The sequence below is a fragment of the Micromonospora violae genome (genome assembly GCF_004217135.1).
GTDB lineage: Bacteria > Actinomycetota > Actinomycetes > Mycobacteriales > Micromonosporaceae > Micromonospora > Micromonospora violae.
In genome coordinates this window covers 2,226,933-2,283,105 of the sequence record NZ_SHKK01000001.1, presented here as the reverse complement: position 1 = coordinate 2,283,105, position 56,173 = coordinate 2,226,933, and the positions used below count along the sequence as shown (strand labels likewise).

The following is a 56,173-nucleotide window of genomic DNA, read 5'->3' as shown; positions in this document are numbered from 1 at the left end:
TGAGTGACACCGGAAGGGGCGCCGGACCCGACTTCATCGAGGCACTCGCGCGCGGCCTCGACGTCCTGCGCTCCTTCCGTCCCGCCAGCCCGTCGATGACGCTCAGCGAGATCGCCGCCGCCACCGGCCTGGCCCGCCCCACCGTCCGGCGCATCCTCATCACGCTCGAATCGCTCGGCTACGTCCGCGCGGTCGGCCGCGGTCACACCCTCACCCCGCGCGTCCTGGAGCTGGGGATGGTGTACATCAACGCGCTGAACATGTGGGACGTGGCCCGACCGCACATGGAGAAGCTCGTCGCGCAAACCAACGAGTCGACCTCGATGGCCCAGCTCGACGGCAGCGACATCGTCTACGTCGCCCGGGTGGCCGTCCCCAAGATCGTCACTCTGGGCGTCACCATCGGCACCCGCTTCCCGGCCCCCGCGACATCGATGGGCAAGGTGCTGCTCGCGGCCCTCCCACCGGACACGCTGCGGGCCGTGCTCGCCGAGCCCAGCCGCTCCGGCATCACCCCGCGCTGGCAGCCCTCGCCGGGCGACCTCGACGCCGTCCTGCGTGAGGTCCGGGCGAAGGGTTGGGCGCTCGCCGACCAGGACCTGGCTCCCGGAATCCGGTCCGTCGCCACCGGCGTACGCGACGGCGACGGGCGGGTCGTCGCCGCCATCAACGTGACAGTGCACGCCGCCGAGACCTCGCTGGAGACCCTGCGCGAGGAGCACCTTCCCCGGCTGCTACGCGCCGCCGCAGACATCGGGCACGACTGGGCGCTGACCGCCGCCGTGCCGGTGGTCACCGCCTAGCCTCCTCAGGTTGGCCGGGCGCGGTCTGGCGTTTCTTGCCGATCATGGCCTCTCCGGGTCGTCCGGGCCTTTCCGGGTCGTCCGGGCCTTTCGGGGTCGTCCGGGCCTCTCCGGGCCGTTCGGGGCAGCGCCGACACCCGGCCGGATGCCATAGTGCCGCGATGAAGGCAGACCTGCACAGCTACCTGAAGGGCGGCCGCGACTCGCTGCTGTGGAAGCTCGACGGGCTCAGCGAATACGACATTCGGCGTCCACTGACCCGGACCGCAACCAATCTGCTCGGTCTGGTGAAGCACTCGGCGGCCATGGAGATTCTCTACTTCGGCGTCGTGTTCGGGCGGCCGTTCGACCAGGAACTGCCCTGTATCGGCGATGGAGCGGACATCAACGCTGACATGTGGGCGACCGCGGACGAGACCCGCGAGGAGATCGTCGCGCTGTACCGTCGTGCGATCGCCCACGCCGACACCACCATCGAAGTCCTTGCACTGGATGAGATCGGCCGCGTGCCGTGGTGGGGCGATGCCGCAGTCACGTTGCACCACGTCCTGGTGCACGTCATCGCGGAAACACAACGGCACGCAGGCCACGCTGACATCGTGCGCGAACTCATCGACGGCACGGTCGGGCTGCTGTCTCAGAACGACAACCTTCCCCCGGTGGACGAGTCATGGTGGCTGGACCACCGCCAGCGAGTCGAGCAGGCCGCCCTCGACGCCAGCGAACGCAGCAACTAGTTCTCTGTCGATCGTTGGCCGGCGACCAGGCCACGGGGGACATCCTCCACCGGTCGGCGCGGCCTACGGCGTCGGCGCGGCCTACAGCGGTGGGCGTCGGCGCAGAGTTTCCTTCGTCGGCCGGGCTCGCCGAACATTGATCATCTTGCCTGAAAGTGTCGTACGCCTGTTCTAATGTCGGGTCATGGTTGAGGAGTTGGCGCAGGCAGACGACGCGGTCGCCGCCTGTGTTGACGCTGCCGCCTGGGCTCTCAGCGAGGATGATCTGGTCGGTGCGCTGGAGGCCGCGCACCGTTTGGAGCAGCGTCTCGCCGCGGTGAAGCTGGCTCTGGTCCGCGAGGTCGACGGTCGTGGCATCGCCCGCGCGCAAGGGGCCTCCTGCACCGCGGTCTGGTTGCGCGAAAGGCTGCGGCTGACCGTTCCGGCCGCCCGCCGGTTCGTTGACCTCGCCACCGCCCTGGACAGCGGCAACCCCGGCGTCCGCCAAGCGCTGGCCGACGGTGTCATCACCCTGGATCAGGCCCGGGTCATCACGGACACCGTCAACACCGTGCAGACCACGGCCGGCGCGGAAGCCGCCGACAAAGCGGTCGGTGTGCTCGTCGAGTGGGCCGGGCAGTTCGACCCCACCCTGCTGCGCAAACTCGGCACCCGCATCCTCGACCACGTCGCCCCCGACCTCGCCGACGCCGCCACCAAGGCCGCCCTGGACGCCGACGCCGCCCGCGCCGACCGCGACCGGCACCTCACCCTGTCCACACAAACCGACGGCCGCCTACGACTCACCGGCATCCTCGACGCCGAAACCGCCGGCCTTCTCCGCGCCACCATCGACCCACTCACCGCCCCGTCCGGACCGGACGACACCCGGACCCCCGGGCAACGCCGCCACGACGCCCTCACCGACGTCTGCCGACTCGCCCTACGCACCGGCGAACTACCCGACAGCGGCGGCGAACCCGCCCAGATCGTCGTCACCACCACCTACGACGAACTGACCCACCAACTCGGCACCGGCACCCTCGACACCGGCCCGCAACTCACCCCCGAGGTCGTACGCCGCCTCGCCTGCGACGCCGCCATCCTCCCCGCCGTCCTCAACAGCACCGGCCAACCACTCGACCTCGGCCGACAACGCCGCCTCATCACCGGACCCCTCCGCCGCGCCCTCGTCCTGCGCGACAAAGGCTGCGCCTTCCCCGGCTGCGACCGACCACCCCGCTGGTGCCACGCCCACCACATCCACCACTGGGCCGACGGCGGCACCACCAACCTCACCAACGCCGTCCTGCTCTGCGGCCACCACCACCGACACCTCCACCACACCAACTGGACCGTCCGACTCGCCAACGACGGCCACCCCGAATTCACACCACCCACCTGGCTCGACCCCAAACAACTCCCCCGCCGCAACCACTACCACCGACGCACATAGGAGCAGCAGCTCGACACAACGATCACCCCGGTCAACAGGCCAATCAAAGGACCAGCCCCGCACGCCCTACCTCCATGCAGCCACCGATTCCGATGCGCCCACCCAGGGCGACGGAAGTGCGCGGCCCAGGGTCCGACGCACCCTCACTCCCAGTCAGCGACCAACGGGAGAAGCGGACAGCATGCTGAGCGACGACCAGCCGACCTCTGGCCTGGCCGCGCTGGTCCGGGCTGCGCTGGTCCGGGTCGCGCTGGTCGTGGTCGCGTTGGTCCGGGCTGCGCTGGTCCGGGTCGCGATTCGCCGCCCGCGCGCTCCTCGGCCGCCTGATCGACACCCCGACGTCCGGCCACACTCGCACGGCCGATCGGGTGCGACGGCCGGGGGGAGCGTTAATCAGGCGGCGAACCGTCACATCCGCCCGATACTCTTCCTGCGCGCGTCGTCGTCCTGGTACGACGCGCCCCGCGCCTGGTCGGCGCGGCATCGCCGCCACCGCCCACCATCGGCCGGCTCAATCGACTTCAGGAGAGTTAGTGACACAGCAATCCGTCGCGACATCGGACAAACTCGACGCCGCGGTGCTCAAGGTGGCGGGTGTCGTCGTCCTTGGCGCGATCATGTCGATCCTCGACGTGACGGTGGTCAGCGTGGCGCTGCCCAAATTCCAGAGCGAGTTCGACGCGTCCTACGCCCGTGTCGCCTGGACCATGACCGCCTACACCCTCGCGCTCGCCACCGTGATCCCGCTCAGCGGGTGGGCGGCGGATCGGTTCGGCACCAAACGGCTCTACATGGTGGCGCTGACCCTGTTCACCATCGGGTCGGGGCTCTGCGCCACGGCCGACACGATCGGTGAGCTGATCGGCTACCGGGTCCTGCAGGGCCTCGGTGGCGGCATGCTCATGCCGTTGGGCATGACCATCATGACCCGGGCGGCCGGCCCGCACCGGATCGGCCGGTTGATGGCCGTCCTCGGCATCCCGATGCTGCTCGGGCCGATCGGTGGTCCGATCCTTGGTGGCTGGTTGATCGACACCGCGAGCTGGCACTGGATCTTCCTGATCAACCTGCCGATCGGCGTGATCGCCCTGATCTACGCGCAGTTCGCGCTGCCGAAGGACGCGCCCGAGCCGTCCGAGTCGCTCGACTTCGTCGGCATGATCATGCTCTCGCCGGGCCTCGCCCTCTTCCTCTACGGCGTCTCGTCCCTGCCGGAGGTGGGCAGCTTCGCCGAGGCCAAGGTGTGGGCCCCGATGCTGGTCGGCGGCGCGCTGGTGGTGGCGTTCGTGCTCTACTCGTTCAAGCCCCGGCACCCTCTGCTCGACCTACGGCTGTTCCGCAACCGCAGCCTGACCATCGCGTCGGTGACGATGTTCGTGTTCATCATCGCGTTCATGGGCGCCGGTCTGCTCTTCCCGAGCTACTTCCTCCAGGTGCGCGGCGAGTCGACGCTGGCCGCCGGCCTGTTGATGGCCCCGCAGGGCATCGGCGCGATGATCACCATGCCGATCGCCGGCACGCTGGCCGACCGGGTGCCGATCGGGCGTACCGTCCCGTTCGCGCTGGGTCTCATCGTCATCGGGTTCTTCGGTTTCACCCAGGTCGACCCGCAGACGTCGTACTGGCTGCTCGGTGCGTCGCTGTTCGTGATGGGTCTGGGCATGGGCGGCACGATGATGCCGATCATGACGTCGGCGTTGCGGACGTTGCAGGCGCAGGAGGTGGCGCGCGGCTCGACGCTGGTCAACATCCTCCAGCAGATCGGCGGGTCGGTCGGCGCCGCCGTGATGTCGGTGATCCTCACCAACGAGCTGAACGGCTCCCGGCCGATCCCCGGCCTGGTCGACGAGGCCGGCAAGCCGGTCACCGAAGCCGGGTTGGCCATCGCCTCCCAGCAGCGGCCGGCGCTGCTTCAGCAGATGCCGGTGGACCCGTCGCTCATCGAGCGCGGGCTCGACTTCGCCGCCAAGTCGTTCGCCACCACGTTCTGGGTCGCGTTCGCGCTGGTCGTGCTCACGTTCATCCCGGCCGCACTGCTGCCGCGCCGACGTCAGCCGGCGCAGCTCGACGACCCGCAGGGCGAGCAGGTCAAGACGCCCGTCGTCATCCACTGACCGAAAACCGCCGCGCTCGGCACCCCGTGAGGTGCCGAGCGCGGCGGTTACGGTGTCAGCGCAACGGACCGTCGCCGGGCCCGTCCGGGTCCTCGACCACGTGGATCGCCGCTTCCTCGGCGCTGGCCCCACCACCGTCGATGCCGGCGTCCCACGCCACCGACTCGGCCTCGTCGTCCTCGCCGAAGCCCTCGTCGTAGGCGACCAGCCGACCGGCGCGGGCCTCCAACTCGTACCCCCGGCGGGTCAGCTCGTCCTCGTCGTCGCCGCCCTCGGCGTACGGGTCGACATCCGGCACCTCCTGGGCGAGGTGTTGCGCCAGGGACTCGCCCGCGCGCTCCTCGGCCGGCGTGGTGCCGAACCGGTTCGCCGCCGTCCAGTGGTCCTCGGCGACGATGCCGGTGTCGAGGGGGTCGCCGACCCGGTCGTCGTCCAGGGTGTCGGAGGCGTCCAGCACCCCGTCGTCCTCGGCCACGTTCCACTCGTCGACGGAATCCATCCGTTCGGTCTGGCTCACGGCGGTCTCCTCTTGGTCACGGGTGCAGCAAAGTGCCCAGCCTATGACCGTCCAACGCGAGTGAGCCCCGAGGTCTGCCCGCTGTGACGAACCGCCCTCGGGGCGTGCTGTCCCGCGCGGGTTCAGCGCTTCAGCAGCTCCACCACGGCATCGGTGAACTCCACCGGCTGCTCGATGTGCCCGAAGTGCCCGCTGTGCTCCAGCGTCACCAGCCGCGAGTCCGCCAGGCCCGCGTGCAGCTGCTCGGCCCAGCGGGGGCCGCAGATGAAGTCGTACGCGCCGACGATGACCACGACGGGCACGGTGATCTCACCGAGGTTCGCCCGGACGTCGAAGGGGGTCGGGTCCTGCGCGCCGGCCGGCGTCGACCAGATCCGGACGGCCGCCTGAAACGGTGCGAACTCGTCCTGTCGGCCCCAGAAGTCCGCGAAGTACACCGGCAGGGCGGCACGCAGAGCGGCCCCCAACGACTCGTCGTCCGTCGCGCCACCGATCTGCGCGAACGCGGCCGGGACCGCGGCGGCCTCCGGCCGGTCCGGGTGCCGCTGCGGGTAGGCGGCGAGGCTGCCCATGGCCTCGGCCCAGAACTCGCCGCCGGTGACGGGTGAGGTGTCGTACAGGGCGAGGCCGGCGACCCGGTCCGGGTGGGTGAGGGCGTAGCGCTGGGCGACGAAACCGCCGTGCGAGTGCCCGAGCAGGTACACCCGCGGTTCGCCCAGGTGCTCGACGACGGCGTGCAGGAACCGGACATACGTGTCGAGACGGTAATCCTCGGGGTTGTCGAGCTGACCCGACGCGCCCGTGCCCACCGGCTCGACGTAGACCATGGTGAAGTGCGCCTCAAGGCTGGGCGTGCGCAGGTACGCCCACTCGATACCCGGGCCACCGGAGTGGGCCACACAGACCGGGCCGGCGCCCGCGACGTGGTAGACCTGCCGAACACCGTCGACGGTGAAGGTGTGGGCACCGGGTGCGAGGGCGCTGACGTCGTGGCTGGTGGAACCCATGAACTATCTCCCGATCCGAGACCCGCGCGGCGTCCGCCGACACGGCAACTGGTGCATGACACGAACCAGATGCGCGGGTCGCCGGGAAAGTTCGCTCGGTCGGGAAATCTTTCTCAGCCCAGCCCAGCCCAGCCTGGGGCGGGGTCAGCCCAGCGCGGGGGCGGGGTGGAAGAGGGTGAGCTGCCGCACCCGACCCTCGCGCAGCACCTGCAACCACAACGCCGCCGGCGGGCAGTGCTCCGGGTCGTCGGGCGGGCTGATCAGGTCGGTCTCCCAGATCAGCACGTCGCCGCTGGCCACCACGTTGCGCAGCCGCTGACGTACCCCGGCGGCCAGGTCGCAGTTCATGCCGTTGATCGCCATGTCGCGGCCGCCGCGCGGGCCACCCGGCACGATCATCTCGGCATTCGGCCACCAGCTGTCGCGGACCACCTGTTCGAAGTCGCCGCCCATCGCAGTGCTGATCATGTCGCGGCCCTCCCGCCACCGCGAGTCGTTCGAGGCGGCGACATCCGCGTACGCCGTGTCCGCCGCCGTTCGGAGGCCGCCGGCGAGCGCGCGTCGGGCGTGGCTGAGGCGGCTGCGGACGGTGCCGACCGGCACGCCGCACACGGCCGCGATCTGCTCGTACGAGGACGCGTCGCTGAAGTACCGCAGCAGGGTGACGAGCCGGTCAGGTTCGGACAACTGCCCGATGGAGTGCCACACCCAGTCGCGCATCGCGGCCCGGTCCAGCGCCTCCTCCGGGGTGGGTGTGTCGGCGGGGCCGGCGAACCATTCGGGTTCGGCGACCGGGAGGGCTCTGGGCTTGCGCAACATCATCCGGCTGTTGTTGCGGACGATGGTCCGCAACCAGGGGCCGACGGCGCTCGGGTCGCGGACCTCTCCGAGGCGACCCAGGGCGACGACCATCGTGTCCTGCACCACGTCCTCGGCGTCCGGACCGTAACCGAGGATGCTCAACGCGACGGCCCGCATGCCGGCCTCGTGCCGGGCCAGAAGCGCCCCGAGTGCGGCCGCGTCTCCCGACTGCGCGAGCACCACCAGGTCCGCGTCGCTCTGCGTCACGTCCAGTTCCTCCCCGAAACGCCTGTTCTGAAAGCTTGTGCTCCATCAAGCCTACGGCGGGCCGGCGCGCCGATGCCCTGGCCGGTCGGTCGTCCCTACGCTGCGGATGTGCTGGTGGCGCGGCTGCTGAACTGCCGCAGGTGCGCGATCAACTCCGGCGGCTCGTGCACCTGCATGTCGCAACCGAGGGTCAGCGGGCGCCACTGGTGGTCCCGTCGGTGCCCGGCTACGGTTTCTCGCAGGCGCCGCCGGCCGAATTCAGATGCAGCGGTGGATGAGCGGTGGCGTGGACCATCACGCGCTGCTGCGGGCCGCGCCGAAGGAGTTCACCATGACGGTGCCGACGCCGGAGCAGGCCATCGACCGGGATCCGGGCAACTACTTCGTGGCGATGGATGAGCCGCTGGCGCACACGGTGGACATCCGCACGTTCTTCGCGGGCCTGCGATGACCGAGCTGAGCTGGGATCAGGTGTCCGCCCGACGGCTTGCCCGGCACCGGCTCTCCCCGTCGGCGGCGGACGCGGCACCGGACGCGGCACCGGACGCCGGCCGCGTCGCGGACGTGGTGTCGTCGATGTGCGGCGCGCACGCCCAGGTCGCGTCGGCAGCGGAGCTGTCCATCGGGCTGCGGGTGCCGGGCGCGACCCGTGCTCTGGTACGCCGGGCACTGTGGACGGATCGCACGCTGGTGAAGACCCGTGGGCCACGCGGCACGGTGCACCTGCTCGCCGCAGCGGACCTGCCGATGTGGGTCGGCGCGCTGACCGCGTTGCCGGCCCCGTCGTGGGAGCGCAGTGTGGTGCTGCTGACGCCCCGGCAGACCGAGCAGGTCCTCGCGGCCATCGGCGACGCGGTCGCCGAGGTCGACCTGACCACCGCCGAGCTGACCGAGGAGATCGTCGCTCGTACCGGCCCGTGGGCGGGTGACCTGGTGATGGAGGCCTTTCAGGACATGTGGCCCCGGTGGGTCGCCGCGATGCCCGCCGCCACCCGGAGCGGTGTGGTCTGCTTCGGCCCGAACCGTGGTCGGGTCACCACGTACACCAGCCCGACGAGGTGGCTGTCCACCTTCGCGCCGATGCCCGGTCGCGCCGCCCTGGCCGCACTCGTGGCCAGCTACCTGTACGCCTACGGCCCGGCCACCCCGGCGCAGTTCGCCAGGTGGCTGGCGGTCCCCTCGGAATGGGGGACGTGGCTGTTCGGCTCGCTCGACCTGACCGAGGTGACGGTGGAGGGCACCCGGGCCTGGGTGGCCGCCGACGACACCGACTTCCCCGACGACCGACCGTCCGGGATGCGGCTGCTGCCCTACTTCGACGCGTACGCGGTCGGCTGCCACCCGCGTGAGCGGCTCTTTCCGGGCGTAGCCGCCCACCGGGCGCTCGCCGGCGGCCAGGCCGGCAACTATCCGGTGGTGCTGATCGACGGGGTGGTCGCCGGCGTGTGGCACCAACGTCGCTCCGGCCGCTCGATCCGGGTCACCGTCGAGCCGCTGCGGGAGCTCGACGCCGCCCACCAGCGGGCGCTGGGGGAGGAGGTCGAACGGGTCGGCGAGATCCTGGAGGGCAAGGCGTCGCTGACCATCGGCACCATCAGTGTCGGTCCGCACGCCTGACACCACGCCGACCAGACGGCTGGGCCAGGATGAGAGCGTGCACCCCGAACCGGTCGACCACGCGCCCCGGCAGGCGTTCCCCTGGGCGCTCCTGCGCCAGCGCTGGGAGGAACTCACCTTCCTGCACTGGGCGGTCGATCCGGAACTCGTCGCGCCGTTGCTGCCCGCCGGCACCCGTCCGGACACGCTGGACGGGGTCAGCTACGTCGGCCTGATCGGCTTCCGGATGGTCGGGCTGGGCTTCGGCCGTGGCCCGGGAGTGCCCTACTTCGGCACCTTCGCCGAGACCAACGTCCGGCTCTACTCCGTCGACGACGCCGGCCGACGAGCTGTCGTGTTCCGGTCGCTGGACGCGTCCCGCCTGGTGCCGGTGCTGGTGGCGCGGGCGACGCTGCGGCTGCCGTACCTCTGGTCGTCGATGCGGATGGAACGCGACGGCGACCGCCGCACCTACCGGTGCCGGCGGCGCTGGCCCGGGCCGGCCGGCACGACGAGCCGGATGGTGGTGCGGGTGGGCGACCGGATCGGCGACCCGACCCCGCTCGAACACTTCGTCACCGCCCGCTGGGGGCTGCACACCCGGGCGTACGGGCGCACGCTGCACCTGCCGAACTGGCATCCGAGCTGGCCGTTGCACCGGTGCGAGCTGCTGCACCTGGATGACGAGTTGGTCGCCGCGGCCGGGTTGCCGGCACCGGTCGGGCCGCCGGTCAGCGTGCTCTACTCGCCCGGTGTCGGGGTCAGGTTCGGCCCGCCGGTGGCGGCCCGGCCGGATGGTGCCGGGCCGCCGCAGGCTCAGTAGCGGCCGCCCTCGGGCGCGGGCAGCGCGTCCAGGTCGGTCAGGTCCTCGGCGCTGAGCCGCACGTCGGCGGCCGCACAGTTGTCCAGCAGGTACTTCGGCGTCTTGGTGCCGGGGATCGGGATGACCTGGTCACCCTGGGCGACCACCCAGGCGAGGGCGACCTGCGCGGGGCTGACGCCCGCCCGGTCGGCGATCTCCCGGACCCGGGCGACGATGGCGAGGTTGGCGCGCAGCGCGTCCTGCTGGAAGCGCGGCAGGCCGCGCCGGAAGTCGTCGGCGGGCAGGTCGTCGAACGAGCTGAACCGGCCGGCGAGGAAACCGCGACCGAGTGGGGAGAACGGCAGGAAGGCGATGCCCTGCTGGGCGCAGTACGGCAGCACCTCGGTCAACGGGTCGCGGGTCCACAGTGACAGCTCGGACTGCACCGACGCGACCGGGTGCACCGCCTGGGCCCGCACGATCTGGGCGACCGTCACCTCGGAGAGCCCGATCTGCCGCGCCTTGCCCGCCGCCACGACCTCGGCCATCGCACCCCAGGACTCCTCGATGGGCACGTGCGGGTCGACCCGGTGCAACTGGTAGAGGTCGACGTGGTCGGTGCCGAGCCGGCGCAGGCTCTCGTCGATCGCCGCGCGGATGTGCTCCGGGCGGCCGTTGTTGCCGATCGTCGGTGAGTTGCCGGGGCCGCCGGTGGGGGAGGTGGCCACCAGGCCGACCTTCGTGGCCAGCACGGCCCGCGACCGGTGGCCGCCGGCCAGCGCCCGCCCGACCAACTCCTCGTTGGTGTACGGCCCGTACACGTCCGATGTGTCGATCAGCGTCGCGCCCAGGTCCAGTGCCTGTCGGATGACGGAGATCGACGTGTCGTCGTCGCGCGGGCCGGTGATGTCGTAGCCGTGGCTCATGCCCATGCAGCCGAGGCCGATGACGCCGACCTCGGGCCCGGTGCTGCCCAGCGTGGTGGTTCGCATGCGCCCCACGCTACGACCGGGCCGGTCGACCCGCCGAGGTGGGCGCGGCTGTTCCCGGGCGCGTGACGACTCTCACCGGAAACGGACTCAAGAGTCCGGTACGGTGGGTGTTAAGCGGACCCACGAGTCCGGATAAGCCCTGACCCAGGAGGAACCCCATGACCCCGGTACGGATCAGCGACGCCCTGCGCGCAGTGGTCTTCGAGCCCACCCGCGACCTGACCACGGCGCTCGACGAGTTCTACGCCCCCGACTACACCCACCGCAGCGACGGCGAGACCCTCGACCGGGCCGGATTCGTCGAGATGGTGACCCGGGTACGCGGTCAGATCGTCGGCGGCACCGTGCAGGTCCTCGACGAACTGCGCGACGGCCTCCGCTACGCCGAACGACACGTCTTCGAGATCACCATGGCCGACGGGTCGACCGCCAAGCGGGAGATCGCCATCTTCGGCACGTACGCCGAGGATGGCCGCTTCCGCCACCTCAGCGAGACGGGCTTCGACCTGCCCGCCTGACCCCACCCCGACCACCCGACACCGGAGAGAGAGCCATGCCCCGCCTTACCGACCCTGACCCGAACGCGATTCCCGCCGACGTCCGCGACTTCCTGTCCGCCCTGCCCCCCGATCCGATGGTCAAGATGCTGACCCACTCGGTCGGTACGGTGACACCCTTCATTCAGCTCGCCAGGGCGCAGTTCACCGCGCTGGAGCTGTCCGCCCGCTCGCGGGAACTGGTCATCCTGACGGTGGCCGAGTACACCGGGTGCGAGTTCGTGGCGGCCCAGCACCGCCCGATGGCCGAGGCGGCCGGCGTCGACCAGCGCACCCGCGAGATCATCAGCAGCCGGGACATCGACAATCCGCACCTCTCCGCGTACGACCGGGTGCTCATCCGGTTCGCCGCCGAGGTGGTGCGGTCGCCGCGCGTCCCCGACGACCTGTTCGACCAGGTGCGAAACATCCTCAGCGAGCGTGAGATCGTCGAGGCGCTCCAGCTGATCGGCTACTACTGGTCGTTCGGCCGAGTGGCCACGGTGCTCAACGTCGAACTCACCGCCGTGTACGGCGACGAGCCGTTGCTGACCGCCGACACCGAGCGGGCAGACTGAGACCATGACCGCGCCGACGCCGAGTGACCCGGATGCTCCCCATCGGCGCCTGGACGCCCGCCGCAACCAGGAGCGGGTCATCGCCGCCGCCCGGGAGCTCTTCAGCGAGCAGGGGCTCCAGGTGACGGTGCCGCAGGTGGCGGAGCGGGCCGGGGTGGGTCGCGCGACGGTGTACCGCAGCTACCCCAGCAAGGAAGACCTGATCGTCGCGGTCGTCCAGCAGCAGTTTGAGGAGCTGGAGCAGCGCATCCACGCGGCGCTCGACGGTGTCGACGCGTACCGGGAGTGGTGTTCCTTCGTGCCCGACCTGTTCGGACGCCTCGCGCGCGACCGGGTCCTCGCCGACGCGTTCTTTGAGGGCCGGCTGGTGCCCGCCGCGCACATCCTGGGTCTGATCGGGCAGCTGGTGGCGGCGGCCCGGTCGTCCGGCAAGATCCGCCCGGACGCCGGGGAGTTGGACATTCGGGTGGTTCTCTGCGGGACGGTCCGGCAGCTCATCGTGCTCGACGAGCGCGACCCGGCGGTGTGGCGCCGCTACGCCGACCTGGTGCTCAACGCGCTGCGGCCCTGAGACACCCAGCCCCGGGCCTGGCGGACAGGTGACCCCGGGCGGTATGCTCCGCCGCGATGATCACCTCCGCTCTTCTCAGATTGGGGGTCCGATCCGCGAACGGTGAGTGCTGATGCACCCCCGGGCCGCGGATGCGGATTCTCGACTGTCCTGCTGGCGTCGCGTGCGCGAGTTCGCCGTGCCGCCGTCCATGATCGAGCGAGCGGCTGCTCGCCGCTTGGTCGGTGACTGGGGCGGCGCGTGTGCCGCCGCTCGCGTCGATGTCGACATCAGCCTGCGCGCGGTCGCCCACCGCCACGGGCGCGAGCTGGCGGCTCGGCTTCGGGCGGACCTCCGTCACCTGGCCCCTGACCTGTTGCGCTGGCACTTCCCGAGGGTCGCCCCCGACGGTCTGCTGCGGCCGGGCCTGACCATCGCCCTGATCCGGTACGACCCGGAGCAGTCCACCGCCGGCGCGGTGCACCTGGTGGCCCGTACTCCACCGGCCTGGGCCGACGCCGGGCAACGGATCAGCCTCGGACTGTGCGACGGGTCCGGCCCGGATCCCCGCCCCGACCAGCGCTTCCGTCTCGACCTGCACCGTCACCTGTTCGATGCGCGCCGGACTGCTGAGTTGGCGACGCGATCGGGGGCGGGCCAGGCTCCGGCCGCGATCGACGGCAGCCCCGACGAACTGGGTGGCGTGCTGCGGTACGCCACCGACCGCTGGCCGGCCGAGGCGGCGCTCCTGCTCGCGGCCGAGGGGCGGACCAGCGGTGCCATCGCGGTGCGGCTCGGCACCGGACGCCGGCTGGTCCTGCACGTTGGCGTCCGAGCGGGCGCGGACGGTCTCCGGTCGGCCGTGGCACGGGTGGGGACACCTGCCGGCGGCACGCACCTGCCGGTGCTGCCCGACGCCGCGACCTGGGTGCTGCCCGATCTGGCGCTGCTGCGCGCCGGGCTGATCGAGCCCGCCGGACTGCACCCCCTGGTCGCGGCGGCGCTGGTGCCCGACCAGCCGGTGCCCACCCGCGCGGCGGCGACGGATCGGGCCGTGGCAGCGCGCCTGGTGTCGTGCCGAGGCGCCCAGCACCGCATCGGCCTGGTCGACGGGGTGCTCGCCGCGCTGGATCACGACCCGGCCGAGATCCGCCGGGAGGAACTGCTGACTGCGCTCACCGGGACCCCGCTGCCCTGCCTGCGGGCCATCGACGAGGCGCACCGACAACCGGAGTGCCTGCCCGACGTGCGGGCGCGGCTCGACCACGGTGACACCGCGGGCGCGCTGGCCACCGTCGAGGCCCTGCTCGGCCCCGAGGCGCTGCTGCGCGACGGCGCTCTGCGCGACGAACTTGAGGTCGCCGCACAGCGGCGGCTCACCCACGGACTGTTCCGGGCCGGCCTGATCGAGGCCGGGCGCGGCCCCACCGCCGCTGAACCGCGCCGCTCGGGCGGGCGCCGCCGGCGCACGCGCCAGGCGACGTTCGGCTGACCGACAACCCCGCCTTCCCGGTACGGCTCCCACCCCACCCACGCGAACCCAAAGGTGATGACCATGTCTGCGTCCAGTCCTCAGCTCGATGTCGCCAACGGCCTGCTCGCCCTGCTCGGCGCGACCACCACCGAACCCCGCACCGACACCCAGTTGTCGGCCCTCACCCTGACCGTGGCGGCCGATCTGCCCGTCCTGCTCTGGGGGGCGCCCGGCATCGGCAAGACGGCGGCCCTGAACCACCTGGCCGAGACCCTGGACCTGCCACTGACCACTGTCGTCGCCAGCGTGCACGAGCCGTCCGACTTCTCCGGCCTGCCGATCGTCGGCGACGACCCGGCGACCCAGGGTGTTCCGATGGCTCCGCCGGACTGGGCGGTGCGCCTGGTCCGGGCGGGTCGGGGCCTGCTCTTCCTCGACGAGTTGTCCACCGCGCCGCCCGCCGTCCAGGCCGCCCTGTTGCGCCTCGTGCTGGAGCGCCGCGTCGGCGCCCTGCGGTTGCCACCGGGCGTACGGATCGTCGCCGCCGCCAACCCCCGGTCCTCGGCCGCCGAGGGATGGGAGCTGAGTCCGCCACTGGCCAACCGCTTCGTCCATCTCCAGTGGACCCACGACCACGAGGTCGTCGTACGCGGGCTGGGCGGCACCTGGCCCCGGCCGGCGCTACCCCGGCTCGATCCGGACCTACTGCCGGAGGCCGTCGCCTTCGCCCGCCGGGCGGTGTGCGGCCTGTTGTCGGTCCGTCCGGACCTCGTGCACCGGCTGCCCACCACCGATGCCGCCCGTGGTGGGCCCTGGCCGTCGCCCCGGAGTTGGGAGATGGCCCTGCGCCTGACCGCCTTCGCGACGGCGGCGGGCGTCTCCCGTGAGGTGCTGTCGATCCTGGTCCGGGGCACGGTCGGCGACGGCCCCGGGTTGGAGCTGCTGGCCAGCATGGACCGGATGGACCTGCCCGACCCGGAGGACCTGCTGGCCGACCCGGCAGCGGCGACGCTGCCCGAACGCGGTGACCTGCGCCAGGCCGTGTTGGACGCGGTGGTCGCGGCGGTCCGCAACCGCCCGGAACGGTCCCGGTGGGACGCGGCGTGGGTGCTGTTGGCGCGGGCCGTGGAGACCGGCGCACCGGATCTGGTGGTGGTTCCCGCGACCACTCTCGCCACCCTGCGCCGCGAGGACTGGGATGTGCCCGCCACGATCGAACGCCTCGCCGGGGCGGTGTCGCTGTCCCGGCGGGCCGACGCGGCGGCGACCCGGATCGCGGCCGCCGCCGGGGCTGGACGATGAACGCCGGGAATTCGCCGCCGCTCGACGTCGACAGGCTGTACGCAGCCCGCCTGTACGCCGCCCGGGTGCGCCCCTACCTGGCGACGGCGTTGTTCGCCCTGCACCCGGTGGCGTCGCGGCGGGTGCCGACGATGGCGGTGGACCGGCACTGGCGCTGCTACGTCTCACCTGCGTTCGTGGACCGCACCCCGCTGGAGGAACTCGCCGGGGTGTGGGTGCACGAGGTGTCGCACCTGCTGCGCGACCACCACGGCCGGGGTGACCGGGTGGCCCGGGACCGGGGACTGACCGGCCCGGGGGAGCGGCTGCGCATCAACATCGCCGCGGACTGCGAGATCAACGACGACGTCTTCGGGGACGGGCTGACGATGCCCGCGGGCGCCGTCCGGCCGGAGTCGCTGGGGCTCGACCACGGGGAGCTGATGGAGGACTACCTGCGCCAGTTCGGGCTGGGCCCGCGTACCCAGGGGCTGGTCTGGTTGGACTGCGGCAGTGGCGCGGACGGGTTGGACCGCGAGTGGGACCTCGGACCGGACGGCGCGAACGGTCTCAGCGAGCAGGAACGTGACGCGATCCGGTTCCGGGTGGCGGAGGGCATCACCGGCCACCCGGGAACCGTGCCCGGCGGGTGGCGACGGTGGGCGGAGGAGGCGTTCCACCCGCCGCAACCGTGGCGTGACCTGCTGGGGGCGGCGGTCCGTTCGGCGGCGGTGATGGCCGGGACCGGTGCGGACTACAGCTATGGTCGGCCGTCGCGGCGATCCCACGGCGTGCCGGGGGTGATCCTGCCCAGCCTGCGCCACCGGCCTCCGACGGTGTGCGTGATCGTCGACACCTCCGGGTCGGTCAGCGACGCCGAGCTGGGTAGCGCGCTGCTCGAGGTGGCGGCGATATCCCGCGCGGTGGGCGGTCGCCGCGACCTGGTGAGCGTGTTGCCCTGCGACGCGACGGCCCAGGTCGTGCACGCGCTGTGCCGCGCCCAGGAGATCCCGCTGATCGGCGGTGGAGGCACGGATCTGCGGACCGGCTTCACCCGGGCGCAGCGAATGCGGCCGGACGTCATCGTGGCGCTCACCGACGGACAGACGCCCTGGCCGAGTGCCCGGCCGCTGGCGGGGACCGTCGTGGGGCTCTTTCCCCGCTCCCGCGGGTCGTGGACCGAGAACGCGGACCGGGTGCCGGTCACCCCGCCGGCGTGGGCGCGGGTGGTGACCATCGGGCCGCGCTGACCCTGACCCCCTGGCCGGCGGGAAATCCGTGGTCCGACCTTGAATTGAGACCATCATCAACAACGCGGTCACCGCCGGGGTGTACGTGATCGTCGACTGGCACGCGCACGAGGCGCAGAACAACCAGTCCCAGGCGGTTGCGTTCTTCGGTGACCTGGCCCGCCGGTACGGCCACCTGCCCAACGTCATCTGGGAGCCCTACAACGAGCCGTTGCAGGTGAGCTGGGCCAACGTCATCAAGCCGTACCACCAGGCGGTGGTGTCCGCGATCCGCGCCGCCGACCCGGACAACATCATCGTGCTCGGCACCCCGACCTGGTCACAGGACGTGGACGTCGCGGCGGCCAGCCCGGTCAGCGGCACCAACCTGATGTACACGCTGCACTTCTACTCCTGCACGCACGGGTCGTCGCTGCGCGCCAAGGGGGACGCCGCCATCCGCGCGGGTCTGGCGCTGTTCGTGACGGAGTGGGGGGCCAGCAACGCCGACGGCGGCCTGGACGGCCGGGCCTGCCTGCCGGAGGCGCAGTCCTGGATCGACTGGATGACGGCGAACGGCGTCTCCTGGACGGCCTGGAAGCTCGACGTCGGCACTGACACCACCAACCTGCTCAGCCCGGGCGCGCCGGTGACCGGCGGGTGGACCAACTACCTGCACGGGCACGCGCCGTTCGTGGTGGCGAACATGAGGTGACCCTGGTCGCTGCGGGGCCGTGATCGATCGAATCGCGACTGGTGATGTCGGGTGTCCAGGCCGGCGGGAGGCCCCGACATCACCAGGCACTGTCGGACGGGTCAGGGGGTGAAGGCCCGCCGGTACGCGGTAGGGGTGGTAGCGAAGGCCCGTTGGAAATGCGCCCGCAGGTTGGTCGCCGTGCCCAGGCCGGTGCGCCGTGCGACCTCGTCCACGGTGATGTCGCCGTTCTCGAGCAGCGTGCAGGCGGCGCGCAGCCGTTGCTGGATCAGCCAGGCTCGGGGGCTCATCCGGAACCGGTTCTGGAAGCTGCGGTGCAGAGTGCGGCTGGACATCACCCCCTGCCGGGCAAGGTCCGCGACGGTGATCCGACGATGCAGGTTGCTGATCGCCCACGCGGTGACCGCAACCAGCTCGTCGTCCTCACCTTCGCCGCCGACCGGAATGAACTGTGCCTGGCCGCCGGCCCGGTGCAGTGGGGTGACCAGGTGACGGGCCCGGTGGATGGCGACATCCTGCCCGTGGTCGCGGCCGACCAGGTAGAGGCACAGGTCGAGGCCGGCGGCGAGCCCGGCGCTGGTCAGCACCTCGCCCTCGTCGATATAGAGCGCATTCGGGTCCACCAGCACCCGGGGGTGCTCGTCCGCGAGCGCGTCGGCGTGCGCCCAGTGGGTGGTCGCGCGGCGGCCATCGAGCAGACCGGCCTGGGCCAGCGCGAAGGCGCCCGTGCAGATCGACGCGATGCGGGTGCCCCGACCGTGCGCCAGCCGTAGCGCTTCGAGGGCGCGCTTCGGTGCCGGGCCGCGGCGGAATCCGGGCACGATCACGGTGTCGGCGTCGTCGAGGGCGTCAAGCGTCGCGGCGACGGTCAGCCCCAGGCCGGCGGTGGTGGTGGAGACCGGGCCGCTGTCCAGTGCGCACACCGTCGTCGCATACCGGCCGTGGCCCTCGTGGCCGAAGACCTGCGTCGCGATGGTCAGGTCGAAGGCGACGACCCTGGGTAGGGCGAGGACGGCGACCCGATGCGTGGCGGAACTCTTACGCATGATGGCAAGGATGCCACTCGCCGCCGTGCGGTCGTGCGGCGATCCTGAGCGGTATGCGAATCGAGATCGTGGTGTTCGACGGCTTCGACGAACTGGACGTCTTCGGGCCGTTCGAGGTGCTGTCGATGGCCGGGTTCGATGTGCGGCTGGTCGCCGTCGAACGGCCAGCCCTGGTCACCAGCATGCGGGGCGTCCACCTCCAGGTCACCGAGGTGCTGAGCCAGGCCGACGGTGTAATCGTCCCCGGTGGAGGGTGGTTGAACCGGGCCGCCGAGGGTGCCTGGGCCCAGGCGCAGCGCGGCGTGCTCCCGGCCAGGCTGGCCGCGCTGGCGCCGTCGGCGCGTTGGATGGCGTCGGTGTGCACCGGTGCGCTGCTCCTCGCAGCCGCCGGTCTGCTGAGTGGCCGGCGGGCGACCACCAACCGCAACGCGTACGACGAGTTGCGCGCGCGGGAGGTCACGGTGCTCGACGAGCGGGTGGTCGACGACGGTGACCGGGTCACCGCCGGCGCTCTCTCGGCCGGGCTCGATCTGGGCCTGTGGCTCACCGAACGGGAACTCGGCGCCGACACGGCGAACCGGGTCGCCGCGACCATCGAGTACCGGCCGCAGACCCGCTGACGGCGCGACCCCATCGGCTGGCTGACCACCCGCGCTGAGCAGCCGGACAGAACAAGCGCGTCACCTTAACGCGCCGGAAACACCTCCGGTACCAACCCTCGGAACGCTCGTCGGACAGTCGACAGTCGACACCCACCGACACGCGAACCGGGGTGACCATGGCCGACAACACCACGAACGCGCCGACTTACGACGGGCCGGTGGGCCGGTCCGGCAACGGCCGGACACCGCCCACGCCGCGCACCATCCGGGCCCTGGCGCTCGACGACGGCGACCCGGCTGACCTGGCCACGATCGGGGTGGAGGAGGAGTTCCACGTCGTCGATCTGCACACCCGGGAGTTGGTGCCCCGCGCCGGCGAGTTGCTCGACCGGTTGCCGGCGGCCTCGTTCACCGCCGAGCTGCACCGCAGCGTGGTGGAGACCAACACCGCGGTCTGCCGCACCCTCGACGAGATTCGCGCCGAGCTGACCGGGCTGCGGCAGAGCGCCGTCCAGGTCGCCGACCGGGCCGGGCTGGGCATCGTGGCGGCCGGTACGGTGCCGTTGCGCGCCGACGGCGACCCCAGCGTCACACCCACCTCCCGCTACCGACGGATGCTCGACGAGTACCAGCTGCTCGCCCGGGAGCAGCTGATCTGCGGGGCGCAGGTGCACGTCGGCGTCTCCGATCGGGATCTGGCGGTGGCGGTCACCCGTCGGGTCCAGCCGTGGCTGCCGACCCTGCTCGCCCTCTCCACCAGCTCGCCCTACTGGCTGGGGCAGGACAGCGGGTACGCCAGCGTCCGGTCGTTGGTCTGGCAGCGCTGGCCCACCGCCGGCGACCCGGGTGAGGTGACCAGCGCCGCCGACCACGAGGCGCTGGTCGCCGAACTGATCGCCTCCGAGACCATCACCGACCCCGCCATGATCTATTTCGATGTCCGGCCGTCGGCGCACGTGCCCACCGTGGAACTGCGGATCACCGACGCCAACCCCGACGTGGAGACCATCGTCCTGCTCGCCGGCCTGTTCCGGGCGCTCGTCCGGCGGGAGGTCGCCGCCCTGCGCGCCGGGGTCGAGCGCACCGCCGTGCGACCACCGGTGCTGCGCGCCGCCGTGTGGCGGGCGGCCCGCTCCGGCCTGGAAGGTGACCTGCTCGACCTGCCCCGCTCGGCCCGACCGGTCCCGGCCGCCCAGGCGGTCGGCCGCCTGGTGACCGACCTGCGCCCACAGTTGGAGGCGACCGGGGACTGGGAGCAGGTCCGCGAGCTGACCCGGTACGCACTGGAACGCGGCAGCTCCGCCGCCCGACAGCGGCGGGCGTACCAGCGGCGTGGCCGGTTGGCCGACGTGGTCGACCTGCTGCTCGACGAGACGCGGGGCCAGGCCCGCGGGCCGCTGCCGGGCGCGTCGACACCACCGGCGCTGCCCACGTACACCGATGCCGGCGACGAGGTCTTCGGACCGGCCGGACCGCAACCGGTGTACGCCCCGATGCTGGCGGCCCTGCGCCAGCTCGGTGCCGGCGCCCTGCGTCAACGCGAGCACGACCGGGACGAGGAGCAGCGGGCCCGGGGGGTGACGTTCAGTGTGGCCGGTGAGGCGAGCACCCGGCTGTTCCCGGTGGACCTGGTGCCCCGGGTGGTGCCCGCCGCCGACTGGCGGAGCCTGCGTACCGGCCTGGTGCAACGCGCCCGCGCCCTCGACGCGTTCCTGCGCGACGTCTACGCCGACCGGACCGTGGTGGCCGACGGCGTGGTGCCGGCGTGGGTGGTGGAGTCGTCACCCGGGCTGCGCCCGACCGGGGCGCTGATGGGCCGGCGGGGCACCCGCATCCAGGTGTCCGGCACCGACCTGGTCCGCGACCCCGCCGGTGGCTGGTACGTGCTGGAGGACAACCTGCGGGTGCCCTCCGGGATCGGCTACGCGGTGCAGAACCGCCGGCTCACCCGGGCGGTGCTGCCGGAACTGCCGGCACCGAAGGATCTGCTGCCCGCCGACGAGACGCCGGCGATGCTGTACCGGGCGTTGGTCGCCGCCGCACCCGCCGCGACCGACGACCCCGCCGTGGTGGTGCTCAGCGGCGGTCCAGGTGATCCGGCGTGGTTCGAGCACCGGCTGCTCGCCGACGAGATGGGTGTGCCGCTGACCGAGACCAGCGACCTGCTGGTGGAGGAGGGCCGGGTCCGGCTGGTCCGTGAGGGCTGCCGCCGCGAGGTGGACGTGATCTACCTGCGGATGGACGAGGAGGCGCTGCTGCACGCGCCGGGCGCGGACGGGGTGCCGTTGGGGTGGCCGCTGCTCGCCGCGGTGCACGCCGGGCGGCTCACGCTGGCCAACGCGCTGGGCAACGGTGTCGCCGACGACAAGGCGTTGTACGCGTACGTTCCCCGGCTGATCGAGTACTACCTGGGCGAGAAGCCGCTGCTCGGGGACGTGCCCACGTACCTGTGTGGGCTGCCCGAGCAGCGGTCCGAGGTGCTGGGTCGGCTCGACGAGTTGGTGCTCAAGCCGGTCGACGGGTACGGCGGTGACCGGGTGGTGATCGGCCCTCGGGCCGAGGCCGAGGAGTTGGACGCCGTCCGGGAGCAGATCCTCGCGGCCCCGCACCGGTGGATCGCCCAGGAGATGGTCGCGCTGACCACGCACCCGGTCTTCGACGGTACGGCGCTCGTTCCCCGCCACGTCGACCTGCGGGCGTTCGTGTTCCTCGGTGACACCGCCGAGGTGGCGCCGGTGGCGCTGACCCGGGTGGCGCCGGCCGGCAGCATGATCGTCAACTCGTCGCGGGGCGGCGGGTCGAAGGACACCTGGCTGCTCGGTGGAGCGGACGAACCGTTGGTGTAACCCACACCGCGACCGTGGTCGGGCTGAGGCGTTATCCTGCGCCGGTGGAGGTCGCGGCGCAGGGCGAACGGTTGGCCGCGGACCTGGGCCGTTGGTTGACCGAGGTGACCTTCGTCGACCTGGACACCGACGAGGTCACCGCGCGGGTGATCGACTCGGTGGTGCGGTGGGCCGAGGCCCAGGGGTGGCGGGTCTACCGGCGCGCCCCCAGCGTGTTGCCGTTGCCACCGCCGCTTCAGCAGCGGCACTCGGTTCTCGACGTGGCCTGTGCCCGTCCCGACGGTCCGCCCGTCGTGGTGGAGGTCGACCACACCGACCGGGCCCGTACGGTGCAGAAGCTACGCGCGGAGGCGGACGCCGGCCGGATTCCGATCTGGGTGCGGTGGGGCGTCGGGCGTTTCACCGTGCCGCCACCGCCGGTGCGGATGGTGACGGTCGAGGTGACCCGCCGGGCCGGGCCGGCCGGGCGTGGGCGTCTGCACAGCCGCCTCGGTGACCGCCCCGCCCCGGCCCACTCGACCGGCGGCGGCACGGTGACCCCGCAGGCGCTGCCGATCCCGTCGACCGACCCGGCGTCGGGCCGGGCGGAAGACGCGGGTAAGGGGACCTGAAGCGAATCGTAAGCGGAGGTCGGCAGAGTTCTGGGTGTCACCGGAGAACACGACAGACACCCAGGAGATTCCGATGCGCAAGCTCATCAACTCGACCTACCTCACCCTCGACGGCGTCATCGAGAACCCGATGTGGACCGGGCCGTACTTCGACGAGGAGGCCATGAGCCTCGCCGGTGCGCAGACCGACGAGGCCGACGCGATGCTGATGGGCCGGGCCACCTACGACGGCATGTCCGCCGCCTGGCCGACCATGGACGAGAACGACCCGACCACCGGCGCCGCCTACTTCAACAACGTCAAGAAGTACGTCGCCTCGACCACCCTGACCGACCCCACCTGGAACAACACCGAGGTGATCCAGGGTGATCTGGTCGAGGCGGTCACCGCGCTCAAGGCCCAGGCGGGCAGGAACATCATCCAGTACGGCTTCGGCTCGGTCACCGCCCAGCTGATCCGGGCGGGCCTGGTGGACGAGGTCCGGTTCTGGATCCACCCGGTGCTGGAGGGCGCCACCAACCTGACGGCGCCGCTGACCGACTTCAAGGCGTCGTTCGACCTGGTCGACACCCGGGTGCACAAGAGCGGCGTGATCATCGCGTCGTACCGGCCGAAGACGACGGCCTGACCAGAGATCAGAGCTGAGCCCGGGCCTCGCCCGGGCTCAGCTGCGCGCCCTCGGCGAGCAGCGCGTCGAAGTGTTCCGGCCCGAGCTCGGCGCGCAGTCGCGCGGTCACCCGGTCGGTGTCGTCGCGTTCGGCCGGCGCGGCGGGGGACTGCGTGGCGAGCCGGGCGGCGGCCGCCGCACCCAGCAGTCGGGCCGCGACCTCGGGGGAGCGGACCGCCGCCGCCATCCCCTCCAGCGGGCCGATCGCGTCCCGCATCGTCGCCATCGCCTCGGCGGCCTCGAACGCCTCGACGTGCAGGGCCAGCGCCCCGTCCGGGTCACCGCCCTGCTCGACCGCGTGGCCCAACTCGACCAGCACCATCGGCAGGTACAGCGCCGGCGGGTCCTCGCCCCGACCCAGGTCGACGAGGCGGGTGAGGTGCGTGACGGCCAGATCGAGCTTGCCGTCGCGGCGAGCGGCCATACCCAGGCTCATCTCCGCGAAGACCAGCGCACCGGGTGCGGCCTGCTCGACCGCCAGGCTGTAGGCGCGTTCGGCCAGTTGCCGGGCCTGGGCGTAGTCGCGGGTCTGCACGGCGAGCCAGGCCAGCCAGGACAGCTCGGCGCAGACCTGCGGCCACAGCGCCAACTCCTCGGCCCAGCGCAGCCCTTCCCGGTGCAGCGCGATGGCCCGCTCGTGCTCACCGCGCATGTCGGCCAACCCACCCACCCACTCCGTCGCCCGGAGCCGACCCCACCGATCGCCGATGTCGGCGAAGAGCGCGGCGCTGCGGGTCGCGGTGCGCTCCAGGGTGGTCTGATCACCGTTGGCGTGCGCGATGTGGGCCAGGGAGGAGAGCACCGCGGCCTCGATCCACGGATCGTCGACGGCGGTGGGCAGCACCTCCGATGCCAGGGCCAGGTCGCTGTGCTCGATCACCGCGTTCGCCGCGAACCACGCGGCGTGACTATTCGGAACGGCGGCGACCGCGGCGCGCACATCGTCCGGCGCGACCGCCTCGCCCTGCATCAGGGCGAAGCCGACCCGCCAGGGGGCCGCGCGGGCCTCCTGCTCCGGATCACCAGGCTGGGCCAGCGCGCGCCGTGCCTCGGTGAGCCGGCCACGCAGAAACCAGTACCAGCTCAGCGCGACCGCGAGGCGCAGCCCGCCACCGTGCACCAGAGCCGACCGCAGGTTCGCCAGTTCGGCGTCGAGCAGCGCGAGCCAGCGTTGCTGATCGGCCCCGCGCAGCCCGTGGTCGGCGCGCTCGGCCAGTTCGGTGTAGTAGGCGGCGTGCCGTCGGCGTACCTCGTCGGTGTCGGTCAGACGCTCGAGGCAGAACGCGGCGACGGATTCGAGCAGCCGGTAGCGGGGGGCCGCCCCGGAGTCGTCCAGTACCACCAGGGACCGGTCCACCAGCCTTGCGAGGGCGTCCAGGTCGGTCCGGCAGACCTGTTCGGCGGCCTCCGGGGTGCAGCCGTCGGGGAACACCGCCAACCGGGCGAGCACCGTCTGGTCGGGGTCGTCCAGCAGATCCCAACTCCAGGCGATCACCGCGGTCAACGTCCGCTGCCGCGGTGGGACGTCGCGCTGGGCGGTGCTGAGCAGCCGGAACCGGTCGTCGAGCCGGTCCACCACCCCGCGTACGCCCAGCGCGCGGACCCGGGTCGCGGCCAGCTCCAGGGCCAGCGGGAGGCCGTCGAGGCGACGGCAGAGCTGGGCCACCGCCGGCGCGGTCCGCTCGTCCAGCCGGAATCCACGCTGCTGGGCGGCGGCGCGGGCGGCGAACAGACGCGCCGCCGCCGAGCGCCGGACCGTGTCCACGTCACCGTCCTCGGGCAGCGACAGCGGGGGTACCTCCCAGAGCAGCTCCCCGGTCAGGCCCAGTGGCTCCCGACTGGTGGCGAGGACGCTCACCTCGGGCGCGTCGCGCAGCAGTCGGGCGACCAGCGCGGCGACCGGTTCGACGACGTGTTCGCAGTTGTCCAGCACGAGCAGCAGGTGCCGGTGCCGCAGGGCCGCGACGAGGCGGTCGGTCGCGGACAGGGTCGTGCCGGCGGCCTCCCGGACGTCCAGCACGCCGAGGACCTGCTCGGCGATGCGCGGGTCACCGGCCGGCAGTGGCGCCAGCTCCACCAGGTGGACGCCGTCCGGGCAGGACCGGGTCCGGGCTGCCTCGGTGGCCAGTCGGGTCTTGCCGACACCGCCCGGCCCGACCAGCGTCACCAGGCGTTGCCGGGGCAGCAGCCCGCGCAGCTCCGTCACCGCCTCGGCGCGCCCGACCAACTCGTCGAGCTGGGCCGGCAGGCTGTTGCGGATGATCGCGGCCTTCGGCGGCGCGCTCAGTTCGGCGTCCTGTTCGAGGATCCTGCGGTGCAGCGCGACCAGTTCCGGGCCGGGGTCGAGGCCCAACTCTTCGGCGAGTCGGTCGCGCAGGTCGGCGTAGCTGTCCAGCGCCTCAGACTGGCGTCCGGCCGCGTACAGCGCGCGTAGCTGCACCGCCCGCAGGCCCTCCCGCAGCGGGTGCCGGGCGACCAGCTCGGCCAGGTCGGCCGCGACCATGTCGTGCTCACCCCGGGCCACCCGCGCCTCGGCCAGTCGCTCGTGCGCCGCGAGGCGCTGCTCGGCCAGGCGGGTCGCCTCGGCGCGGACGAACTCGGCGTCGGCCAGATCGGCGTACGCGTCGCCGCGCCACAACGCGAGAGCCGCGGTGAGCCGGTCGGCGTCGGTGCTGCGGGTCAGCTCGACGAAACGGTCCGCGTCGACGTTGTCGGCCCGCAGCAGGTAGCCGGGCGGTCGTGACTCGACCAGCTCGCGGGCACCCGGCTCGGCGTCGTTGAGCGCCTTGCGCAGCTGCGACACCCGCACCTGGAGGGCCCCGGCGGGGTTGGCGGGGGAGTCGTCACCCCACAGGTCGTCGATGAGGCGGTCGGCCGAGACCACCTGGTTGCGGTTGGTCAGCAGGTCGGCCAGCAGCGCGCGGACCTTGGTGCCGGGTACGACCACCGGCTCGCCGGCGTCGGTGGTCACGGCGAGCGGCCCGAGCACCCCGAACTGCACGGCGGTCATCCTAGCCTCGGTAAGCAGAGCTGAAGCCGACCGTAAGCGCGGTGGCGCACCGTGTGGGCATGGACATCTACCACGAGACGCACGGCAATGGTGAGGGTCGACCGCTGGTGCTGATCCACGGCGCGCTCTCCGGCATCGGTACGTCGTTCGGCACGATCCTGCCGCTGCTGGCGAAGAACCGGCGGGTGATCGCGGTCGAGTTGCAGGCCCACGGGCGTACGCCCGACGTGGACCGTCCACTGACCGTGGAGCACTTCGCCGCCGACGTGGTCGAGGTGCTCGACCGGCTGGGCGTGGGGCGGGCGGACGTGTACGGCTGGAGCATGGGCGCGGCGGTCGGGCTGCGTCTCGGCACCCACCACGCCGACCGGGTGGGCCGGCTGGTGCTCGCCTCGGTGAGCTTCGACGAGGACGGCCTGCATCCCGGGCTGCTCGACGGGATCCAGGACCTGCAACCGGAGCACCTGCACGGTTCGGAGTTCCACGAGGAGTACCTGCGGACCGCGCCGGACCCGGCGGGCTGGGCGACCCTGGTCACCAAGATGAAGGTCCTCGACGCGAAACTGCCGTGCTGGACGCCGGAGCAGATCCGCGCGTTGGCCGCACCCACCATGATCGTGCTGGCCGACGCCGACATCGTCCAACCCGAACACGCGGTGCGGATGTTCCGGCTGCTCGGCGGCGCGGTGCCCGGCGACCTGACCGGCCTGCCGGCGTGCCGGCTGGCGATCCTGCCCGGCACCACCCACACCACGATCCCGCAGCGCGCCGACTGGCTGGCCCCGATGATCGACGAGTTCCTGGCCGAGGACGGGCCGGAGGCATAGACGGAGTGTCGGTGTGCGGCCGGGATCACGAACTCGTCGCGTCGGACGGCGGAGCCTGTTCGGATCGGCGGCGGACCGCCGTGAGCATGCGTCGCACGCCGAGGACGTGACCGCCCGATCTGAGCAGCAGGTGCCGGTAGAGGCCGCCGGCCAGGCCGGGGAAGACCGCTCGGGTCTCGGCTCGCAGCCGGGACCGGGCTGGACCCTCCGCGTCGAGGCGGAAGATCAGCGCGTAGGTCGAGAACCGATGACTGCCGCGCAGGGCCAGTTCCTGGCCGGGGATCGCGGTGGCGACGTGGAACCCGGGAAATGTTGAGCCCTCGGTGAGTGGTCGGGGCCCGGACGTGACGGGGTCGGCGGCGCCCACCAGGCGGGCGTACCCGGTCATGCCGGGTCGCGAGAACGTCGCTTCGACGACGTCGGCGAGGTGCGGCCAGACCTCATCGGGCGTCGCCGCGACGAGCGTGGTGTGTTCGTCCAGGTGGGGCAGTGAGTCGATCCGCATCGGCGCCTCCCGCATCACCGACCATTCTCACCCGGCGGTCCGATGCCCGGGGCCCGTGCCATGGCGCCCGGCTGCGACGGTCCGTGCCAGGGCACGGGGAGAATCCACGTCAATGCCCTTGAATTCCTATCGTGCCGGTAGGAAAATAGGTGAATGTCGGTTGGTCCGCTCCTCACCTTGCGTCGGGTCGTCGACCTGATGCGGACCGCCAGCGAGCTCTGTCCGGGCGCACCGGCCACCGACTGAGCACCGCAGCCCCGCATCCTCCGCACCGCACCTTCGACCGATCCGGCCTGGCCGGATCGGTTCACGACCATGGAGTACGCCATGACATCCGACCAGTCACCGTCCACCCCACCGACAGCCGGCGAGTCCCGGCTCGCCTTCAACGAGGACTGGGTGGCGACCATCCTCGGCCTGGCCCTGCTCGCCCTCGTCCTGCTCGGTGCCATCCCCGCCGGGCTGGTGCCCTGATGACCGCCGACGCGACCCGCACAAACAGTGCAGCCCGCACGACCGACGCCACCCCCGCCGACGAGGTGGTCGAGCCCAGCGGGTCCTCAACCACCGCCGGGCCCGCCGAGCCGACCAGCGTGCCGCGTACCGGGGCGTTCTGGGCCTGGACCGCGCTCGGCCTGCTGATCGTGGTCGGGCTCGCCGCGCTCACCCGCTACCTGGAGCAGAACGTCCCAGCCTGGGCCGAGGGCACCGCCGTCGAGGACATCGGAGCGGCGATCGAGTACCCGGTCTACGCGATCCTGCTCGGCCTGCTCGGCAACGTCGCCGTCACCCTGCTCGGGTGGCGGGACCGGATCGCCGCTGCGTTCCGGACCGAGTTCTTCATCAAGACCGGTCTGGTGCTGCTCGGGGCGTCGATCAACCTGGCCGTCATCGCCAGCGCCGCCGGCCCGGCGATCGCCCAGGCGATCCTGCTGATCAGCGGGGTCTTCCTGTTCACCTGGTGGTTGGCCGGCAGGTTCGGCCTCGACGACAGGCTGCGGGCGCTGCTCGCGTCGGCGGTGTCGATCTGCGGGGTCAGCGCGGCGATCGCCGCCGCCGGGGCGGTGCGGGCGCGCCGCGAGCAGTTGGCCTACACGGCGAGTCTGGTCATCGTCTTCGCGCTGCCGTCCATCTTCATCCTGCCCTGGCTGGCCGACGTGTTCGGGCTCTCCGACGCGGTGGCCGGCGCCTGGATCGGTGGCAACATCGACACCACGGCCGCGGTCACCGCCGCGGGAGCGCTCGCCGGTGAGGAGGCGCTCCAGATCGCCAGCATCGTCAAGGTCACCCAGAACGCCCTGATGGGTGTGGTGGCGGTCGCGCTCACCGCGTACTTCACCCTGCGGGTGGAACGACGGCCCGGCGCGGCCCGACCGGGCCTCGGTGAGCTGTGGACGCGGTTCCCGAAGTTCGTCCTGGGCTTCATCGCGGCCTCGGTCATCGCCACCTGGTACCTCGACGCGGCGGGCGCGGACGGCAAGGCCACCATCGCCATCGTCAACGACCTGCGCGTCTGGTTCCTGATCCTGGCCTTCGTCAGCATCGGCCTGGAGGTCCGGGTCGCGTCGCTGCGGGAGGCGGGTTGGCGGCCGGTGGCGGTGTTCGCCAGCGCCACCGTGTTCAACCTGGCGTTGGCGCTGGGCCTGGCGTCCCTGTTGTTCCGCAACTTCTCCGCCTGACTGTGCGGGGCCGGAGCCAGAGCGGCTCCGGCCCCGCCAACCAATTGCCCCTCCGCACCGACAGCCCGCAATTTCCGTCACCTGATCGGAAATTTCATCGATCAGTCTGACTCTTGCGGGTCGGCATCCACTGCTGCCACGATGGCCGTCAATCCCTTCCGTCGAAGAAGGAGTGGTCGTCATGGCGGTGTCCCGCCGCAGGTTCGTCACATCGGTGCTGGCCGGGTCCGCCCTCGCCGCAGCCTCCACCACTGAGCTGTTCGCCCGCCCGGCGCACGCCGCCAGCCCTCCGGGGGACGTGGTCGGCAAGGTGACCGTCGGCTACCAGGGCTGGTTCAGCGCCCCCGGCGACGGGGCGCCGATCGGCGGGTGGTGGCACTGGGGCCGCGACCGGTTCCAGCCGCCGTCGCCCGCCAACACCACAATCGTGTCCTGGCCGGACACGCGCGAGTACACGCGCAGCTATCCCACCGCGTACCCCAACCTGGGCAACGGCCAGGCAGCCACCCTCTTCTCCTCGTACGACCAGCAGACGGTGGACACCCACTTCCGCTGGATGCAGGAGTACGGCTGCGACACCGCCGCGCTGCAACGGTTCAACCCGATGGGCGACGAGGGCCCGACCCGCGACGCGATGGCACAGAAGGTGCGCTCCGCCGCCGAACGCCACGGCCGCAAGTTCTACATCATGTACGACGTCACCGACTGGCTGAGCTTCCAGTCGGAGATCAAGACCGACTGGACGACGAAGATGGTGGCGCACACCGCGTCGTCGGCGTACGCCCGACAGAACGGCAAACCCGTCGTCTGCATCTGGGGCTTCGGCTTCAGCGAGCCCAGCCGCCCCTTCACCCCCGGGCCCTGCCTGGAGGTCGTCAACTGGTTCAAGGCGCAGGGCTGCTACGTCATCGGCGGCGTGCCCACCTGGTGGCGGCAGGGCATCGAGGACTCCCGCCCCGGCTTCCTCGACGTCTACCACGCCTTCCACGCGATCTCACCGTGGATGGTCTACCGGACCACCACCCTGGAGGGCCTTGACTCGTACTACCACAACGTCAACATCGGCGACCTGGCCGACTGCGCGGCGCACGGCATCGACTACCTGCCCTGCGTGATGCCCGGCGACCTCGCCGGAGGGCACCGCCGGCACGGCGACTTCTACTGGCGGCACATCTACAACATGGTCCGGCTCGGCTCCCAGGGCCTCTACGTGTCCATGTTCGACGAGTACAACGAGGGCAACCAGATCGCCAAGACGTCCGAGACCCAGGCCACCACCCCGGCCGGCGCGAACATCCGGGCCCTGGACGAGGACGGCGTCGCCTGCTCCGCCGACTACTACCTGCGGATCACCGCCGACGGCGGCCGGATGCTCAAGGGTCAACTCGCCCTCACCGCCGTCCGCCCCACACCGCCGATGGTCGGCACCCCACCCCCGACCGGCAGCGACCTCGCCGCCGGCCGGTCCACCTCGGCCAGCAGCCAGAACGGCCCGTTCCTGGCGTCGAACGCGGTGGACTCCGATGCCGGCAGCTACTGGGAGAGCACCAACGGCGCGTTCCCCCACTGGTGGCAGGTCGACCTCGGCGCCAGCCACCAGGTCAACAAGCTGGTGGTGCGGCTGCCCGCCGGCTGGGGCGCACGCACCCAGACCATCACCGTGCAGGGCAGCGTCGACGGCGACTCCTTCTCGACCATCGCCGCGGCCTCCGCGTACACCTTCGACCCGGGCACCGGCAACACCGTCACCCGCACCCTGACGACCACCACCACCCGCTACGTCCGGCTCAGCATCGCCGGCAACACCGGCTGGCCGGCGGGCCAGCTCGCCAAAGTCGAGGTGTACGCCGGCAGCACCGTCCCGGACAACCCACCGACCGCGCCGAGCGGCCTCACCGTCACCGGCAAGACCTCGACGAGCGTGTCCCTGACCTGGACGGCCTCCACGGACGACACCAGGGTGACCGGCTACCAGGTACGCCAGGGCGGCACTGTGGTCGCCACCGTCACCGGCACCACGGCGACGGTGAGCGGGCTCAGCCCGTCCACCGCGTACACGTTCACGGTCGTCGCGCGCGACGCCGCCGGCAACACCTCCGGCGCGTCCAACGCGGTCACCGTCACTACGGACGCCGCAGCCAACGCGGACCTCGCCCGGGGTCGACCGACGTCGGAGAGCAGTCATGTCCAGAGCTACGGGTCGGGCAACGTGGTCGACGGTGACGCGAACAGCTACTGGGAGAGCGCCAACAACGCGTTCCCGCAGTGGGTCCAGGTCGACCTGGGTGCGTCGCGCACGGTCGGGCGGGTGGTGCTGAAGCTGCCGCCATCATCGGCCTGGGCCACGCGGACGCAGACCTTGTTGGTGCAGGGGAGTGCCGACGGGGGAAGCTTCAGCACGCTCGTCGGCTCGGCCGGGCGGACCTTCGACCCGGCGACTGGCAATGAGGTGGCGCTGACCTTCACCGCAGCTCAGACCCGCTACGTGCGGATCACCGTCACGGGTAACACGGGGTGGCCGGCTGGGCAGTTGTCGACGCTCGAGGTCTACGCCAGCTGATTGGACGTGGGCGGCCGCCGGACGCCGACCGGCGGCCGTCCATCTCATCGAACGGGCGCAAGCCGCACCTCGCCAAGGTCCACGTCATTGTGGCCCGGTCAGCCCCGAGGGAGGGCAAGCAGAGTGAGAGCGGCGACGATCTCAGTAGGATCCGCACATGTCCCGACCGGTGATCTTCGACCTCTTCCATACCCTGGTTCACGGTGCCGATGACGAGCGTGACCGGGTAGTTGGCGAGATGGCGCTCGTGGTCGGGGTGGCTCCGGCCGCGCTGGTCGCCGCGTACCACGCCACCTGGCGTGACCGGCTGGTCCGGTGGGACGTGGAGGAGACCGTCCGCATTCTCGCCGGACGCCTTGGCGGCACGCCAACCGACGAACAGGTGACACGGGCCGGTGGACATCGGCGAGCCCTCGCGCGTCGGGTGCTGGGTACTGTCTCGACCGCCACCCTGGACGTGCTTGACGCGCTGCGCGACGACGGGCGTTCGCTGGCCCTTATCAGCAACGCCACCTCGGAGACCGCCGAGGCATGGCCGCAAAGCCCTCTTGCCCGCCGCTTCGACGTCGCGGTCTTCTCCTGCGAAGTCGGACTGGCCAAGCCCCACCCGGCGATCTATCGCATTGCCGCTGAGCGGTTGGGCGTCGCGCCGGCAGAGTGCGTCTTCGTCGGTGACGGCGCAGACGGCGAACTGGCCGGCGCGGCAGCGGTCGGTATGAACGTGCTTCGTACCACTGAGCACAACGACACCGATCCGAGCTGGGGCGGACGTGCGTTCGCTACCCTTGGCGACCTACCCGCCCTGCTGCGCGAATCGGCCGGTCTAAGTTCCGCTTCAACGTCTGACGGTCGGGTTGGGTGACCAACTGGGTGACGACGGACGCGACCAAGGCCGGACGCCCATGGATGCTGGTGGACCATTCGGGCAGCTCAGCGCTGCTACTCCCGCAGCTCATCGCCGGGCGATCGTTCCTTCACACCGAAGAGGCGATCACCGCGGGCATCGGCTCCGTCAGTAGTAGCCAGGTGTCTGGAGTGATGTGCGGTTTGCCGGGAACAGCACGTCGTTCCTCTCGGTAACCCGTCGGGCAGACCTCGGCGGCGAGCCGACGCCAGAAGCGGGCGGCACCAGGGTTTTCTTCCTGGAATGGCACCTCCCAGTGTCCTCGGTGTTTGGCGAAAAGCTGCTGGGCGGCGAGACGTCCGACGCCCGAGCGGCGCACAGCCCGCACGACGAAAAATTCGGCGATGCGCAGCGGCTGGATGTTCAAGTTGGAGACAAATGCAAAGCCCACGGGTCGGGTGTCCCGACAGATGATGTAGCCGGCGCTGTCGGGGTCCTGGAGGTAGGTCCGCAGCCGGCCAGGGGTGAACAGGCCGACGTCATCCGGCAATGTGTCCCGGAACTCAGACGGGTCGTGCCGGTACAGCTGCCACAGCCGTTCCATGAGGAGTAGGTCACCGGGCAGGACCGACCGAAGAGTGGCAGGCTTCAGCATCCCGTCATCATGCCGGATCAAGAGGGCACAGGAGGCCGACGTCCTGATCCTTTGCCTGCAGTCACGGGGTTATGTCGGCCGGGAGAAGGGTGAAATGACCGAGCCGCCAGCAAGGTACAGCGGAGCGCGTAGGTCACGGGCGTTCATCGCCGCATGAACTCGTGCGGCGACATTGTCGGGAAGACGCTGCTCGGCCTCTCGCGGCGAGAAGAAGGCGACGCCCTCCAACTCCTGTCCCGGCAGATCGAGACCATCGAGATTGGCGATGGACCCGCAGTCGAACGTGAAGCTGACAATCGCGCGTGGCCGCTGCCCGGCGGGCGGTGCCCAGTCCACTACGAGGAGGTCACCCACCACCACGGAGATCCCCAACTCTTCACGGACCTCACGGGCGCAGGCATCATGTGGGTACTCACCCTCGTCGACATAGCCGCCGGGGAAGGCCCAGTGGTCGCGGTACGTGGGTTTGACGAGCAGCACGTTGCCGACCGGGTCGGTGATGAAGGCCGCAGCGGCGGCGTGGAAGGAAGCCAGGTTGGCGTACCACGTGGCAGGCTCCGTCCAGGTCACCTCGGTGACGCTAGCGGATGGGCCCAGGTGGGGCTCTCGCGCTACGCAGCTGTCGGCAGGGTCGCGAGGCTGCGCAGGACCTCGTTGACCTGGGGCGACGCCTGCTGAGGGCTGAGCGCCGCACTCAGTTCGCGGACGCGCTGTTGAACACGTGCCGAATGGATATCCGAGGCGTGCTGTGCCAGCTTCCGACCCCAGATGCAGGCGGCGTCGGTGTCCCCGGCGCGGGCAAGAGTCACGGCGAGGAGAGCGGTGTGCAGGGCGCGCGTTCGGGTGTTTTCGCTGGCAAGGGTGAGAGCGTCGGGAGCGTGGTTAAGGGCCTGCGAATACAGCTGCAGGTCGCCGAGGCACCTCAACGCGGCTCCGGCGAGGTGGGCCGGGCTGAAGTAGGTGACCCAGCGTGGGCCGGGGGTTGCGCCTGCGCGGCCGAGCGCACGCTCGGCTCTGGCGAGCGCGAGTTGGCAGCCACGTCGCTCGCCCGACTGCCCGTAAGCGGTGGCGGCGGTGGCGTGCAGCCGAGCGAGCACGGCGGCCGGCGCGCGCCCTGCCCCGTCGATGGCCGCTTCGGCGAGCCGGGCCGCGTCCCGGGAGTGGCCCAGGTGCACGGCCTGGGTGGCGAGGTTGGCCAGCAGGTGAGCGCCGTAGAGGCGGTCGTCGGCGGCCTTGGCTAGCCGCAAGGCGACGGTCATGTGTTGTTGGGCGGTGGCATGGTCGCCCGCGTCGTAGGACATGAAGGCGAGCTGCCCGCACAATGTCGCGGTTACCCGCATGAGGTCGCGTCCCACGGCTCCGGTGTAAGTGCCGTGCAGCATGGGTGCGACCTGGCGTACGAGGAAGTCGGCCATGAGGGAACGGGTCCGCGGAGAGCCGCTGCCGTGGCGCCGATCGAGGTCGGTGAAGTGGTCCGCCAGCCCGTACAGCGACTGAACGTCGGTGGGGGTGACTTGCTGTCGACCGCTACGACTGGCCGACTCGTCGGGTAGGTCATACCGCCAACCGAGTGCCGCCTGTAGGGCTTTGCCGCTGTCGAACGGCCCGGTGACCTGTGAGCTGAGCTGCTTGGCGAGCCTCGTCCAGATCTGCTCGGCGGTATCTATCGCGCCGCCGACGGACGCGGGATAGACGCACGTTCCGATGGTGTCGGCCGCACCGAAGCCCAGCTCCGTGACGGCGACGGAGCGACCGAGCTTGCGGGTCAGCGTCTCGGCCATGGCGGCCTGGACGTGTTCGCCTGGCCGGCGACCGCGTAACCACCAGTAGACGCTGGCAGCGTCGTACCGCCAGGTGCCCTGGTTGCGGCCGGCGTGATTGAGCTGGCGAGCGAAAGCGGCGTGCGCGGTGCCGTAGCCAGCGGCAATTAGCAGCCCTTCGAACGCCGCGTTCGTCACCGGTCGCGCCATGGTTCCGCCTCCAGGTATCGGTCAACTACGACTAGTGACGAGCCTATGGGTTGATTCGGTTCTGCGGAGACCGGCGCAATCCCGCGCAACCCACGTCCTGAGCAGCGCAATCGAGCGCATTGCTTGCCATCTGGTTCGTCGTTCGGCAACCGGCTTCGGTGATTGCAGGAGTCCTGGGTGCCGGCGATGTCCGAGCGTCGCGCCCTGGTAGACGGAGGTGGGAATGCAAGGCGAATCGCCCACGAGTAGAGGCGAGCAGTCAGAGGCGGTCGAGCGGGAGGCTGCCAAGCAGCGCCTTCTGGCGCAGGCCGAGGCGGAGCGTGTACCCGTAGACGACACGACCCGTGCGGTCCCGGACCGGCGGTGGCGGCGTGAGCAGCGATGACATCCCGATCGGTCGACGGGTGGCCCGATGGAGGGTGCGGCGGTCGATGACGCAGCAGATGCTCGCGGATCGGGTGCGTAGGTCGAAGAGTTGGGTGGACAAGGTGGAGCGGGGCGCTCGCACCCTGGACCGGTACTCGGTGATTCAGGAGGTGGCCCACGTCCTGCGGGTCGACCCGGAGGTGCTGCTCGGTCAGCCGCAGGCCACTCCGGTGGGCACGCCGGACGGGGTGGACGACATCCGGGCCGCCCTTGCCCGCTACGACATCCCGCGGGTTCCACCGCGGACGGACGAGCTGCGACGGCAGGTTGGGCACGCGTGGTTGACCTATCAGCATGCGCATTACGGGCAGTTGGTGCGGGTGTTGCCGGGTCTGCTCGACGCTGCCCAGGGCGTGCGGTCGCCGGAGCTGTTGGTGCAGGCGTACCGGATCACTTCGTCGCTGCTGGTGAAGCTCGGCGAGGCCGACCTGGCCTGGCTGGCCGCCGACCGCGCGATGTCCGCCGCCGGCGACGATCCGCTGCTCGCGGCGACAGCGACCATCTCGATAGCCCAGGCGCTCCGCGCCTGCAACCGCGACCACCTAGCCCTAACCGCGACCCTGTCTGCGGCCAACCGCCTCCTCCCCGACCCAGCCCGCCCACGTGATCATGAGGTTGACGGGCCGTTTGAAGATCAAATCACCCGTCAACCTCATGATCAACGGGGCGAGGGCCGGGGCACGGGCACGGGTGGGGGCGGGGTTGCGCGTCAGCGGTCGGCGGGGGAGTGGGCGGTGGGTGGGACGTTGCTGGTGCAGGCCGCGCTTGCTGCGGCCGGGTGTGGGGAGCACCGTCGGGCGGACGAGCTGACTGAGCGGGCGGCGGGAGTCGCGGCCAGGCTGAGGGGGTACGACGATCCGCACCGCACCAGCTTTGGGCCGGTCGCCGTTGAATTGGCGCGGGTGCTCGTGGCGGCGCAACGGGGTGACGCCGTTGAGGCGCTGCGGCGGCATTCGACCGTGGTGCGGCGGGAGGCGTGGCGGCGGTTGCCGGCCGAGTATCGGGGTGCGTACCTGGTGGACGTCGCTCGGGCGTACCTCCAGGTGGGTGACCTGCGCGGGGCCGCCCGCGCGCTTGTCGACGCGGACAGCATCGCGCCGGGTGAGGTTCGGTGCCGGCCGTTGGCGCGTACCGTCATCGCCGATGTTGCTCGCGCGCAGCCGGCGCCGGCCGGCGTGGCGCGACTGGCCACGGTGGTCGGCCTCACCCGCTGACGGAGGAGCGCAGGCACCTGTCGTAGGCCGGGTGGATGGTGCGTAACGGCGGCAGCGTCAGTGCTTCCAGAGGTTCTCCGTGCGGAAGTACCTGGCGGTGAACTGCTCTTCCACGGAGTCGAAGTCCATCTCCTCACCTGTCCACCCACCTGGCCAGACGTCGACACCGGAGGGTGCGCTGATGGCCGTCAGGACGGTGGAGCACCGGTGGCAGCGCCGGGGTGCCGAATCCCGGAACCGCCCGCCGCAGTCGCAGGGCCGCAGCCGTGCCTCAAGTGCCGCCATCAGCGTGGCGTAGGCGTCGTCCCGGGACGGCAGCGCGTCCGCGATGGCCGTACACGTGCTGTCGTAGTAGCTGATGTCCACCCGCATCGGGCAGCTGTCGCAGTAGAGGAAGTAGCAGTCCAGGAGTGGCGAGTGGTCGAGGCGGTAGAGCCGTTCGTGGCACTCCGGACAGGTGATCTCCTCACCATTCAGCCAGTTGTCGTCGTCAAGTTCATCCGTTTGGCTCACCGATTGATCATTCCATTCGTGTGACGGATGAGCGTCGGCGTCTGTCGTCGGCCGGGTGGATGGTGCGGACCGGGTCGGGCACCGGCCCTCGGAGTTGCCACTCGCGGGGGTAGCCGAGGGAGACCTCCTCGAAACGCACCCCGTCGTGGAAGGTGGTGCGGGGGATGTGCAGGTGACCGTAGACGACGGTGGCCGCGTCGAAGCGTAGGTGCCAGTCGCTGGTGCGGACGGTGCCGCACCACTGGGCGAACAGCGGGTACCGCAGGACGTCGGTGGGTTCTCGCACCAGCGGGTAGTGGTTCACCAGCACCGTCGGCAGCGTCGGGTCGCGTTCGGCCAGTCGGCGTTCGGTCTCGGCGATCCGGGCCGCGCACCAGGCCTCCCGGCTCGGGTACGGGTCGGGATGCAGCAGCGCCTCGTCCGTGCACACCACCCCGGCGGCGTACGCCAGGGCCAGGGACTCCTGCTGGGTGCGTGCCTGCGGCACCCGGAACGTGTAGTCGTAGAGCACGAAGAGCGGGGCGATGGTGGCCGGGCCGCCGTCGCCGTCCCACACCGGGTACGGGTCCTCCGGGGTGAGCACCCCCAACCGCCGGCACATCCGCACCAGTTCCTGGTAGCGCTCCTCGCCGCGCAACGTGACCGGGTCGCGCGGTGGTGTCCACAGCTCGTGGTTGCCGGGTGCCCAGACGACCCGTGCGAACCGGCTGCTCAGGAGCCCGAGCGCCCACTCGATGTCGGCGTACCGGTCACCGACGTCCCCGGCGACGAGCAGCCAGTCGCCGTCGTTGTCCGGGTGCAACCCCTGCACGAACGCGCGGTTCTGCGGGTGCCCGACGTGCAGGTCGCTGACAGCCCGCAGTCGGGGCGGAAGTTTCACCCTCCGAGGTTAGGACGGCGCGGGAGGGTCCGGAAACCCCTGTTCCTGCTGTTCGGGCCGATCTGACGGGCCGCATATCCGCGGACCGGGCGGGAAAGCGCAGGCGTCCGACAGCCCCAAACCGGAGCAGGAGTAAAACATGCCTTTCATCACCGTGGGGACGGAAAACTCCGCGCCCATCGACCTGTACTACGAGGATCACGGTTCCGGTAAGCCGGTGGTGCTGATCCACGGCTTCCCGTTCAACGGGGCGACCTGGGAGAAGACGACCACCCAGCTGCTCAACGCCGGATACCGGACGATCACCTACGATCGGCGCGGTTTCGGCAACTCCGCCCAGCCGACGTTCGGCTACGACTACAACACGTTCGCGGCGGATCTCGACGTCCTGATGACCGAGCTGGACCTCAACGACGTGACCCTGGTGGGTCACTCGATGGGCACCGGCGAGGTGATCCGCTACCTGGGCAACTACGGCTCGCAGCGGGTCAGCCGGGCCGTGGTGGTCAGCCCGCTGCAACCCATGCTGGCGAAGTCGAAGGACAACCCGGAGGGCGTCGACACGAGCCTGTTCAAGGGTTTCCAGGACGCCATCATCAAGGACCGGTTCGCCTACCTGACCCAGTTCTGCGACGCGTTCTTCAACTACAGCGAGAACAAGGGCAAGCTGGTCAGCGAGGAGGCGTACCGGGCGCACTGGCAGATCGGCGCGATGGCCTCCGCCAAGGGCACCCACGACAGCGTGGACGCCTGGCAGGAGGACTTCCGGCCCGACCTGCCGAAGATCAACATTCCGGTGTTGATCGTGCAGGGCGACAAGGACAACGTGCTGCCCTACCCGGTGACCGGCCAGCGGCTCGCGCCGATGATGCCGACCGCCAACCTCATCACGCTCAAGGGCGCGCCGCACGGTCTCCCGTGGACGAACGCCAACGACGTCAACAAGGCGATCATGGACTTCATGAAGCAGCCGGCCAAGGCTCGCGCCTGATCCGTTCCGGTAGCCGATCGGACGCCAGCGCCCGCACGGCGCTGCGACACCCGGCCCACGGTTTCGCACCCGGGGCCGGGTGTCGTCCGCGTTCAGGCCCGGCGGGCCACCACCGCGCCGTTGGCGCCGGGTGCGTCGAACGGCACCGTACGCACGTCGACGAAGCCGACGTCGGTGAGCCAGGCGGCGTACTCGGCCCCCGAGTAGTTTCGCCCACCCTCGGTCTCGACCAGCATGTTCATCCCCATCAGCGCTGCCTCCGGTGGCCCGGTGCGGTCGTCGTTGAGCAGCAGTTCGCAGACGACGATCGCCCCACCGGGTGGCAACGCCTCGTGGCACCGGGCCAGCAACGCCCGGTTCGTCGGCTCGTCCCAGTCGTGCAGGATCATGCTGAGCAGGATGACGTCGTGCCCGTCCGGCAGCGCCGGGTCGGCGAGGAAGTCGCCGCCCACCGCGTCGATCCGCCCGGTCAGGCCGGCCTCCGCGATCCGCTCCCGGGCCCGCACGCAGACGTGCGGCAGATCCAGGACGGTGGCCCGCAGGTCGGGCAGGCGCCGACAGAGCTCGATCGGGAAGGCACCCGCCCCACCGCCGACGTCGAGCAGCCGGCGGTGCGTCGAGAAGTCGTACGCGTCGGCCAACGCGCTGGCGGTGAAGCTGGACGTGGAGAACATGGCGTCCCAGAACTGCGCCAGCATCTCCGGGTCGACGGTGTCGAACATCGACTGTTGGGCCTCGGGGTCCCAGGTCAACGGCCGATCCGTACGCAGTGCCTCGCCGATGCGGTGCCAGGGCAGGTAGGTGCGCAGATCCGAGTAGCGGACCTGTGCGCCGAAGTAGTACGGGCGGCCCTCGACCAGGAACTGCTCGGCCAACTCGGAGTTGCGGTATCCGTCGCCGGCCTTCTCCAACAGCCCGAGCGACGCGCTGGCGGCCAACAGCAGGTCCGCGGGCCGGTCGGGCAGCCCGAACTCGGCGGAGACTTCCTCGACGGTCATCGTCCGCCCGCCGGCCAACCGGGTGAACAGGCCGAGCTCGACGCCGGCCGCAAGAGTCTTGAACCCCCACACACCGGCCACCAGGCGCATGAGGGGAGTCGGAGAGATCATTACGACATCAGATCACGATTCTGCGCCGTCCACGATGGTCGGTCACGCCCGCAGCAACGTCACCAACCCCGCGGCCACCAGCACCCCGGCCCAGAGCCGGTCCACGTTGAACCAGGCCCGACGCAGCACCCCCACCCCGAGGACCTGGTAGACCAGCATCGCCACGGCCAGGGCGACGCCGAGCATCGCCACGGTGTGCACCCCGGCCGCCGCGAGGCCCGACAGCGCACCCACCGGCGCGGCGGCCAGGTGCCCGGAGTGACCTCCGGGCACCGGCTCGGCCACCAGCACCGGCAACAGCATCAGCCCCGCCCCGTGCGCCGACGACATCAGGAACGACCAGCCGGCGAGCTGCGCCGCCGACAGCCGCATCCCCGCCCAGCGGAAATGCCGCTCGGAGAGCAGCCGCCACAGCCCGAACGCGACCAGCAGCACACCACCGACCACCGCGAGGGCGGTGCTGGTCGTCACCGACCGGGTCGCGGCGACCAACGCGGCGACGATCGCCACCGAGGCGAGATGCCCCGCCGCGATCGGCGGCAGGGCGCGCAGCAACGCCCGCCGGCTGCGCTCCTGAAGGCCCCGAGCCACCGCGAACAACCAACCCATCGCCGGGTTCAGACCATGGAACGCGCCGAGCGCGGCGAGCGTCGCCAGGGTGGTGACGGTCACGGAAAGCAGTACGAGTCGGAGGAGGCGTCCCCGCCCTGCAAGCGGGTCTGGTGCACCCGCAGGCCGCGGAACTCGTCCCCGTGCGGAAAGAACCGCTCGTCGGGGGTGAGCCCACCGGCGTCCACGTCGACGTCGAGCTTGGCCAGCCAGGCGCCCACCCCGTCGGGGTAGAACTGGTCGTCCCACGCGCCGTAGAGCGAGTTGCTGACGTAGACCCGCCGGCCGTCGCGGCTGACCTCCACCATCTGCGGACCACCGGCCAACGCCTCGTCCGGCGCGGCCGGGTGCGCGGTGCGGCGGACGATCCCACCGAGGTGCACCGAACCCGTCTGCACCGGGTGCAGCGGGTCGCTGACGTCGTACTGGCGCAGCTCCCCGGTGCCCCAGCAGGAGACGTAGAGGAACCGGTCGTCCACCGACAGGTCGATGTCGGTCACCAGCGGCGGCACCGCCCCGAACGGCTTGAGCAGGTCGGGCAGGTCCGCCGGATCGGCCGGCTCGGCCGGGATGTCGATCACCTTGGTGACCGCCCAGGCGTCGCCGTCGCGGTGCCACAACCAGATCGAGGCGGACAGGTCCTCGACACTGATCACCACCCCGACGAACCCGTACGACTTCGTCGGGTCGTGCGCCGGCCGCAGCTCCAGCGGCATCTGGTACTGGTCGCCGAGATCGACGCGTTGGACGTGCCGGCGTTTCGCCAGGTCCCAGAAGTGGATGGCGTGCCCGTAGCGCCGGCCGAGCAGCAACTCACCGATGATGCCGTCCTCGATCATCGGTGGGGTGCCCCACTCGCTGGTGACCAGCACGTCCTGAGTCAGGTGCCACCACATGTCGTACGCCAGGAACTGGGGACCCCGGTCGGCCTCCCACGCCCCGCGTACCTCGAACGTGGTGTGGTCGAGGATGGCGATGCCACCCGGGCCGTCCGCGCCGTCCGCGCCGCCGAGGGCGGAGAGGTAGATGCCGTCCGGGCCGCAGTGCACGGTGTGCGGCCGCGAGTAGCCGGCCCGCTTCGCCAGCTCCTCCGCCCCGATCACCTTGACCACCTGCGGCTGGCGCGGATCGGGCTGGGTGTCGAGCACGTGGATGCGCGACGAGCGCAGGCCGGGCACGATCAGGTAGCGCCGCTCGACGTGCGGGTGCGGGGCGGTCGGGCAGAGCGCGCTGCTGCACGCGTTCCAGCCGAAGTGGTGCAGCTCGTCCCCGACGTACGGCAGGTCGGTCCAGCCGACGACCCGGCCGTAGTCGGGGGAGTCGGGGTCGGTGTCCAGCACCACGATGGCGTCCGGACGGCTGGCCGTCCGGTCGAAGGCCGCCACGTAGGCGAGCTTCTCCGCCGGTGCGGTCACCGCCTCCCGGGGTGAGGGGTAGAAGGTGGGGTCGGGGGTCCAGCGGGTCATCGCAGCTCCGCTCGTCAGGTGGTGGGAACGCCGAGTCGGTCGAGCAGGTGGCGGCGCAGCGCGCCGAAGGCCGGGTCGTCCGGCGTATGGGTGGGGCCCAGGTCGACGGGGAGCTGCGCGGCGATGCGGCCCTCGTCGAGGAGCAGGATCCGGTCGGCTAGCAGCAGCGCCTCCTCCACGTCGTGGGTGACCAGCAGGGCGGCGAAGCCGTGCTCGGCGCGGAGTCGGCGCAGCAGGATCTGCATCCGCAGTCGGGTCAGCGCGTCCAGGGCACCGAACGGCTCGTCGAGCAGCAGCAGGTCCGGTTCGCGGACCAGGGCCCGCGCCACCGCCACCCGCTGCGCCTGCCCGCCGGACAGCTCGGCGGGCCAGGCGCGGTGCCGGTCGGCGAGCCCGACCTCGGTCAACGCCCGCTGGATCCGCCCGGCGGCGTCCGCACCGGACAGCCCGAGCCCGACGTTGTCCGCCACCTGTTTCCACGGCAGTAACCGGTGTTCCTGGAAGACCACCGCGGCGGTGCCGTGCACGACGCTCGTTCCGCTGGCGTCGCCGTCCAGCCCGGCGAGAATCCGCAGGAGGGTGCTCTTGCCGGAACCGCTGCCGCCGAGCAGGGCCACCACCTCACCACGGGCGATGGTGAGGTCGACACCGGCCAGCACGACCGTCGGCCCGAACGCCCGGCGCACCGCGTGGGCGGTGAGCACCGGCGCCGTGCCGTTCAGGTGGCCCGCAGTCCGCGACGCCATGTCAACATCCTCCTCTCCAGGACCCGTAACGCAAGGTCGGATATCAGTCCGAGCAGCGCGTAGACGAGCAGGCCGAGCACCACCACGTCGGTCTGGCTGAACTCCCGCGCCTCCATCATCAGAAAGCCGATCCCGGTCTGGGCGTTGACCTGCTCGCCGACGACCAGGCTGAGCCAGGCCGCCCCGATCGCCAGGCGCAGGCCGAGGAAGAGCGACGGCAGTGCGCCGGGCAGCACCACGTGGCGCAGGCGGGCGGCCTGGCCCAGGCCACAGGTGCGGGCCGCCTCCACCAGTCGCTCGTCGATGTCCCGGATGCCGGCGTAGGTGTTGAAGTAGATGGGGAAGAACGCGCCCAGCGCCACCAGGCTGATCTTGAGTGATTCGCCGATGCCGACCCAGATGATCAGCAACGGAACCAGCCCGAGGTGTGGCAGCATCCGGGCCATCTGCACCGGCGGGTCGACCAGGTCGTCACCGAGGCGCAGCAGCCCGGCCACGGTGCCCAGGGCCAGGGCCAGGAGACCGCCGATCAGCAGACCCGCCCCGGCGCGGGTGAGCGAGTCCAACAGGTGGATGCCGAGTGTGCCGTCCCGGCTCAACCGCCACCCGGTGGCCAGGACATCGCTGGGCGCGGGCAGCTTCTCGGCCGCCAGCAGCCCGGTCCGGGCGGCCAACTCCCAGCCCAGGACCAGCACCACCGGGCTCACCACCCGCCGCCACCGCCGGGCCGGGCGCTGACGAGGGGGTACGACCGGCGCCGCCGCCGTGACCTCGCCGGGCGGCTCGGCGAGCGTCGTGCGACTCACTGGAACACCGCGCTGAACCGGTCGTCGACCCGGGATCGGAGGTCGACCGGCCCCGGGATGAGTTCCAGGCCGATGAAGCTGTCGGTGATCGCCTGAAGTTCGTCGCCGATGGCCGGGGTGACCGGGGCGAGGGGTTTGGCGCTACGGGCCAACGCGCGGCTGGTGACGTCGTGCGCGATCTTCAGCTCCGGCGCGAGGGTGCTGGCCCGCTCCTCGGGGTGGGCGATGCCCCAGTCGGTCACCTCGCGGTAACGCTGCAGGAACGCCCGGATCTCGTCCGAGCGCTTGTCGAGCGCCTGCGGCGAGGCCAGGACGTACTCGCGGTTGCTGGCCAGGCCGGTCGCGTCGGCGAGCACCTGAACCCCCGGTTGCTCGGCCAGGGCGAAGTACGGGTCCCAGATCACCCAGGCGTCGACCTGGCCGCCGTCGAACGCGGGCCGCCCCTCGGCCGGCTTGAGGTACTTGACCTCGATGTCCTTCAGGGTCATGTTGTTCGCCTCCAGCAGCCGGACCAGCAACCAGTGCACGTTGGACCCCTTGTTGAGGGCCACCGTCTTGCCCTTGAGGTCGGCGAAGGTGCGGTAACCCCGGTCGGCCTTGACCAGCACGGCCTCACCCTGCGGGATCGGCGCCGAGGTGCCGATGATGGAGAACGGGATCTTCCCGGCGGCGGCGAAGACGGGCGGCGCCTCACCGACCTGTCCGATGTCGATGGAGCCGGCCTTGAGCGCCTCGGTGAGCGCCGGGCCGCTCTCGAACAGCGACCACTCCACCTCCGGTGCGGCGTTGCGCGCCTTGACCAGGCTCAGCCCGCCGAAGCGTTGGTAGCCGATGCGGAGCTTCGCACCGCCGCCGGAGGCATCGGCGGACCCGCCGCAGGCGCTCACCACGGCCATGGCGAGCAGCGCCACGGTGGTGAGCAGGGCCGTCCGGAGGCGGCGCTGCGGGGGGCGGCTCGTCGACGGGGTGGGCATGGCGGCTCCTCGGGTCGGGCAGGCGGATTGGTGAGGCATCGACAGGTGTCGGCCTCCGTATTAGCCTACTAACCCGATAGGTTTTATGGGTAGGGTGTCGGTGGGATCGTCCCACCCCTCAGGAGGTGCCCGCCGCCCCGCGCGCACCCGGACCCCACCCGCCGCCCCCGCACGGAAAGAGCCGAGATGACCCTCACCTTCCACTGGTTCCTGCCCACCAACGGCGACAGCCGGGACATCGTCGGCGGCGGACACGGCGTACCGACCGGTGCCGCCGGAGGCGCCCGCCCGGCCAGCGTGGCGTACCTCGGGCAGATCGCCCGCAGCGCCGAGCAACTCGGCTTCGTCGGCGCGCTCACCCCGACCGGCGCCTGGTGCGAGGACGCCTGGCTCAGCACGGCGATGCTCACCGAGGTGACCGAGCGCCTCAAGTTCCTGGTCGCCTTCCGGCCCGGGCTGCTCGCCCCCACGCTCGCCGCCCAGATGGCCTCGACCTTCCAGCGGCTGTCCCGGGGCCGGCTGTTGCTCAACGTGGTCACCGGCGGCGAGTCGCAGGAGCAGCGGGCCTACGGCGACTTCCTCGACAAGGACGCCCGGTACGCGCGGGCCGACGAGTTCCTACACGTGGTGCGTGCGCTGTGGCGCGGCGAACCCGTCGACCACGACGGCACCCACCTCCACGTCGAACAGGCGCGGCTGCACCGGCTGCCCGACCCGGTCCCGCCGGTCTACTTCGGTGGGTCGTCCGCCGCCGCGCTCCCGGTGGCGGTACGGCACAGCGACGTCTACCTCACCTGGGGCGAGCCGCCGGCCCTGGTCGCCGACAAACTGGAACGGGTTCGGGCGCTGGCCGCCCGCGCCGGGCGGGAGCTGCGCTTCGGCATCCGGCTGCACGTCATCGTGCGGGACACCACCGAGCAGGCCTGGGCGCAGGCGCAACGCCTGCTCGACGGGGTCTCCGAGGCCGACATCCGGGCCGTGCAGGAGGGGCTGCGCCGCAGTGAGTCCGAGGGGCAGCGCCGGATGCTCGACCTGCACGGTGGCTCCCGCGACGGCCTGGAGGTCGCCCCCAACCTGTGGGCGGGGGTCGGCCTGGTCCGCGGCGGGGCCGGCACCGCGCTGGTGGGCAGCCACGCCGAGGTCGCCGACCGGATCGCCGAATACCACGCCCTCGGCATCGACGAGTTCATCCTCTCCGGCTATCCGCACCTGGAGGAGGCGTACTGGTTCGGGGAGGGGGTGCTGCCGATCCTGCGCGACCGAGGGTTGTGGCGGCACCCCGACGGGCCGCAGGCCCCGGACAACGTCGACGTCCCGTTCGCCGGTTCGCCCGCGCCGCAGCCCGCCGGGGCCCGCTGACCGGCCGGCCCGCGGCAATCGACGCCACGGCCGCTCAAAGGTCCATCGCGTAGACCCGGACCTGGCGGCCGGTGTCCGGCTGTACCGTCTCGCGCTCCAGCGACATGCCCAGCTTGACCATCACCCGCGCGGACGCCTCGTTGCCGACGACGTGGATGCTGACCAGCCGCCGCAGGCCGAGCTCGGCACGAGTGTGGGCGACAACTGCCTGGGCCGCCTCGGTGGCCAGGCCCCGACCCCAGTACGCGCGGCCGAACCGCCAGCCGATCTCCACGGCTGGCATGATCTCGGGCAGGAAGGTCGGCGTCCCCAGTCCGGTGAAACCGGCCAGCTCGCCGGTTTCTCTGATCTCCACCGCGTACAGGCCGAAGCCGTGCTCGTCCCAGTGCCGCTGATAGGTGGCCAGACGCTCCGCGGTCGCGGCCCGGTCCAGGGGGCGGCCGCCATGGATGTAGCGCATCACCTCGGGCTGCGCGTTGACCGCGGCGAACCCGTCCAGATCATCGCTTCGCCAGCGGCGCAGCAGCAGCCGTGGAGTCGTGAGGGACGTGGCATCAGGGGAGCTTGTCGGGTCAGGCACGTCCCCTTCGTAGCATTTCGGCGCCCGTAGGGCGATCGCTTATCTCTAGGTGGGTCGGGTGGCCATCCGTCGGCCGATCCGCCGCCCGGCGAGGCTCACCAGCGTGCTGCCGGCCGCCATCCCGACCAGCACCAGAATCCCGCCAACCACCCACAGCCCGCTGTCGTCGGTCGACGCCGCCCGCCACGACCAGACCGCCGTGAACGCCACCGCCATCACCGGGGCCACCAGCCACGGGCTGAGCCGCGTCCCGGCCAGCCCGGCCAACAGCACCAGCGTCAACACACAACCGATCACCTGCCACGCCTCGTACGGGCCACTGCTCGCGCCGGTCTGCGCGTCGACCGTGTACTCGTCGTCCCAGCCCAGCCAGAGGATCCACGCCCCGACCGTGGCCGCCGCCAGGAACACAACACCGAGCAGTGCCCGCGTACCCCTCGTCGCCGTCATCCGGCGATCATCTCCCGTCGGCCCACTCCACGGGAACACGCACCGGCGCCCGAGCCGATCCTCAGTGGACGGTTGCCTCGGTCGGTGGCGATCCTCTACGGTCTGCTCAGCGGTGGGCGATGCGGTCCGCATCCGACCCGACACCGCCGGTTGCCCGTCGTGCGGGCCGGGATGGTGGAGTCCCGGGTCGCCCCGTCGACGGTGACCCGGCGGTCGTGTGACTCCCCAGCTCGTCCCGGCCCTGCTGCCCGGGGTGGCTCCCGCCTGGAGCCGACGGCGAGCCGGAGCACGCCGACCCACCGGGAGAGCCCCGTGTTCCTCAGCCCGCACGAGCAGGACCGCCTGCTCGTCCACGTCGCCGCCGATGTCGCCCGCGCCCGCCGCGAACGCGGCCTGCGCCTCAACTATCCCGAAGCCGTCGCCGTGATCACCGCGTTCCTTCTCGAAGGGGCCCGCGACGGGCGAACGGTGGTCGACCTGATGTCGGCCGGCCGGGCGGTGCTCGGCCGCGACGACGTCCAGGACGGCATCCCCGAGCTGCTGAGGGAGGTGCAGGTGGAGGCGACGTTCCCGGACGGCACCAAGCTGGTGACGGTGCACCACCCGATCCCGTGATCCCCGGGGAGATCCTGCCGGCGGCCGACCCGGTCGAGATCAACGTGGGTCGTCCGGTGACCACGCTGCTCGTGGTCAACACCGCCGACCGCCCGGTCCAGGTCGGTTCGCACTACCACTTCGCCGAGTCCAACCCGGCGCTCTCGTTCGACCGGGGCGCGGCCTGGGGGCAGCGGCTCGCCGTCGCGGCCGGCACCTCGGTCCGGTTCGAGCCGGGCATCAGCCGCAGCGTCGACCTCGTTCCGCTCGGCGGCGCACGCCTCGTGCCAGGTCTGCGCGGCGAGTGCGCGGGAGCGTTGGACCCGTCGCCGGACGCGCCCACGGCCGAGAGGTCGCCGCGGTGAGCGCCGTGCGGCGCGACCGCTACATCGACCTGTACGGGCCGACGACCGGCGACCGGATCCGGCTGGCCGACACCAACCTGCTGATCGAGGTGGAGACCGACCACTGCGTCGGCGGCGACGAGGCCGTCTTCGGCGGCGGGAAGGTGATCCGCGAGTCGATGGGGCAGTCCCGGGCCACCCGCGCCGAGGGGGCACTGGACACCGTCATCACCGGTGCGGTGGTGCTCGACCACTGGGGTGTGGTCAAGGCCGACGTGGGGTTGCGGGACGGGCGCATCGTGGCGCTCGGCCGGGCCGGCAACCCGGACACCATGCCCGGCGTCCACCCCGACCTGGTCATCGGCCCGTCAACCGAGGTGATCGCGGGCAACGGGCGGATCCTCACCGCCGGCGCCGTCGACACCCACGTGCACTTCATCTGCCCGCAGATCGTCACCGAGGCGTTGGCCAGTGGCATCACCACGATGGTCGGCGGCGGCACCGGGCCGGCCGAGGGGACCCGCGCGACAACTGTCACGCCGAACGCCTGGCACCTGGCCCGGATGCACGAGGCGCTGGACACGATGCCCGTCAACGTGCTGCTGCTCGGCAAGGGCAACACCGTCTCCAGCGAGGCGCTGTGGGAACAGTTGCGGGCCGGTGCGGGTGGTTTCAAACTGCACGAGGACTGGGGCACCACGCCGGCCGCGATCGACGCCTGCCTGCGGGTGGCGGACGCGTCCGGCGTGCAGGTGTCGATCCACACCGACACGCTCAACGAGGCCGGTTTCGTCGCCGACACCCTGCGGGCGATCGGAGGGCGGGCGATCCACTCGTACCACACCGAGGGAGCCGGCGGCGGGCACGCACCGGACATCATCACCGTGGCCAGCGAACCGAACGTGTTGCCGTCGTCGACCAACCCGACCCGGCCGTACACCGCCAATACCCTGGCCGAGCACCTGGACATGCTGATGGTCTGCCACCACCTCAACCCGTCCGTGCCGGAGGACCTGGCCTTCGCCGAGAGCCGGATCCGACCGTCCACGATGGCGGCCGAGGACCTGCTGCACGACCTCGGCGCGATCTCGATCATCGGTTCCGACGCGCAGGCGATGGGCCGGGTCGGCGAGGTGATCACGCGGACCTGGCAGAGCGCCCACGTGATGAAGGACCGGGTCGGCGCGCTGCCGGGTGACGGGGCCGCCGACAACCACCGGGCCCGGCGGTACGTGGCGAAGTACACCATCTGCGCGGCGATGGCCAACGGGCTGGAACGGGAGATCGGCTCGGTCGAGCCGGGCAAGCTCGCCGACCTGGTGCTCTGGGACCCGGCGTTCTTCGGCGTGCGACCACACCTGGTGCTCAAGGGCGGCATGATCGCGTACGCCCAGATGGGGGACGCCAACGCCTCGATCCCGACCCCGCAGCCGATGCTGCCGCGGCCGATGTTCGGGGCGTACGGCGCGGCGGCGGCCGCCACCAGCCTGGCCTTCGTGGCCCCGGCGGCCCTGGACGCCGGGCTCCGCCTGGACGTGCGACGCCGGGTGGTGCCGGTGAGCGACGTGCGCTCGCGGGGCAAGGCCGACCTGCCGGAGAACAACGCGATGCCGCGCATCGAGGTGGACCCGGACACCTTCACCGTGCGGATCGACGGTCAGGTGGTGGAACCGGACCCGGTGACCCGGCTGCCGATGGCCCAACGGTACTTCCTGTTCTGATGGCCACGCCGAGCCTGCTGTTGCTGTTGGCCGACGGACGCTTCCCGGCCGGGGCGCACGCCCACTCCGGTGGTCTGGAGGCGGCCGTCGCCGCCGGCCGGGTCACCGACCTGTCCTCGTTGGAGGCGTTCCTGGTCGGACGGTTGGCCACCGCCGGCCTGGTCGGCGCGGCGTTCGCGGCGGCCGCGCACCGGGCGGCGGCGTCGGCCGAGTCTGCCGCCCGGTCGGCGGCGCTGGCTCGACTCGACGCCGAGTTGGACGCGCGTACCGCCGCCCCGGCGTTGCGGGCGGTCTCGCGCCGGCAGGGCCGGGCACTGCTGCGCGCCGGACGGACCATCTGGCCGGACGCCCCGTTCGCCGACCTGCCCACGACGCCCGGTGGCGCACACCAACCGCTGGTGCTCGGGTTGCTCTGCGCCGCGGCGGGGCTGTCCCGCGTCGAGACCGCCACGATCGCCGCGTACGGGACGGTGACCGGGGCGGCCAGCGCTGGGGTACGCCTGCTCGGCCTCGACCCGTACCGGGTCCAGGCCTTGCTGGTCGGCCTGGCCGACGCCTGCGACGACACGGCCGCCGACGCGGCGCGCGCCGCCGACGACCCACCGGAGCGGCTGCCGGCCGCCGCCGCTCCACTCGCCGACATCCATGCCGAAATCCATGCCACCTGGGAGGTGCGTCTCTTTGCGTCCTGACACCGTTGTGCCGAACGCTGTGCCCGCCGTCGAACCGACCCCGCCGCCGGCCGCCCCACCCCACGACGAGACCGTTCCGCACACCCATCCGGAGCCGGGTGTGGACCCCCATCCGCCGTTGGCGCGCGCCGGCCGTGCCCTGCGGGTCGGCATCGGTGGTCCGGTGGGCTCCGGTAAGACGGCCCTGGTGGCCGCGCTCTGCCGTGCCTTCGCCGACGAACTGCGGCTCGGCGTGGTGACCAACGACATCTACACGACCGAGGACGCCGACTTCCTGCGGCGGGCCGGCGTGCTGGACCCGGCCCGCATCCGCGCGGTGGAGACCGGGTGCTGCCCGCACACCGCGATCCGTGACGACATCGGCGCCAACCTGGACGCCGTCGACGAGCTGGCCGAGACGGTCGGCCCGTTGGACCTGGTCCTGGTGGAGAGCGGTGGCGACAACCTGACCGCGACCTTCAGTCGGGGGTTGGTCGACCGGCAGATCTTCGTGGTCGACGTGGCGGGCGGGGACAAGGTGCCCCGCAAGGGCGGGCCAGGGGTCACCGCCGCCGACCTGCTCGTGATCAACAAGACCGATCTCGCGCCGATGGTGGGTGCCGACCTCACTGTCATGGACCGTGACGCGCGCGCCCGGCGCGGCGACCTCCCGACCCTCTTCCTGTCCATTGTGGGAGACCCCACCGCCACGTCGGTGGCGGACTGGATCCGGCACGAGTTGGCCCACCACGCCGCTCTGCACCCGCTCGCCGCCCCGGTCGGCCCCGCCTGATGCGAGCGTTCGCCCGGCTGGTCGCCCGGGCCGACGGTCGGGGCGGCACCGCCCTGGTCGAACTGCACGGCGAAACGCCGCTGCTGTTGCGCCAGACCCCGACCGACGGTGGTGTCGCCACGGTGCACCTCGTCGGCGGGGCGGCCGGGCCGCTCGCCGGGGACGATCTACGCCTGGAGATCGAGGTGGGCGCGGGCGCGGCGGTCCGCGTGCACAGCGTCGCTGCGTCGATCGCCCTGCCGGGCCGCGCGGGTGCCGTCTCCCGGATGGCGGTGCGGGCGGTCGTGCACCCCGGTGGCACGCTGCACTGGCTTCCGGAACAGTTGGTCGCGGCAGCCGGTTGCGCGCACCTCGCCGAGTCCCGGATCGAGCTGGCCGCCGGCGCGAGCCTGCGCTGGCGCGACGAGCTGATCTGCGGCCGGTACGGCGAGACGCCGGGCGGCGCGGTCGTGCACACCCAGGTCGACTACGCGGGGCGGCCGCTGCTGCGCCAGTCCCTCGCGGTGGGCCCACGGTCGCCGGGCTGGGCCGGCCCGGCGGTGCTCGGCGGCGCCCCGGCCACCGGGTCGCTGCTGGTGGTCGACCCGACCCAGCCCGCCGGAGCTCCGACGGTCGAGGGTGGTGTCGCCCGGCTGCCGTTGGCCGGTGGCCCGGCGACCCTGTGGACCGCCACCGCTCCCGACGCGCACACCCTGCGCGCCCACCTCAGCGGCTAGAAGGCCGTTCGGTACCGGCTAGGTTTCGGTACCGGCTAGGAAGCCCCTTCGGTGCCCCTGGGCCCCTGGGCCCCTGGGCCCCTGGGCCCCTGGGCCCCTGGGCCGTGCCGGAGGCGGACACCGCGGAGAGCGTGATGTCTGTGAGTCATCGTGATGACTCACAGACATCACGCTCGTCGCCGGGTGGGGCTCGTCGCCGGGTGGGGCTCGTCGCCGGGTGGGGCTTGTGGCTGGGTCGGGCACGCTCGTTGGCCAGGCCACGCTCGTTGGCCAGGCCACGCTCGTTGGCGGGGCAGGCTCGTTGGCCGGGGCAGGCTTGTTGGCCGGCGCTGGCTTGTTGACCGGGGCTGGCTTGTGGCCGCGTCAGGATCGCGATTGGGCGGTGCTGAGGGCCAGGCCGCATTGCGATCATTGCGGCACCCGGAGCCGATCATTGCCACCTGGGCCGCAGGGTGAGACCGCGGCCCGGCCAGGGGTTGGTCGGTGCGGGCCGGGGTGGGATCAGCGGTGCAGGCCTGGGAGGGGGCCAGCGGTGCGGGCCGGGGCGGGATCAGCGGTGCAGGCCTGGGAGGGGGCCAGCGGTGCGGGCCGGGGCGGGATCAGCGGCGCAGGCCAGGGAGGGGGCCAGCGGTGCGGGCCGGAAAAGGGTCAGCGGTGGGGCCGGGGAGTGGTCAGCGGTGCGGGCCGAACGCGTCGGCGTGCTCCCGTTGCCGGGCCGGGTCGAGACGGCCGATCAGGTCGTCGAGCTGGCTCACCAGGTCGGCGGCGTCCGGTACGCCCAACTCGGCGATGCTGGCCCGGACCAGCTCGTCCAGGCGGGCGTGTTCGCGGCGGCCCCGAACGGTCAGGTACGCCCGAATCCGTCGACGGTCGATCGGATCGACCCGGCGGAAGACGAGGTTGCGGTCGACGAGCTGGTCGACCAGCTTGGTGAGTGTGCCCGGCGGCAGCGAGGCCTCGGCGGACACCTCGCTCATCGGGTGGCCCTGGCCGTCGGCGAGCAGGCAGAGCACCCGCCACGCCTCGATGCTCAGCGCGTCGTCGGCCAACACGGCACCCAGCCGGCGGGAGAGCAGCCGTTCGGCGCGGGTGAGCGAGCGCAGCAGGTCGGCTGGCGCCCCGGGCACGTCTGACATGAAACTCCCTGGTCCGGTGGCCCTGTCATGGTAGCGAACCGTCCCGCTCAGTGGTGAGGTCTGGTCTTCCGTCGTGGGCCGGGCAATCATGTGCTCATGTCCGCGCCGGCACCGCCGTGGCTGACCGTCGACCGTGCCGTGGTCAGCATCGCGCTGGTCTACCCGATGCGCGGGCCGGCCGGCATGTTCGGCCCCACCTGCGAGCTCTGCGCGCAGCTCGCGGTGGAGGAGATCAATCGGTGCGGTGGCGTGCTGGGCCGGGAGGTGCGGCTGGTGCCGGTCGACGGTGGCGCGCCGCCGGCCGAGGTGGCCGCCGAGGTCGAGGCGTTGGTGTCGGTGGGGGCCGTGCAGGGGGTGACGGGGTGGCACATCTCCTCGGTGCGCCAGGCGTTGGCGCCCCGCGTCGCGCACCGGGTGCCGTACGTCTACACCGCACTCTACGAGGGCGGCGAACGTACCGAAGGGGTCTTCCTGACCAGCGAGACGCCGGATGCCCAACTGTGGCCCGCGATGCGGCTGCTCGCCGCCGAGCAGGGGGTGCGTCGCTGGTTCGTGGTGGGCAACGACTACGTGTGGCCGCGCCGGACGTCGCGGGCAGCGGTGCGGTACGCGCTGCGCGGCGGCGGGCAGGTGGTGGGCCGGCATTTCCTGCCGTTGGACGCGCACGACTTCACCGAGGTGTTGCGCCGTATCGAGCACAGTGACGCGGACGCGGTGTTGATGCTGCTGGTCGGCGCCGACGCGGTGCGGTTCAACCGCGCGTTCGCCCGATCCGGCCTCGATCAGCGCTGTCTGCGGCTGAGCACACTGATGGACGAGAACATGCTGCTGGCCAGCGGTGCCGGGGCGACCCGGAGGTTGTACAGCACGGCGGGTTTCTTCGCGGGGCTGGTGACGCAGGAGAATCTCGACTTCCACGGCGAGTTCGCCCGACGGTTCGGGGTGGAGGCGCCGCCGCTGGGCAGCCTGGGGGAGTCCTGCTACGAGGGCGTCATGCTGCTCGCCGCACTGATCGGCCAGGCCCGCACCCTCGACGTCCGGGCCATCGAGACGGCCGCCGACACCGTCGCGTACCACGGGCCGCGGGGGCGGTTGCGGCTGCGCCAGCGGCATGTGCGTCAGCGCATCTACCTGGCCGAGGCCGACGGGCTCGACTTCACCGTGCTCGCCCAGCTCTGAGCCGGGCACCGGCACCAGGCTCGCCGGCCCCTTGACAGCGCCACCCGATCCCGTCCTAAGATGCTTCCTGCGTGAAGTATCTGACTACGACGTCAGATCTCACCATTGTGTGCCCACCGTCGGCGGATTCGTACGCCGACCATTGTGGTGGCACTTATCTGGCGTCTTTCCGAACGGCCGACACCGTTTCCTCCCCACGGTGTCGGCCGTTTTTCGTGCGCGCCCGACAGGGTCATCGGAAACAGTCAATTAAGGACCGGGAAACACTCGCGCAATCATGCCGGTCGACGCTTTGGCTGCCCATATCCGATCCGGTGCCCCGCGCGGCGTCCACCCGTCGACTCGGCATCGCCCACGTTCGCTCCACCGGACCGCACCGCCCATCCTTTCGCCTACTGAGTGCACCGCAGGGAGAGTAGATGTCACTATTCCGGGGCCGCCGCATCCTGGCGGGTGCCATGACCCTGGTCGCCGCGGCCGCGATGACCGCGTGCGGCAGCAAGACCACCGACTCCGGTGGCGCGACCGGCGTCACCGCCGACGTGTCCGGCGACACCGTCAAGGTGGGCCTGCTCAACTCGCTCTCCGGGACCATGGCGATCAGCGAGGTCACCGTCCGCGACGCCATCATGCTCGCCGTCGAGGAGATTAACGCGGCCGGCGGTGTCCTCGGCAGGAAGATCCAGCCGATCGGTGAGGACGGTGCCTCGGACTGGCCCACCTTCGCGGAGAAGGCCGAGAAACTCATCTCCGAGGACCGGGTGGCCGCCGTCTTCGGGTGTTGGACGTCGGCCAGCCGTAAGGCGGTCAAGCCGGTGTTCGAGAAGAACAAGGCGTTGCTGTTCTACCCGGTGCAGTACGAGGGTCTGGAGCAGTCGCCCTACATCTTCTACACCGGAGCGACGACCAACCAGCAGATCGTTCCCGGGCTCGACTATCTCAAGTCGCAGGGCGCGAAGTCGGTCTATCTCGTCGGTAGCGACTACGTCTTTCCGCGGACCGCCAACAAAATCATCAAGGCGTACGCGGCCGCGAACGGGATGACCGTGCTGGGCGAGGATTATGCGCCGCTGGGCTCCACCGAGTTCGGCACCATCGTCAACAAGGTCAAATCGTCCGGCGCGGACGCCGTGTTCAACACGCTCAACGGCGACAGCAATGTGGCGTTCTTCAAGGAGTACAAGTCGGCGGGTCTGACCGCCGCCGCGATGCCGGTGGTGTCGGTGTCGATCGCCGAGGAAGAGGTCAAGGGCATCGGCACGCAGTACCTGGAGGGCCAACTGACCGCCTGGAACTACTACCAGACCACCCCGGGCGCGGCGAACTCGAAGTTCGTGGCCGCGTACAAGGCGAAGTACGGCGCGGACAAGCCGACCAGCGATCCGATGGAGGCCGCGTACGTCGGCGTGTACCTCTGGAAGGCGATGGTCGAGAAGGCCGGCGCCTTCGACGTGGAGAAGGTCCGCTCGGCCTCGGACGGGATCACCTTCGAGGCGCCGGAGGGGCTGGTCACCGTCGACGGCAAGACCCAGCACATCGCCAAGACCGCCCGGATCGGCAAGATCGGCGCGGACGGCCTGATCACCGAGGTGTGGAACTCCGGCAAGCCGGTCGCTCCGGACCCGTACCTCAAGACCTAC

General features: G+C 71.5%; 55 protein-coding genes (2 of these 55 only partly in view). 34 read left to right on the top strand and 21 right to left on the bottom strand.

Translation table 11 applies throughout. The features are described 5' to 3' along the window. The 4 genes from EV382_RS10435 to EV382_RS10415 all read left to right on the top strand — a co-directional run. Positions 1-803, top strand: the 3' portion of a protein-coding gene (locus tag EV382_RS10435; protein ID WP_130401360.1) for an IclR family transcriptional regulator domain-containing protein. 1 nt of this gene lie to the left of the window's left edge; the window shows 803 of its 804 coding nt (coding positions 2-804); the start codon is cut by the window's left edge — 2 of its three bases fall inside, at positions 1-2; the stop codon is at positions 801-803. Positions 804-964: 161 nt separating this feature from the next. After that, positions 965-1,540 (top strand): DinB family protein, encoded by a 576-nt coding sequence (locus EV382_RS10430; RefSeq protein ID WP_130401359.1) that lies wholly within the window; start codon positions 965-967, stop codon positions 1,538-1,540. A gap of 184 nt (positions 1,541-1,724) precedes the next feature. Further along, on the top strand, positions 1,725-2,975 hold the full coding sequence (locus tag EV382_RS10425; RefSeq protein WP_130401358.1) for an HNH endonuclease signature motif containing protein: 1,251 nt from the start codon (positions 1,725-1,727) through the stop codon (positions 2,973-2,975). Positions 2,976-3,508: 533 nt separating this feature from the next. Next, entirely contained in the window at positions 3,509-5,089 is a 1,581-nt protein-coding gene (locus EV382_RS10415; protein WP_130401356.1) for a DHA2 family efflux MFS transporter permease subunit, read from the top strand. A gap of 55 nt (positions 5,090-5,144) precedes the next feature. Here the strand turns inward: EV382_RS10415 and EV382_RS10410 are convergent, their stop codons facing one another. The 3 genes from EV382_RS10410 to EV382_RS10400 form a co-directional block, all read right to left on the bottom strand. Beyond that, complete coding sequence (locus EV382_RS10410) at positions 5,145-5,606, bottom strand: DUF5709 domain-containing protein (protein ID WP_130401355.1); 462 nt, start codon at positions 5,604-5,606, stop codon at positions 5,145-5,147. A gap of 122 nt (positions 5,607-5,728) precedes the next feature. Beyond that, complete coding sequence (locus tag EV382_RS10405) at positions 5,729-6,613, bottom strand: alpha/beta fold hydrolase (protein ID WP_130401354.1); 885 nt, start codon at positions 6,611-6,613, stop codon at positions 5,729-5,731. A gap of 144 nt (positions 6,614-6,757) precedes the next feature. Continuing rightward, positions 6,758-7,681 (bottom strand): RNA polymerase sigma factor, encoded by a 924-nt coding sequence (locus tag EV382_RS10400; protein ID WP_130401353.1) that lies wholly within the window; start codon positions 7,679-7,681, stop codon positions 6,758-6,760. Positions 7,682-7,955: 274 nt separating this feature from the next. Between EV382_RS10400 and EV382_RS10395 the strand changes: the two genes are divergently transcribed. Genes EV382_RS10395 through EV382_RS10385 form a run of 3 tightly spaced genes read left to right on the top strand, consistent with a single transcriptional unit; the run spans position 7,956 to position 10,100 of the window. Beyond that, a complete protein-coding gene (locus tag EV382_RS10395) occupies positions 7,956-8,132 on the top strand; it encodes a hypothetical protein (protein ID WP_208758362.1) in 177 nt (58 codons plus the stop codon). Further along, entirely contained in the window at positions 8,129-9,298 is a 1,170-nt protein-coding gene (locus tag EV382_RS10390) for a winged helix DNA-binding domain-containing protein (RefSeq protein ID WP_130401352.1), read from the top strand. Before EV382_RS10395 ends, EV382_RS10390 begins: the two co-directional genes overlap by 4 nt. A gap of 37 nt (positions 9,299-9,335) precedes the next feature. Beyond that, positions 9,336-10,100 (top strand): YqjF family protein, encoded by a 765-nt coding sequence (locus tag EV382_RS10385; RefSeq protein WP_130401351.1) that lies wholly within the window; start codon positions 9,336-9,338, stop codon positions 10,098-10,100. On the opposite strand, the gene EV382_RS10380 is transcribed toward EV382_RS10385, so the two are convergent. Then, positions 10,094-11,071 carry an aldo/keto reductase gene (locus EV382_RS10380; RefSeq protein WP_130401350.1) on the bottom strand — a complete coding sequence of 326 codons (978 nt, stop codon included), beginning with the start codon at positions 11,069-11,071 and terminating at the stop codon, positions 10,094-10,096. The two genes, EV382_RS10385 and EV382_RS10380, sit on opposite strands and share 7 nt — an antisense overlap. A 158-nt stretch (positions 11,072-11,229) precedes the next feature. On the opposite strand from EV382_RS10380, the gene EV382_RS10375 reads away from it, so the two are divergent. From EV382_RS10375 to EV382_RS10345, 7 genes are all read left to right on the top strand, one after another. Next, positions 11,230-11,589 carry a nuclear transport factor 2 family protein gene (locus tag EV382_RS10375; protein ID WP_130401349.1) on the top strand — a complete coding sequence of 120 codons (360 nt, stop codon included), beginning with the start codon at positions 11,230-11,232 and terminating at the stop codon, positions 11,587-11,589. Positions 11,590-11,624: 35 nt separating this feature from the next. Beyond that, on the top strand, positions 11,625-12,185 hold the full coding sequence (locus tag EV382_RS10370) for a carboxymuconolactone decarboxylase family protein (protein WP_130401348.1): 561 nt from the start codon (positions 11,625-11,627) through the stop codon (positions 12,183-12,185). Positions 12,186-12,189: 4 nt separating this feature from the next. Beyond that, entirely contained in the window at positions 12,190-12,756 is a 567-nt protein-coding gene (locus EV382_RS10365; protein WP_130401347.1) for a TetR/AcrR family transcriptional regulator, read from the top strand. Positions 12,757-12,868: 112 nt separating this feature from the next. Beyond that, positions 12,869-14,227 carry a hypothetical protein gene (locus EV382_RS10360; protein WP_130401346.1) on the top strand — a complete coding sequence of 453 codons (1,359 nt, stop codon included), beginning with the start codon at positions 12,869-12,871 and terminating at the stop codon, positions 14,225-14,227. A gap of 57 nt (positions 14,228-14,284) precedes the next feature. Then, on the top strand, positions 14,285-15,511 hold the full coding sequence (locus EV382_RS10355) for an AAA family ATPase (RefSeq protein ID WP_130401345.1): 1,227 nt from the start codon (positions 14,285-14,287) through the stop codon (positions 15,509-15,511). Next, positions 15,508-16,740 (top strand): vWA domain-containing protein, encoded by a 1,233-nt coding sequence (locus EV382_RS10350; RefSeq protein ID WP_130401344.1) that lies wholly within the window; start codon positions 15,508-15,510, stop codon positions 16,738-16,740. The genes EV382_RS10355 and EV382_RS10350 overlap by 4 nt, the downstream gene beginning before the upstream one ends. A gap of 43 nt (positions 16,741-16,783) precedes the next feature. After that, positions 16,784-17,434 carry a cellulase family glycosylhydrolase gene (locus tag EV382_RS10345; protein WP_130401343.1) on the top strand — a complete coding sequence of 217 codons (651 nt, stop codon included), beginning with the start codon at positions 16,784-16,786 and terminating at the stop codon, positions 17,432-17,434. Positions 17,435-17,535: 101 nt separating this feature from the next. On the opposite strand, the gene EV382_RS10340 is transcribed toward EV382_RS10345, so the two are convergent. Beyond that, a complete protein-coding gene (locus tag EV382_RS10340) occupies positions 17,536-18,480 on the bottom strand; it encodes a GlxA family transcriptional regulator (RefSeq protein ID WP_130401342.1) in 945 nt (314 codons plus the stop codon). A 53-nt stretch (positions 18,481-18,533) separates the two neighbouring features. Here EV382_RS10340 and EV382_RS10335 point away from each other — a divergent pair, with 53 nt between their 5' ends. From EV382_RS10335 to EV382_RS10320, 4 genes are all read left to right on the top strand, one after another. Then, positions 18,534-19,100, top strand: coding sequence for a DJ-1/PfpI family protein (locus EV382_RS10335; RefSeq protein ID WP_130401341.1), 567 nt, complete (start codon positions 18,534-18,536; stop codon positions 19,098-19,100). A 158-nt stretch (positions 19,101-19,258) separates the two neighbouring features. Next, on the top strand, positions 19,259-21,928 hold the full coding sequence (locus tag EV382_RS10330) for a carboxylate--amine ligase/circularly permuted type 2 ATP-grasp protein (RefSeq protein WP_208758360.1): 2,670 nt from the start codon (positions 19,259-19,261) through the stop codon (positions 21,926-21,928). 44 nt (positions 21,929-21,972) lie between these two features. Continuing rightward, on the top strand, positions 21,973-22,539 hold the full coding sequence (locus tag EV382_RS10325; RefSeq protein ID WP_244236620.1) for a hypothetical protein: 567 nt from the start codon (positions 21,973-21,975) through the stop codon (positions 22,537-22,539). 73 nt (positions 22,540-22,612) lie between these two features. Then, positions 22,613-23,167: a dihydrofolate reductase family protein gene (locus tag EV382_RS10320; RefSeq protein WP_130401340.1), complete on the top strand. Its 555-nt coding sequence runs from the start codon at positions 22,613-22,615 to the stop codon at positions 23,165-23,167. Positions 23,168-23,174: 7 nt separating this feature from the next. On the opposite strand, the gene EV382_RS10315 is transcribed toward EV382_RS10320, so the two are convergent. After that, a complete protein-coding gene (locus EV382_RS10315) occupies positions 23,175-26,216 on the bottom strand; it encodes an AfsR/SARP family transcriptional regulator (protein WP_244236619.1) in 3,042 nt (1,013 codons plus the stop codon). A 59-nt stretch (positions 26,217-26,275) separates the two neighbouring features. Between EV382_RS10315 and EV382_RS10310 the strand changes: the two genes are divergently transcribed. Beyond that, on the top strand, positions 26,276-27,043 hold the full coding sequence (locus EV382_RS10310) for an alpha/beta fold hydrolase (RefSeq protein WP_130401339.1): 768 nt from the start codon (positions 26,276-26,278) through the stop codon (positions 27,041-27,043). 25 nt (positions 27,044-27,068) lie between these two features. Here EV382_RS10310 and EV382_RS10305 read toward each other — a convergent pair whose 3' ends face one another. After that, positions 27,069-27,548, bottom strand: coding sequence for a hypothetical protein (locus EV382_RS10305; RefSeq protein ID WP_130401338.1), 480 nt, complete (start codon positions 27,546-27,548; stop codon positions 27,069-27,071). Positions 27,549-27,875: 327 nt separating this feature from the next. Between EV382_RS10305 and EV382_RS32680 the strand changes: the two genes are divergently transcribed. From EV382_RS32680 to EV382_RS10290, 4 genes are all read left to right on the top strand, one after another. After that, positions 27,876-28,022, top strand: a complete 147-nt coding sequence (locus EV382_RS32680) for a hypothetical protein (RefSeq protein WP_165435755.1) — start codon at positions 27,876-27,878, stop codon at positions 28,020-28,022. Next, positions 28,022-29,227: a YeiH family protein gene (locus tag EV382_RS10300; protein WP_130401337.1), complete on the top strand. Its 1,206-nt coding sequence runs from the start codon at positions 28,022-28,024 to the stop codon at positions 29,225-29,227. Before EV382_RS32680 ends, EV382_RS10300 begins: the two co-directional genes overlap by 1 nt. 181 nt (positions 29,228-29,408) lie before the next feature. Next, on the top strand, positions 29,409-31,787 hold the full coding sequence (locus EV382_RS10295; protein WP_130401336.1) for a glycoside hydrolase family 99 protein: 2,379 nt from the start codon (positions 29,409-29,411) through the stop codon (positions 31,785-31,787). A 157-nt stretch (positions 31,788-31,944) separates the two neighbouring features. Next, positions 31,945-32,649, top strand: a complete 705-nt coding sequence (locus EV382_RS10290) for an HAD family hydrolase (RefSeq protein WP_130401335.1) — start codon at positions 31,945-31,947, stop codon at positions 32,647-32,649. Positions 32,650-32,761: 112 nt separating this feature from the next. On the opposite strand, the gene EV382_RS10285 is transcribed toward EV382_RS10290, so the two are convergent. From EV382_RS10285 to EV382_RS33070, 3 genes are all read right to left on the bottom strand, one after another. Beyond that, entirely contained in the window at positions 32,762-33,286 is a 525-nt protein-coding gene (locus EV382_RS10285) for a GNAT family N-acetyltransferase (RefSeq protein ID WP_130401334.1), read from the bottom strand. 69 nt (positions 33,287-33,355) lie between these two features. Then, positions 33,356-33,856: an NUDIX domain-containing protein gene (locus EV382_RS10280; protein ID WP_130401333.1), complete on the bottom strand. Its 501-nt coding sequence runs from the start codon at positions 33,854-33,856 to the stop codon at positions 33,356-33,358. 41 nt (positions 33,857-33,897) lie between these two features. Then, the gene (locus tag EV382_RS33070; protein ID WP_130401332.1) at positions 33,898-35,256 is read right to left on the bottom strand and encodes an NsdA family TPR-like regulatory protein; all 1,359 of its coding nucleotides are present in this window, start codon (positions 35,254-35,256) and stop codon (positions 33,898-33,900) included. 344 nt (positions 35,257-35,600) lie between these two features. On the opposite strand from EV382_RS33070, the gene EV382_RS10270 reads away from it, so the two are divergent. Next, positions 35,601-36,896, top strand: a complete 1,296-nt coding sequence (locus tag EV382_RS10270) for a helix-turn-helix transcriptional regulator (protein WP_279636467.1) — start codon at positions 35,601-35,603, stop codon at positions 36,894-36,896. Positions 36,897-36,953: 57 nt separating this feature from the next. On the opposite strand, the gene EV382_RS10265 is transcribed toward EV382_RS10270, so the two are convergent. Both EV382_RS10265 and EV382_RS10260 read right to left on the bottom strand, forming a co-directional pair. Next, complete coding sequence (locus EV382_RS10265) at positions 36,954-37,409, bottom strand: hypothetical protein (protein WP_130401330.1); 456 nt, start codon at positions 37,407-37,409, stop codon at positions 36,954-36,956. A gap of 7 nt (positions 37,410-37,416) precedes the next feature. Further along, entirely contained in the window at positions 37,417-38,289 is an 873-nt protein-coding gene (locus EV382_RS10260; protein WP_130401329.1) for a metallophosphoesterase family protein, read from the bottom strand. 139 nt (positions 38,290-38,428) lie between these two features. Here EV382_RS10260 and EV382_RS10255 point away from each other — a divergent pair, with 139 nt between their 5' ends. Beyond that, complete coding sequence (locus EV382_RS10255; RefSeq protein ID WP_130401328.1) at positions 38,429-39,280, top strand: alpha/beta fold hydrolase; 852 nt, start codon at positions 38,429-38,431, stop codon at positions 39,278-39,280. A gap of 92 nt (positions 39,281-39,372) precedes the next feature. Here EV382_RS10255 and EV382_RS10250 read toward each other — a convergent pair whose 3' ends face one another. From EV382_RS10250 to EV382_RS10225, 6 genes are read right to left on the bottom strand one after another with little or no spacing between them, the layout of a single operon-like run. Further along, entirely contained in the window at positions 39,373-40,389 is a 1,017-nt protein-coding gene (locus tag EV382_RS10250; protein ID WP_130401327.1) for a methyltransferase, read from the bottom strand. Between the two features lie 42 nt (positions 40,390-40,431). Further along, positions 40,432-41,061, bottom strand: a complete 630-nt coding sequence (locus EV382_RS10245) for a hypothetical protein (RefSeq protein WP_130401326.1) — start codon at positions 41,059-41,061, stop codon at positions 40,432-40,434. Continuing rightward, positions 41,058-42,464: a selenium-binding protein SBP56-related protein gene (locus EV382_RS10240; protein WP_130401325.1), complete on the bottom strand. Its 1,407-nt coding sequence runs from the start codon at positions 42,462-42,464 to the stop codon at positions 41,058-41,060. Before EV382_RS10240 ends, EV382_RS10245 begins: the two co-directional genes overlap by 4 nt. A gap of 14 nt (positions 42,465-42,478) precedes the next feature. After that, positions 42,479-43,210, bottom strand: coding sequence for an ABC transporter ATP-binding protein (locus EV382_RS10235; RefSeq protein ID WP_130401324.1), 732 nt, complete (start codon positions 43,208-43,210; stop codon positions 42,479-42,481). After that, positions 43,183-44,016: an ABC transporter permease subunit gene (locus EV382_RS10230; protein WP_208758359.1), complete on the bottom strand. Its 834-nt coding sequence runs from the start codon at positions 44,014-44,016 to the stop codon at positions 43,183-43,185. Before EV382_RS10230 ends, EV382_RS10235 begins: the two co-directional genes overlap by 28 nt. Next, positions 44,013-44,990, bottom strand: coding sequence for an aliphatic sulfonate ABC transporter substrate-binding protein (locus EV382_RS10225; protein WP_130401323.1), 978 nt, complete (start codon positions 44,988-44,990; stop codon positions 44,013-44,015). Before EV382_RS10225 ends, EV382_RS10230 begins: the two co-directional genes overlap by 4 nt. Positions 44,991-45,176: 186 nt before the next feature. Between EV382_RS10225 and EV382_RS10220 the strand changes: the two genes are divergently transcribed. Then, positions 45,177-46,349: an LLM class flavin-dependent oxidoreductase gene (locus EV382_RS10220; protein ID WP_130401322.1), complete on the top strand. Its 1,173-nt coding sequence runs from the start codon at positions 45,177-45,179 to the stop codon at positions 46,347-46,349. A 34-nt stretch (positions 46,350-46,383) separates the two neighbouring features. Here the strand turns inward: EV382_RS10220 and EV382_RS10215 are convergent, their stop codons facing one another. Both EV382_RS10215 and EV382_RS10210 read right to left on the bottom strand, forming a co-directional pair. Continuing rightward, entirely contained in the window at positions 46,384-46,929 is a 546-nt protein-coding gene (locus tag EV382_RS10215; protein ID WP_130401321.1) for a GNAT family N-acetyltransferase, read from the bottom strand. Positions 46,930-46,974: 45 nt separating this feature from the next. After that, positions 46,975-47,379: a hypothetical protein gene (locus EV382_RS10210; RefSeq protein ID WP_130401320.1), complete on the bottom strand. Its 405-nt coding sequence runs from the start codon at positions 47,377-47,379 to the stop codon at positions 46,975-46,977. A 312-nt stretch (positions 47,380-47,691) separates the two neighbouring features. Between EV382_RS10210 and EV382_RS10205 the strand changes: the two genes are divergently transcribed. Genes EV382_RS10205 through EV382_RS10180 form a run of 6 tightly spaced genes read left to right on the top strand, consistent with a single transcriptional unit; the run spans position 47,692 to position 52,218 of the window. Further along, positions 47,692-47,994, top strand: coding sequence for an urease subunit gamma (locus EV382_RS10205; RefSeq protein ID WP_130408663.1), 303 nt, complete (start codon positions 47,692-47,694; stop codon positions 47,992-47,994). After that, positions 47,991-48,338 (top strand): urease subunit beta, encoded by a 348-nt coding sequence (locus EV382_RS10200; RefSeq protein ID WP_130401319.1) that lies wholly within the window; start codon positions 47,991-47,993, stop codon positions 48,336-48,338. The genes EV382_RS10205 and EV382_RS10200 overlap by 4 nt, the downstream gene beginning before the upstream one ends. Next, positions 48,335-50,038 (top strand): urease subunit alpha, encoded by a 1,704-nt coding sequence (locus tag EV382_RS10195; protein WP_130401318.1) that lies wholly within the window; start codon positions 48,335-48,337, stop codon positions 50,036-50,038. The genes EV382_RS10200 and EV382_RS10195 overlap by 4 nt, the downstream gene beginning before the upstream one ends. Then, the gene (locus tag EV382_RS10190; protein ID WP_130401317.1) at positions 50,038-50,730 is read left to right on the top strand and encodes an urease accessory protein UreF; all 693 of its coding nucleotides are present in this window, start codon (positions 50,038-50,040) and stop codon (positions 50,728-50,730) included. Before EV382_RS10195 ends, EV382_RS10190 begins: the two co-directional genes overlap by 1 nt. Positions 50,731-50,749: 19 nt before the next feature. Continuing rightward, positions 50,750-51,502, top strand: a complete 753-nt coding sequence (ureG, locus tag EV382_RS10185) for an urease accessory protein UreG (RefSeq protein WP_130408661.1) — start codon at positions 50,750-50,752, stop codon at positions 51,500-51,502. Further along, positions 51,502-52,218: an urease accessory protein UreD gene (locus EV382_RS10180; RefSeq protein ID WP_130401316.1), complete on the top strand. Its 717-nt coding sequence runs from the start codon at positions 51,502-51,504 to the stop codon at positions 52,216-52,218. The genes ureG and EV382_RS10180 overlap by 1 nt, the downstream gene beginning before the upstream one ends. Before the next feature lie 671 nt (positions 52,219-52,889). On the opposite strand, the gene EV382_RS10175 is transcribed toward EV382_RS10180, so the two are convergent. Next, the gene (locus EV382_RS10175) at positions 52,890-53,354 is read right to left on the bottom strand and encodes a MarR family winged helix-turn-helix transcriptional regulator (RefSeq protein ID WP_130401315.1); all 465 of its coding nucleotides are present in this window, start codon (positions 53,352-53,354) and stop codon (positions 52,890-52,892) included. Positions 53,355-53,450: 96 nt separating this feature from the next. Between EV382_RS10175 and EV382_RS10170 the strand changes: the two genes are divergently transcribed. Beyond that, positions 53,451-54,533: a substrate-binding domain-containing protein gene (locus tag EV382_RS10170; protein ID WP_130401314.1), complete on the top strand. Its 1,083-nt coding sequence runs from the start codon at positions 53,451-53,453 to the stop codon at positions 54,531-54,533. A 419-nt stretch (positions 54,534-54,952) separates the two neighbouring features. Further along, a protein-coding gene (gene urtA / locus EV382_RS10165) for an urea ABC transporter substrate-binding protein (RefSeq protein ID WP_208758358.1) crosses the window boundary here: on the top strand, positions 54,953-56,173 show its 5' portion. It continues 24 nt past the right edge of the window; only the first 1,221 of its 1,245 coding nucleotides appear in the window; the start codon lies at positions 54,953-54,955; the stop codon falls past the right edge of the window.

Excerpts from the sequence above, each read along its gene's own strand:
- EV382_RS10430 (WP_130401359.1), top strand. The coding sequence starts at position 965 with ATGAAGGCAGACCTGCACAGCTACCTGAAGGGCGGCCGCGACTCGCTG.
- EV382_RS10425 (WP_130401358.1), top strand. The coding sequence starts at position 1,725 with ATGGTTGAGGAGTTGGCGCAGGCAGACGACGCGGTCGCCGCCTGTGTT.
- EV382_RS10405 (WP_130401354.1), bottom strand. The coding sequence starts at position 6,613 with ATGGGTTCCACCAGCCACGACGTCAGCGCCCTCGCACCCGGTGCCCAC.
- EV382_RS10395 (WP_208758362.1), top strand. The coding sequence starts at position 7,956 with ATGAGCGGTGGCGTGGACCATCACGCGCTGCTGCGGGCCGCGCCGAAG.
- EV382_RS10390 (WP_130401352.1), top strand. The coding sequence starts at position 8,129 with ATGACCGAGCTGAGCTGGGATCAGGTGTCCGCCCGACGGCTTGCCCGG.
- EV382_RS10380 (WP_130401350.1), bottom strand. The coding sequence starts at position 11,071 with ATGCGAACCACCACGCTGGGCAGCACCGGGCCCGAGGTCGGCGTCATC.
- EV382_RS10375 (WP_130401349.1), top strand. The coding sequence starts at position 11,230 with ATGACCCCGGTACGGATCAGCGACGCCCTGCGCGCAGTGGTCTTCGAG.
- EV382_RS10370 (WP_130401348.1), top strand. The coding sequence starts at position 11,625 with ATGCCCCGCCTTACCGACCCTGACCCGAACGCGATTCCCGCCGACGTC.
- EV382_RS10365 (WP_130401347.1), top strand. The coding sequence starts at position 12,190 with ATGACCGCGCCGACGCCGAGTGACCCGGATGCTCCCCATCGGCGCCTG.
- EV382_RS10360 (WP_130401346.1), top strand. The coding sequence starts at position 12,869 with ATGCACCCCCGGGCCGCGGATGCGGATTCTCGACTGTCCTGCTGGCGT.
- EV382_RS10355 (WP_130401345.1), top strand. The coding sequence starts at position 14,285 with ATGACCATGTCTGCGTCCAGTCCTCAGCTCGATGTCGCCAACGGCCTG.
- EV382_RS10350 (WP_130401344.1), top strand. The coding sequence starts at position 15,508 with ATGAACGCCGGGAATTCGCCGCCGCTCGACGTCGACAGGCTGTACGCA.
- EV382_RS10340 (WP_130401342.1), bottom strand. The coding sequence starts at position 18,480 with ATGCGTAAGAGTTCCGCCACGCATCGGGTCGCCGTCCTCGCCCTACCC.
- EV382_RS10335 (WP_130401341.1), top strand. The coding sequence starts at position 18,534 with ATGCGAATCGAGATCGTGGTGTTCGACGGCTTCGACGAACTGGACGTC.
- EV382_RS10330 (WP_208758360.1), top strand. The coding sequence starts at position 19,259 with ATGGCCGACAACACCACGAACGCGCCGACTTACGACGGGCCGGTGGGC.
- EV382_RS10320 (WP_130401340.1), top strand. The coding sequence starts at position 22,613 with ATGCGCAAGCTCATCAACTCGACCTACCTCACCCTCGACGGCGTCATC.
- EV382_RS10315 (WP_244236619.1), bottom strand. The coding sequence starts at position 26,216 with ATGACCGCCGTGCAGTTCGGGGTGCTCGGGCCGCTCGCCGTGACCACC.
- EV382_RS10310 (WP_130401339.1), top strand. The coding sequence starts at position 26,276 with ATGGACATCTACCACGAGACGCACGGCAATGGTGAGGGTCGACCGCTG.
- EV382_RS10305 (WP_130401338.1), bottom strand. The coding sequence starts at position 27,548 with ATGCGGATCGACTCACTGCCCCACCTGGACGAACACACCACGCTCGTC.
- EV382_RS32680 (WP_165435755.1), top strand. The coding sequence starts at position 27,876 with ATGACATCCGACCAGTCACCGTCCACCCCACCGACAGCCGGCGAGTCC.
- EV382_RS10300 (WP_130401337.1), top strand. The coding sequence starts at position 28,022 with ATGACCGCCGACGCGACCCGCACAAACAGTGCAGCCCGCACGACCGAC.
- EV382_RS10295 (WP_130401336.1), top strand. The coding sequence starts at position 29,409 with ATGGCGGTGTCCCGCCGCAGGTTCGTCACATCGGTGCTGGCCGGGTCC.
- EV382_RS10290 (WP_130401335.1), top strand. The coding sequence starts at position 31,945 with ATGTCCCGACCGGTGATCTTCGACCTCTTCCATACCCTGGTTCACGGT.
- EV382_RS10285 (WP_130401334.1), bottom strand. The coding sequence starts at position 33,286 with ATGCTGAAGCCTGCCACTCTTCGGTCGGTCCTGCCCGGTGACCTACTC.
- EV382_RS33070 (WP_130401332.1), bottom strand. The coding sequence starts at position 35,256 with ATGGCGCGACCGGTGACGAACGCGGCGTTCGAAGGGCTGCTAATTGCC.
- EV382_RS10255 (WP_130401328.1), top strand. The coding sequence starts at position 38,429 with ATGCCTTTCATCACCGTGGGGACGGAAAACTCCGCGCCCATCGACCTG.
- EV382_RS10250 (WP_130401327.1), bottom strand. The coding sequence starts at position 40,389 with ATGATCTCTCCGACTCCCCTCATGCGCCTGGTGGCCGGTGTGTGGGGG.
- EV382_RS10240 (WP_130401325.1), bottom strand. The coding sequence starts at position 42,464 with ATGACCCGCTGGACCCCCGACCCCACCTTCTACCCCTCACCCCGGGAG.
- EV382_RS10235 (WP_130401324.1), bottom strand. The coding sequence starts at position 43,210 with ATGGCGTCGCGGACTGCGGGCCACCTGAACGGCACGGCGCCGGTGCTC.
- EV382_RS10225 (WP_130401323.1), bottom strand. The coding sequence starts at position 44,990 with ATGCCCACCCCGTCGACGAGCCGCCCCCCGCAGCGCCGCCTCCGGACG.
- EV382_RS10220 (WP_130401322.1), top strand. The coding sequence starts at position 45,177 with ATGACCCTCACCTTCCACTGGTTCCTGCCCACCAACGGCGACAGCCGG.
- EV382_RS10210 (WP_130401320.1), bottom strand. The coding sequence starts at position 47,379 with ATGACGGCGACGAGGGGTACGCGGGCACTGCTCGGTGTTGTGTTCCTG.
- EV382_RS10190 (WP_130401317.1), top strand. The coding sequence starts at position 50,038 with ATGGCCACGCCGAGCCTGCTGTTGCTGTTGGCCGACGGACGCTTCCCG.
- EV382_RS10180 (WP_130401316.1), top strand. The coding sequence starts at position 51,502 with ATGCGAGCGTTCGCCCGGCTGGTCGCCCGGGCCGACGGTCGGGGCGGC.
- EV382_RS10175 (WP_130401315.1), bottom strand. The coding sequence starts at position 53,354 with ATGTCAGACGTGCCCGGGGCGCCAGCCGACCTGCTGCGCTCGCTCACC.
- EV382_RS10170 (WP_130401314.1), top strand. The coding sequence starts at position 53,451 with ATGTCCGCGCCGGCACCGCCGTGGCTGACCGTCGACCGTGCCGTGGTC.